This window comes from Geothrix limicola, from assembly GCF_030268085.1.
In the GTDB taxonomy this organism is placed as follows: domain Bacteria; phylum Acidobacteriota; class Holophagae; order Holophagales; family Holophagaceae; genus Geothrix; species Geothrix limicola.
This window is the reverse complement of record NZ_BSDE01000001.1, coordinates 1,194,241-1,251,257: the sequence shown is the minus strand read 5'-3', so window position 1 is coordinate 1,251,257 and position 57,017 is coordinate 1,194,241. Positions and strand designations below refer to the sequence as shown.

The 57,017-nt window shown below is 66.7% G+C and carries 47 protein-coding genes, 1 tRNA gene and 1 pseudogene (2 of these 49 only partly in view); 33 read left to right on the top strand and 16 right to left on the bottom strand.

The features are described from left to right. A protein-coding gene (locus QSJ34_RS05410) for a hypothetical protein (protein ID WP_285571371.1) crosses the window boundary here: on the top strand, positions 1-302 show its 3' portion. It extends 172 nt beyond the left edge of the window; only the last 302 of its 474 coding nucleotides appear in the window; its start codon lies off the left edge, out of view; the stop codon is at positions 300-302. A gap of 73 nt (positions 303-375) precedes the next feature. On the opposite strand, the gene ndk is transcribed toward QSJ34_RS05410, so the two are convergent. Then, positions 376-795 carry a nucleoside-diphosphate kinase gene (gene ndk / locus QSJ34_RS05405; protein ID WP_285571367.1) on the bottom strand — a complete coding sequence of 140 codons (420 nt, stop codon included), beginning with the start codon at positions 793-795 and terminating at the stop codon, positions 376-378. 139 nt (positions 796-934) lie between these two features. Between ndk and secA the strand changes: the two genes are divergently transcribed. Both secA and rapZ read left to right on the top strand, forming a co-directional pair. Continuing rightward, a complete protein-coding gene (gene secA / locus QSJ34_RS05400) occupies positions 935-3,553 on the top strand; it encodes a preprotein translocase subunit SecA (RefSeq protein WP_285571364.1) in 2,619 nt (872 codons plus the stop codon). A 99-nt stretch (positions 3,554-3,652) separates the two neighbouring features. Continuing rightward, positions 3,653-4,504 (top strand): RNase adapter RapZ, encoded by an 852-nt coding sequence (gene rapZ / locus QSJ34_RS05395; protein ID WP_285571361.1) that lies wholly within the window; start codon positions 3,653-3,655, stop codon positions 4,502-4,504. Positions 4,505-4,600: 96 nt separating this feature from the next. Here rapZ and QSJ34_RS05390 read toward each other — a convergent pair whose 3' ends face one another. Next, complete coding sequence (locus QSJ34_RS05390) at positions 4,601-5,722, bottom strand: saccharopine dehydrogenase family protein (protein ID WP_285571358.1); 1,122 nt, start codon at positions 5,720-5,722, stop codon at positions 4,601-4,603. Further along, a complete protein-coding gene (locus tag QSJ34_RS05385) occupies positions 5,719-7,146 on the bottom strand; it encodes an APC family permease (RefSeq protein ID WP_285571353.1) in 1,428 nt (475 codons plus the stop codon). Before QSJ34_RS05385 ends, QSJ34_RS05390 begins: the two co-directional genes overlap by 4 nt. Before the next feature lie 47 nt (positions 7,147-7,193). Here QSJ34_RS05385 and mltG point away from each other — a divergent pair, with 47 nt between their 5' ends. Further along, positions 7,194-8,210 (top strand): endolytic transglycosylase MltG, encoded by a 1,017-nt coding sequence (mltG, locus tag QSJ34_RS05380; RefSeq protein ID WP_285571348.1) that lies wholly within the window; start codon positions 7,194-7,196, stop codon positions 8,208-8,210. Further along, positions 8,203-8,982: a TlyA family RNA methyltransferase gene (locus QSJ34_RS05375; protein WP_285571345.1), complete on the top strand. Its 780-nt coding sequence runs from the start codon at positions 8,203-8,205 to the stop codon at positions 8,980-8,982. Before mltG ends, QSJ34_RS05375 begins: the two co-directional genes overlap by 8 nt. A 12-nt stretch (positions 8,983-8,994) precedes the next feature. On the opposite strand, the gene QSJ34_RS05370 is transcribed toward QSJ34_RS05375, so the two are convergent. Both QSJ34_RS05370 and QSJ34_RS05365 read right to left on the bottom strand, forming a co-directional pair. Continuing rightward, positions 8,995-10,392 carry a PAS domain-containing sensor histidine kinase gene (locus tag QSJ34_RS05370; RefSeq protein ID WP_285571343.1) on the bottom strand — a complete coding sequence of 466 codons (1,398 nt, stop codon included), beginning with the start codon at positions 10,390-10,392 and terminating at the stop codon, positions 8,995-8,997. Beyond that, on the bottom strand, positions 10,393-11,958 hold the full coding sequence (locus QSJ34_RS05365) for an aldehyde dehydrogenase family protein (protein WP_285571341.1): 1,566 nt from the start codon (positions 11,956-11,958) through the stop codon (positions 10,393-10,395). Positions 11,959-12,110: 152 nt separating this feature from the next. Here QSJ34_RS05365 and QSJ34_RS05360 point away from each other — a divergent pair, with 152 nt between their 5' ends. The 7 genes from QSJ34_RS05360 (at position 12,111) to QSJ34_RS05330 (ending at position 19,116) form a co-directional block, all read left to right on the top strand. After that, entirely contained in the window at positions 12,111-12,860 is a 750-nt protein-coding gene (locus QSJ34_RS05360; protein ID WP_285571338.1) for a site-2 protease family protein, read from the top strand. A gap of 3 nt (positions 12,861-12,863) precedes the next feature. Then, positions 12,864-13,853: a tryptophan--tRNA ligase gene (trpS, locus tag QSJ34_RS05355; protein WP_285571335.1), complete on the top strand. Its 990-nt coding sequence runs from the start codon at positions 12,864-12,866 to the stop codon at positions 13,851-13,853. A gap of 60 nt (positions 13,854-13,913) precedes the next feature. Continuing rightward, a tRNA-Lys gene (locus QSJ34_RS05350) sits at positions 13,914-13,990 on the top strand. 199 nt (positions 13,991-14,189) lie between these two features. After that, positions 14,190-15,086, top strand: a complete 897-nt coding sequence (locus tag QSJ34_RS05345) for a proline dehydrogenase family protein (RefSeq protein ID WP_285571332.1) — start codon at positions 14,190-14,192, stop codon at positions 15,084-15,086. A gap of 92 nt (positions 15,087-15,178) precedes the next feature. Then, a complete protein-coding gene (locus QSJ34_RS05340) occupies positions 15,179-15,385 on the top strand; it encodes a hypothetical protein (protein ID WP_285571331.1) in 207 nt (68 codons plus the stop codon). An 86-nt stretch (positions 15,386-15,471) separates the two neighbouring features. After that, complete coding sequence (locus QSJ34_RS05335; protein WP_285571328.1) at positions 15,472-17,319, top strand: mechanosensitive ion channel domain-containing protein; 1,848 nt, start codon at positions 15,472-15,474, stop codon at positions 17,317-17,319. Between the two features lie 165 nt (positions 17,320-17,484). Next, on the top strand, positions 17,485-19,116 hold the full coding sequence (locus tag QSJ34_RS05330) for an ABC-F family ATP-binding cassette domain-containing protein (protein ID WP_285571324.1): 1,632 nt from the start codon (positions 17,485-17,487) through the stop codon (positions 19,114-19,116). 111 nt (positions 19,117-19,227) lie between these two features. Here the strand turns inward: QSJ34_RS05330 and QSJ34_RS05325 are convergent, their stop codons facing one another. Further along, complete coding sequence (locus QSJ34_RS05325; RefSeq protein WP_285571322.1) at positions 19,228-20,175, bottom strand: RluA family pseudouridine synthase; 948 nt, start codon at positions 20,173-20,175, stop codon at positions 19,228-19,230. Between the two features lie 41 nt (positions 20,176-20,216). Next, complete coding sequence (locus QSJ34_RS05320; RefSeq protein ID WP_285571320.1) at positions 20,217-21,713, bottom strand: methyl-accepting chemotaxis protein; 1,497 nt, start codon at positions 21,711-21,713, stop codon at positions 20,217-20,219. A gap of 271 nt (positions 21,714-21,984) precedes the next feature. On the opposite strand from QSJ34_RS05320, the gene QSJ34_RS05315 reads away from it, so the two are divergent. Next, a complete protein-coding gene (locus QSJ34_RS05315) occupies positions 21,985-22,662 on the top strand; it encodes a hypothetical protein (RefSeq protein ID WP_285571318.1) in 678 nt (225 codons plus the stop codon). A 3-nt stretch (positions 22,663-22,665) separates the two neighbouring features. Here QSJ34_RS05315 and ftcD read toward each other — a convergent pair whose 3' ends face one another. Beyond that, positions 22,666-24,513: a glutamate formimidoyltransferase gene (gene ftcD, locus QSJ34_RS05310; protein ID WP_285571316.1), complete on the bottom strand. Its 1,848-nt coding sequence runs from the start codon at positions 24,511-24,513 to the stop codon at positions 22,666-22,668. A 141-nt stretch (positions 24,514-24,654) separates the two neighbouring features. After that, positions 24,655-25,581, bottom strand: a complete 927-nt coding sequence (locus tag QSJ34_RS05305; RefSeq protein WP_285571315.1) for a 5'-nucleotidase — start codon at positions 25,579-25,581, stop codon at positions 24,655-24,657. Between the two features lie 22 nt (positions 25,582-25,603). Between QSJ34_RS05305 and QSJ34_RS05300 the strand changes: the two genes are divergently transcribed. Together QSJ34_RS05300 and QSJ34_RS05295 are read left to right on the top strand one after the other, a co-directional pair. Further along, entirely contained in the window at positions 25,604-26,638 is a 1,035-nt protein-coding gene (locus QSJ34_RS05300) for a cysteine desulfurase family protein (protein ID WP_285571312.1), read from the top strand. A gap of 34 nt (positions 26,639-26,672) precedes the next feature. Then, complete coding sequence (locus tag QSJ34_RS05295; RefSeq protein ID WP_285571309.1) at positions 26,673-28,355, top strand: aspartate:alanine exchanger family transporter; 1,683 nt, start codon at positions 26,673-26,675, stop codon at positions 28,353-28,355. Between the two features lie 13 nt (positions 28,356-28,368). Here QSJ34_RS05295 and QSJ34_RS05290 read toward each other — a convergent pair whose 3' ends face one another. After that, positions 28,369-29,508, bottom strand: coding sequence for an alkaline phosphatase family protein (locus QSJ34_RS05290; protein ID WP_285571306.1), 1,140 nt, complete (start codon positions 29,506-29,508; stop codon positions 28,369-28,371). 30 nt (positions 29,509-29,538) lie between these two features. Between QSJ34_RS05290 and QSJ34_RS05285 the strand changes: the two genes are divergently transcribed. Next, the gene (locus QSJ34_RS05285; RefSeq protein ID WP_285571305.1) at positions 29,539-30,729 is read left to right on the top strand and encodes a class I SAM-dependent rRNA methyltransferase; all 1,191 of its coding nucleotides are present in this window, start codon (positions 29,539-29,541) and stop codon (positions 30,727-30,729) included. 135 nt (positions 30,730-30,864) lie between these two features. Here QSJ34_RS05285 and ttcA read toward each other — a convergent pair whose 3' ends face one another. After that, positions 30,865-31,716 (bottom strand): tRNA 2-thiocytidine(32) synthetase TtcA, encoded by an 852-nt coding sequence (gene ttcA, locus QSJ34_RS05280; RefSeq protein ID WP_285571304.1) that lies wholly within the window; start codon positions 31,714-31,716, stop codon positions 30,865-30,867. Continuing rightward, on the bottom strand, positions 31,713-32,240 hold the full coding sequence (locus QSJ34_RS05275; protein WP_285571301.1) for an RrF2 family transcriptional regulator: 528 nt from the start codon (positions 32,238-32,240) through the stop codon (positions 31,713-31,715). The genes ttcA and QSJ34_RS05275 overlap by 4 nt, the downstream gene beginning before the upstream one ends. A gap of 252 nt (positions 32,241-32,492) precedes the next feature. Between QSJ34_RS05275 and QSJ34_RS05270 the strand changes: the two genes are divergently transcribed. The 4 genes from QSJ34_RS05270 (at position 32,493) to QSJ34_RS05255 (ending at position 35,505) form a co-directional block, all read left to right on the top strand. Beyond that, positions 32,493-32,693: a tautomerase family protein gene (locus QSJ34_RS05270; RefSeq protein ID WP_285571297.1), complete on the top strand. Its 201-nt coding sequence runs from the start codon at positions 32,493-32,495 to the stop codon at positions 32,691-32,693. 164 nt (positions 32,694-32,857) lie between these two features. Beyond that, a complete protein-coding gene (locus QSJ34_RS05265; protein WP_285571296.1) occupies positions 32,858-33,220 on the top strand; it encodes a winged helix-turn-helix transcriptional regulator in 363 nt (120 codons plus the stop codon). A 91-nt stretch (positions 33,221-33,311) separates the two neighbouring features. Continuing rightward, positions 33,312-33,893 carry a TlpA family protein disulfide reductase gene (locus tag QSJ34_RS05260; protein WP_285571294.1) on the top strand — a complete coding sequence of 194 codons (582 nt, stop codon included), beginning with the start codon at positions 33,312-33,314 and terminating at the stop codon, positions 33,891-33,893. Between the two features lie 43 nt (positions 33,894-33,936). After that, positions 33,937-35,505, top strand: coding sequence for an ABC transporter substrate-binding protein (locus tag QSJ34_RS05255; RefSeq protein WP_285571291.1), 1,569 nt, complete (start codon positions 33,937-33,939; stop codon positions 35,503-35,505). Between the two features lie 6 nt (positions 35,506-35,511). On the opposite strand, the gene QSJ34_RS05250 is transcribed toward QSJ34_RS05255, so the two are convergent. Next, the gene (locus tag QSJ34_RS05250; RefSeq protein WP_285571288.1) at positions 35,512-36,519 is read right to left on the bottom strand and encodes a helix-turn-helix transcriptional regulator; all 1,008 of its coding nucleotides are present in this window, start codon (positions 36,517-36,519) and stop codon (positions 35,512-35,514) included. 87 nt (positions 36,520-36,606) lie between these two features. Further along, positions 36,607-37,542, bottom strand: a complete 936-nt coding sequence (locus tag QSJ34_RS05245; protein ID WP_285571285.1) for a site-specific tyrosine recombinase XerD — start codon at positions 37,540-37,542, stop codon at positions 36,607-36,609. A gap of 135 nt (positions 37,543-37,677) precedes the next feature. Between QSJ34_RS05245 and acpP the strand changes: the two genes are divergently transcribed. The 8 genes and pseudogenes from acpP (at position 37,678) to QSJ34_RS05210 (ending at position 50,194) form a co-directional block, all read left to right on the top strand. Further along, positions 37,678-37,917, top strand: a complete 240-nt coding sequence (gene acpP / locus QSJ34_RS05240; RefSeq protein ID WP_243288255.1) for an acyl carrier protein — start codon at positions 37,678-37,680, stop codon at positions 37,915-37,917. 81 nt (positions 37,918-37,998) lie between these two features. Beyond that, entirely contained in the window at positions 37,999-39,252 is a 1,254-nt protein-coding gene (fabF, locus tag QSJ34_RS05235; protein WP_285571282.1) for a beta-ketoacyl-ACP synthase II, read from the top strand. A gap of 66 nt (positions 39,253-39,318) precedes the next feature. Beyond that, entirely contained in the window at positions 39,319-40,470 is a 1,152-nt protein-coding gene (locus tag QSJ34_RS05230; RefSeq protein WP_285571279.1) for an acyl-CoA desaturase, read from the top strand. Between the two features lie 66 nt (positions 40,471-40,536). Then, positions 40,537-42,576: an excinuclease ABC subunit UvrB gene (uvrB, locus tag QSJ34_RS05225; RefSeq protein WP_285571277.1), complete on the top strand. Its 2,040-nt coding sequence runs from the start codon at positions 40,537-40,539 to the stop codon at positions 42,574-42,576. A 68-nt stretch (positions 42,577-42,644) separates the two neighbouring features. Further along, a complete protein-coding gene (locus QSJ34_RS05220; RefSeq protein WP_285571274.1) occupies positions 42,645-45,866 on the top strand; it encodes a sensor histidine kinase in 3,222 nt (1,073 codons plus the stop codon). An 89-nt stretch (positions 45,867-45,955) separates the two neighbouring features. After that, positions 45,956-48,346 carry a penicillin acylase family protein gene (locus QSJ34_RS05215; RefSeq protein ID WP_285571272.1) on the top strand — a complete coding sequence of 797 codons (2,391 nt, stop codon included), beginning with the start codon at positions 45,956-45,958 and terminating at the stop codon, positions 48,344-48,346. A gap of 309 nt (positions 48,347-48,655) precedes the next feature. After that, positions 48,656-48,890: pseudogene (locus tag QSJ34_RS18545) on the top strand (DUF418 domain-containing protein); the annotation flags it as partial. Positions 48,891-48,958: 68 nt separating this feature from the next. After that, positions 48,959-50,194: a DUF418 domain-containing protein gene (locus QSJ34_RS05210; protein WP_420798829.1), complete on the top strand. Its 1,236-nt coding sequence runs from the start codon at positions 48,959-48,961 to the stop codon at positions 50,192-50,194. Between the two features lie 7 nt (positions 50,195-50,201). Here the strand turns inward: QSJ34_RS05210 and QSJ34_RS05205 are convergent, their stop codons facing one another. Next, positions 50,202-51,584 carry an IgA Peptidase M64 gene (locus QSJ34_RS05205; RefSeq protein ID WP_285571267.1) on the bottom strand — a complete coding sequence of 461 codons (1,383 nt, stop codon included), beginning with the start codon at positions 51,582-51,584 and terminating at the stop codon, positions 50,202-50,204. 46 nt (positions 51,585-51,630) lie between these two features. Between QSJ34_RS05205 and QSJ34_RS05200 the strand changes: the two genes are divergently transcribed. From QSJ34_RS05200 to QSJ34_RS05185, 4 genes are all read left to right on the top strand, one after another. Beyond that, a complete protein-coding gene (locus tag QSJ34_RS05200; protein WP_285571264.1) occupies positions 51,631-51,927 on the top strand; it encodes a YhbY family RNA-binding protein in 297 nt (98 codons plus the stop codon). Between the two features lie 45 nt (positions 51,928-51,972). Further along, positions 51,973-54,075 (top strand): FHA domain-containing protein, encoded by a 2,103-nt coding sequence (locus QSJ34_RS05195; protein ID WP_285571255.1) that lies wholly within the window; start codon positions 51,973-51,975, stop codon positions 54,073-54,075. A 79-nt stretch (positions 54,076-54,154) separates the two neighbouring features. After that, a complete protein-coding gene (locus tag QSJ34_RS05190) occupies positions 54,155-55,171 on the top strand; it encodes a YncE family protein (protein ID WP_285571253.1) in 1,017 nt (338 codons plus the stop codon). After that, complete coding sequence (locus QSJ34_RS05185) at positions 55,171-55,896, top strand: transporter (protein WP_285571250.1); 726 nt, start codon at positions 55,171-55,173, stop codon at positions 55,894-55,896. The genes QSJ34_RS05190 and QSJ34_RS05185 overlap by 1 nt, the downstream gene beginning before the upstream one ends. Here the strand turns inward: QSJ34_RS05185 and QSJ34_RS05180 are convergent. Next, positions 55,893-56,453 (bottom strand): 5-formyltetrahydrofolate cyclo-ligase, encoded by a 561-nt coding sequence (locus QSJ34_RS05180; protein WP_285571248.1) that lies wholly within the window; start codon positions 56,451-56,453, stop codon positions 55,893-55,895. The two genes, QSJ34_RS05185 and QSJ34_RS05180, sit on opposite strands and share 4 nt — an antisense overlap. 337 nt (positions 56,454-56,790) lie before the next feature. Between QSJ34_RS05180 and QSJ34_RS05175 the strand changes: the two genes are divergently transcribed. Beyond that, positions 56,791-57,017: the 5' end (the start) of a phospholipase D-like domain-containing protein gene (locus QSJ34_RS05175; protein WP_285571245.1), read on the top strand. 976 nt of this gene lie beyond the right edge of the window; 227 of the gene's 1,203 nt are visible here — the first part of the coding sequence; the start codon lies at positions 56,791-56,793; its stop codon lies beyond the right edge, outside the window.

Genomic DNA, 57,017 nt, shown 5'->3' with positions numbered 1-57,017 from the left:
CCCAGATCGAGGCGGCCTGGGGCATGCCCTTCCGCTTCGTGGACTCGTCGGTGCTGCCGGTGGTTTTCGACGAGCGCACGAGCCGCCTGCCGACCCCCTGGCTGCTGCGCCTCGAGGGTCTGGAAGGCCAGCAGCGCCTCTACCTGAGCCACCTGCTGCGCACCAAGGCACCCGAGGACATGCTGCCGCCGCCTCCTCCGGGCGGTCAGTGGTTCAGCGAAAAGGGCCTGCAGAATGCCGACCTGCTTCCCGGCGTCCGCCGCCTCTGCCAGTCTGCCCTGCAGGCAGTGATGGAGGGCTGAGGTTCCGAACTTTCCCTACAAATGAAAATCGGCGCCATGGGCGCCGATTTTCATGGGGGCTACGCCCAAAAAATCAGAACTGTTCGAAGGCGTTGAAGAAGTAGCTGACTTCGAACTGCGCGCTCTCGGGCTTGTCGCTGCCGTGGGTGGCGTTGCGGCCGATGTTGGCGCCGAAGCGCTTGCGGAGGCTGCCTTCGGCGGCGTTGGCGGGGTTGGTGGCGCCCATCAGATCGCGCCAGCGCAGGATGGCGTTCTCGCCTTCGAGCACCATGAGGGCGACGGGACCCTCGGTCATGAAGGCTTCCAGTTCGGCGTAGAAACCCTTGCCCACGTGCTCATGGTAGAAGCCCTGGCAGATGGCGGGCGTGAGGCGGGTCAGCTTGAGGCCCACGATCTTCAGGCCGCTCTGTTCGATGGCGGAGATGATTTCGCCGATGTGACCGTCCTTGACGGCGTCGGGCTTGACGATGGCAAAGGTGCGCTCAAGGGCCATGATTCCTCCAGAATCCAAACAATTAGTGTGCCTTGGACCGGTAACTTTCACAACCACGGACCCTTGGAGGCCGCCTCCAGTGCTGGGAAAAGGGGATCCATCACGCTACAATCAACGGTTTACGTGACTGGACGGCTGCATGATCGACAACCTCCTGAAGAAACTCATCGGCTCCAAGAACGATCGGGAGCTGAAGCGGCTGTGGGCCAAGGTGCAGGCCATCAATGTGCTTGAGCCCGAGATTTCCGCTCTGAGCGACGAGGCCCTGAAGGCCAAGACGCCCTACCTCAAGGAGAAGCTGGCCAACGGCGCCACGTTGGACGACATCCTGCCCGAAGCCTTCGCGGTCTGCCGCGAGGCCTCCAAGCGCGTGCTCAAGATGCGCCACTTCGATGTGCAGCTCGTGGGCGGCATGGCCCTGCACGAGGGCAAGGTGGCGGAGATGCGGACGGGTGAAGGCAAGACCCTTACCGCCACGCTTCCGCTCTACCTCAACGCCTTGGCGGGCCAGGGCGCCCACTTGGTGACCGTCAACGACTACCTGGCCCGGCGCGACGCCGAATGGATGGGCCGCCTCTACTCTTGGCTGGGCCTCAGCATCGGCATCATCCAGCACGGCCTCGACGACCAGCAGCGTCGAGACGCCTACGCCTGCGACATCACGTATGCGACGAACAACGAACTGGGCTTCGACTACCTGCGCGACAACATGAAGTGGGACCTCGCCGACTTCACCCAGCGCGGCTTCAACTTCGCCATCGTCGACGAGGTGGACAGCATCCTCATCGACGAGGCCCGCACGCCGCTCATCATCGCGGGCAGCAGCGAAGAGGACACTTCCAAGTATTTCCGCATCGATGCGGTCGTTCCCAAGCTGAAGGCGGAGGTCCACTACAAGGTGGACGAGAAGGACCGCCAGGTCATGCTGACGGACGACGGCATCCACCACGCAGAGCAGCTCCTCGGCGTGGCCAACCTCTACGACCCCACCAGCATCGAGACCCTGCACGGCCTCAACCAGGCCCTGCTGGCCCACAACCTCTACAAGCTGGACGTGGACTACATGGTTCGCCCCAAGGAAGACGGCAAGGGCATGGAAGTGGTCATCGTGGACGAGTTCACGGGCCGTCTGATGCCGGGTCGCCGCTGGTCCAACGGCCTGCACCAGGCCATCGAGGCCAAGGAGGGCGTCGAGGTCAACGCCGAGAACCAGACCCTCGCCACCGTGACCTTCCAGAACTTCTTCCGCATGTACAGCAAGCTGGCGGGCATGACCGGCACGGCCGAGACCGAGGCGACGGAACTCCACTCCATCTACAAGCTCGACGTCATCATCATCCCGACGAACATGCCCATGATCCGCAAGGACTTCGCGGACACGGTCTACTCAACACGAGTCGGCAAGAAGAAGGCCATCGTGGAGGAGATCCGCGACCTTCACACCAAGGGGCAGCCCGTCCTCGTGGGCACGGCCAGCATCGAAAGCAGCGAGGACCTGTCGGATGCCCTCAAGGCCGCGCGCATCCCCCACGTGGTGCTGAACGCCAAGCACCATGAACGGGAGGCCGAGATCGTGGCCCAGGCGGGCCGCAAGGGCGCCGTCACCATCGCCACCAACATGGCCGGCCGCGGCACGGACATCATCCTGGGCGGCAATCCCGAGGGCATGGCCCGCCTCGAAGCCAAGAAGAAGGACATTGCCCTCTACGACGAGGAAGGGCTCGAAACGGCCGAGTTCTCGGCCCTCGTCGAGCAGATGCGCCAGCAGACCGCGGCCGAGCACGAGGAAGTCGTTTCGCTGGGTGGCCTGCACATCCTCGGCACCGAGCGCCACGAAAGCCGCCGCATCGACAACCAGCTCCGGGGCCGCGCCGGCCGTCAGGGCGATCCCGGTTCCAGCCGCTTCTATCTGTCCCTCGAGGACGACCTGATGCGCATCTTCGGCGGCGACCGCATCAAGAACCTCATGGGCGCCATGGGTATGAACGATGACGAGCCCATCGAGGCCGGCATGGTCACGCGCGCCATCGAGCGCAGCCAGAAGCGGGTGGAAGCCCACCACTTCGAGATCCGCAAGCACCTGCTCGAATACGACGATGTGATGAACAAGCAGCGCATCTTCTTCTACGGACTGCGCACCGAGATCCTCAAGGGCAACACGAAGGACTACGTCTTGCGCGTGGCCGGCGAGATCGCCGAAGGCATCGCCAATGACTTCCTGCCCGACAAGGGCGAGCGCGACCTGGCGGGCTTCCGCGAGCGTGTGGAGCAGCTCTTCACCCTCGGCGGGCCCGAAGTGGAGGCCGTCGGTCAGATGTCCCAGGCCCAGGGCACCGAGGCCCTGACAAAGCTGGTTCAGAGCTATTACGAGGGCAAGGACGAGCGGCTGGGCGGCGAGGGCATGCGCAGCTACGAGCGCTGGTCCATCCTCCAGATCATCGACGCGGCCTGGAAGCGGCACCTGCTGGTTATGGATCACCTGAAGGAGGCCATCGGTTTCCGCGGCTACGGCCAGAAGGATCCGCTGGTGGAGTACAAGCGCGAAAGCTACGAGTACTTCGAGCAGATGCGCTTCGGCTACGAGGACGAAATCATCTCCTACCTCTTCCGCGTCGAACCCCAGCCCGCCTACGTGCCCGACGAGGAGTTCTTCCGCGCGCCGTCTGAGACCATCGAGCTCGGTCCCGACGAGCAGGGCAACCCACCCGACGGCATCCAGCGTGTCCTGCGGTTCACCGCCGGCGGTTTGGAAGACTGATTCGCCTTCTATCGTTCCATCCGAGAAAATCGTGGGGGGCCAAGCGGCCCCCCACGATTTTCTTGGGCAGGGCCTGGGCCCCTGATACAAACTAGACCCATGGAACTAATCGTCGTGACGGGACTCTCTGGGGCTGGCCGCCATTCAGTGCTGGGTGCGCTTGAAGACAGCGGGTGCACGGCCCTGGACAACGTGCCGCCGCGGCTGCTCGAACCCTTGTTGGAACTGGAATCCAAGCTGCAGCCGGGCCATGAGCGCCTGGTGGTGGGCATGGACATGCGCCAGCCTGAGTTCGTCCAGGAGTTCGGGCCGTTGATGGAGCGGGTGCAGGGCAGCAGTGTCCGCGTCCAGGTGGTCTTCGTCGAAGCCGCAGAAGATGTGCTGCTCCGCCGCTTTTCCGAAACCCGCCGCCCGCACCACCTGGCCCTGCTGGGGACCGCCGGCGAGGGCATCCAGCGCGAGCGGGAACTACTCGCACCCATCCGCGCCCTGGCCACCACGATCCTCGACACGAGCCACCTGAGCCTGTCCGAGCTTCGCCTTCGCATCGCGGCCCTGGTGCCCCAGCTGCCGGCCCGCAATACGGCCGTGCGGCTGTTGAGCTTTGGCTTCAAGCGCGGCGTGCCCGCGGATGCGGACGTGGTGCTCGATGCCCGCTTCCTGCCCAATCCCTTCTACGTGGAAGCCTTGAAGCCGCTCACGGGGCGGGACTGGCCCGTGCAGGAGTACCTGCTTGAATCGCACGAGTACCGCGAATTCCTGGAACGGGCCGAATCCTGGCTGCGCTGGTCCCTGCCGCTGGTACAGCAGGAGGGCCGCGCCTATCACACCCTCGCCATCGGCTGCACGGGCGGCCAGCATCGCTCCGTGGCGCTGGTGGAGATGCTGGCTCACCGGCTTCGGAACGATGTGGCCGCCCTGACCATCCGGCACCGCGAACTGGAGGGGTAATACGAACGAGGGGGACCGCCCGTTCGCTTCGCTCCCTCTGCGTCCCCCTCGTGCTCCCCGCGAGGTGTCCCGGCGAAGCCGGGACACCTCGTCTGCTTAGCCTTCGGTGAACACCACGCCGTGCCGGGCGAGATCCTCGCGGATGAAGTCCCAGGCGCCGGGCTGCTGGCCCACGAATTCCGGCGGGCTGATGCCCTTGCGGGAGTAGCCGCCCTTGGCCAGCAGGCGCACGGTGGCCGTGCAGGTGTAGCCCGTGGAGCGCGCCATGGAGGTGGTCTTCGTCGCGCGGTCGTAGCGGTCCAGGAGGTTCAGCTCCTTGCGCATGCGCTGGCCGCCCTTTTCGCCTTCGACGGTGACGCGCATGACGGTGAAGTCCTCATCGCCCTCCTCCATGAACCACATGGGGAAGAGCAGGGCCGTCGTCAGGTCGAGGGGGCTGACGGCCACGCCGCCCACCTGGATCTTCTCCTTGGAGAAGAAGCCGGATTCACGGAGCATCCGCATCTTCTCGATGTGGCCGGGGTAGCGGAGGGTCTTCTCCTTCATGTCCGGCACCTGGGGGAAGGTCTTGATGAGGCTTCGGAGGCCGTCCGTGTTGAAGGATTCGAGGGTGCCGAGGCCCGGGAAGTCGAGCAGTTCGGGCTCGGAGAGCGCGGGGAAGACCACGACCTTGCCATCCTTCACGTAGCGGGTCGGGCGCGTGTATTCCTCGATGACGTCGATGGGGCTGAAGCCGGCCTTGTATTCGTAGGGCCAGGTGCGGATCACGGGCAGGCCGCCCACCAGGCATTCGAAGGCGGTGATGCGGTCCCACTGCCGGGAGACATCGCCGAGGATCATGTTGTGGCAGCCCGGTGCCACGCCGCAATCCACGATGGCCGTGAGGTTCTGTCGCTTGGCCAGCGCGTCCAGCTCGAAGCAGTCCTCGTCGAAAAACGAGATGTCGACCAGCGGTTTTCCGGCCTCCAGCACGGCCTTGGCGGTGGCGAAGCCCATGAATCCCGGCACGGCACCTACGACGAGATCGGCGTCCGCCACGGCGGCCTTTACCCCGTCAGGCTTCGAAAGGTCGGCGGCGCGCGTGTCCAGGCCCACCTCGCGCATGCGCGCCAGGGCGGCCTCGGAGCGGTCCGCGACCGTGACCTTGAAATCCGTGGCCAGATCCCTGGCCATGGCGCCGCCCACGCGGCCGGCACCGAGAACGACGACATGGGTCATGGCTCACTCCTGAGGGCGACGCGGGGTCTCACCGCGAGGTAGACGGGAAGTCCCAGCGCCACGAGCACCAGACCGGGCCAGGAATAGCTGGGCCGGTAGAGGAACAGCGCGCCCACGATGGCCGTGGCCCCGAGGATGTAGAGGGCGGGCACCAGCGGATAGCCCCAGACACGTACGGGACGCTGCAGATCCGGCTGGCGCCAGCGCAGGAGGAAGACGCCGCCCACCGTGAAGATGTAGAAGAGGATCGTGGGCAGCATGACGAAATCCAGCAGCTGGCCGTAGGTTCCCGTCAGCGTGAGCAGGCAGGTCCAGAGGGCCTGGATCCAGAGCCCGAAGGCGGGCACGCCGTGCTCGTTGAGAGAAGCCGCGCTGGGGTAGAAGAGGCCGTCCTCGGCCATGCGCTGGTAGACCCGCGCGCCGGAGAGCACCAGTCCGTTCAGGCAGCCGAACATGGAGATGAGGATGCTGCCCGCCATGATGAGGCCGCCGCCCGAGCCCAGCAGGGCCTGCAGGGCCGCGCTGCCGACCCGGTCCTGGGGCGCGTTGGCGATGCCCGCGGGGCCGAGCACCTTGAGGTAGGCCAGGTTGGCCAGCACGTAGAGCCCGCAGACGAGGGTGGTGCCGATGAGCAGGGAGTATGGGATGGTGCGCTTGGGTTCCTTCACTTCGCCCGCGATGAAGGTGATGGAATTCCAGGCGTCCGCCGAGAACATGCTGCCGGTCTGCACGACGAGGAGGGCCGTGAGGAAGGGCAGGAAGGGCGAACCGTCCGCGGGCAGGAAGGGCGCCTGGGCCGCGGCCACCGGGGGTTTCAGCAACAGGCCCAGCAGCACGAGGGCCGCGAGGCCGCCGATCTTGGCGACGGTGAAGAGGTTTTGGATCCGCGCACCGAGCTTCACGCCGTAGAGGTTCACCATGCTGAGGAAGACGACGACGGCGACGCCCGAGAGGCGAGAGGGCGTCAGGCCCAGGTGGTAGGGGCCCACGCTGATGGCGTGATTGACCTTCATCAGGGGCACGTCCAGATGGGGGCCGATCCAGGCCGTGTCCGTGATGGCGGGGAAGAAGGTGCCCAAATACTTTCCGAAACCCACGGCCACGGCGGCGATGGTGCCGCATTCGATGACGACGAAGAAGGTCCAGCCGTAGAGGAAGCCCGTGGCGGCGCCGTAGATCTCGCGGAGGTAGGTGTATTGGCCGCCCGCCTGGGGGAAGAGTCCCGCCAGTTCGCCGTAGCTGAGGGCCGCGAAGAGGGTGAGCACCGCCGTGAGCCCCCAGGCCGCCAGGAGGAAGGCCCCGGAATGGCCGGTGCGTATCATGTCGGCCGCGACAATAAAAACGCCGCTGCCGATCATGGAGCCGGCGATGAGCATGGTGGCGGAGAACAGGCCGACGTGGCGACGGTAGCCGGGTGCAGTCATCGTTCCTCTGGGTAGATGGATCCACGCTACCACGGCATTCTGGAGTCATGGCGCGTTCCTCGGTCTCCCTTCGGCTCTTCGTGGCCATTGCCCTTCTGGCCATCCTCCCGGCCCTTGGTGGCTGGTGGGCCTGGAAGGGGCAGGGCCCCCTTCAGCGGGAGGCCACTGTCCTCGTCAAGAAGGGCATGAACATCAACCAGGTGGCCGACCAGCTCGAACGGGATGGCGTCATCCGCTCGGCCTCCCTGTTCCGCCTCTGGGCCCGGGCCCGCAAGCTCCAGCTCATCCGCGGCGAATATACCTTCACGGCTCAGGCCAGCCTGTCGGACGTGGCGGGCAAGCTGCGGCGCGCCGAGATCCACTACACGACCGTGTCGATCCCCGAGGGCGCCCACGCCTGGGCCGTGCAGCGGCGCCTGAAGGATTTCGTGCCGGAGGACGTGTTCTGGACGCTTTGGAAGAGTCCGCGGCTGGCCAAGACCGCCGGCTTCGAAGAAGCCGAAGATCTCGAAGGCCTGGTGGCGCCAGCCACCTACAAGCTGCACCATGCCATGGAGCCCGAGGAGATCATGCTCATGCTGGTGGAGGCCTTCCACGACCACGTGCGGCCCAGGCTCGACGGGGGCGTGCTGTCCCCCTACGACACGCTGATCCTGGCCAGCCTCGTGGAGAAAGAGACCCACATGGTGGAGGAGCAGCCCAAGGTGGCGGGCGTCTACAAGCACCGGCTCGACATCGGCATGCGCCTGCAGTGCGACCCCACCAGCCTCTACGCCCGCTGGCTCACGGGTGACCTGCGCTTCACCGCGCCGGTGCCCGAGGACATCCGGCGCGTCCACCGCTTCAACACCTACTCGGTGAGCGGCCTGCCGCCCACCCCCATCGCCATCCCCAGCGCCACCGCCATCGAGGCTGCGAAGGAGCCGCTGGAAGGGAAGGATCTCTACTTCGTGGCGACGGGGCGGGGCGGGCATACCTTCGCGCCCAGCCTGAAGGACCACAACCGGAATGTGGGCGCCTACCGGAAAGAGATCGCCCGGCAGAGACGGGCCGCCCGTGGCTAAGCTGCGGCTGGACCTGCTGCTGGTGAAGCTCGGCCTTTGCGACACCCGGGCCAAGGCCCAGGCGCGCATCCTGGCAGGCGATGTGCTGGTGGAGGATCGTCCCGTCACCAAGGCGGGCACTGCCGTCGATGAACACGCCGTCATCCGCCTGCGGGGCGAGGCGCTGCCCTTCGTCAGCCGCGGCGGCCTGAAACTGGCCGGGGCCCTGGATCTGTGGGCCATGGATCCGACGGGCCTCGTGTGCTTCGACGCGGGATCGAGCACCGGCGGGTTCACGGACTGCCTGCTGCAGCGGGGCGCGGCCAAGGTCTACGCGGTGGACGTGGGCACCAACCAGCTTCACTGGAAGCTCCGCAGCGATCCGCGGGTGGTGTCCATGGAGCAGATGAACCTGCGCACCTGGGATCCGGCGGCCATCCCTGAACGCTGCGCCCTGCTGGTGGCGGACCTGAGCTTCATCTCGCTACGCCTGGCCATTCCCCCGGTGCTGCCGAGCCTGTTGCCCCGTGCCGAAGCGGTGCTCTTGGTGAAGCCCCAGTTCGAGGCGGGGCGCGAGGACGTGGGCGCCGGAGGCATCGTGCGCGATGCGGCCGTGCATCGCCGCGTGCTGATGGAAACCTGGGCTTTCTTCGCGGGCACGGAACTGCGGCCGCAGGCCCTTGCCGTCAGCCCCATCAAGGGGGGTGAAGGCAACACGGAATTCCTCATGCGCCTGGCGCTGGGCCGCGAGGCCGGGGACCTGGGCTCCGCGCTGGCGAGTCTGGGCTTCTAATCAGGCCTGCTGTCAGGCCTTGGGCAGCCGCACGTCCACGGTGAAGGTGGTGCCCTTCTGGGGGGTGCTCTCCACGTGGATGCTCCCGCCCATGAGGTGCATCAGTTCGTGGCTGAGGGCGAGGCCCAGGCCCGAACCGCCGTACTGCCGCGTGATGCCCGCATCCGCCTGGGTGAAAGGCCGGAAGAGGCGCTGAAGCACGGTGGGGGCCATGCCGATGCCGGTGTCCTCCACGGCCCAGCGCAGGCGCAGGGCCGACCCCTCGTCCTCGGACAGGAGGCGGAGGGTGATGCTGCCCTGGGCCGTGAACTTCAGGGCGTTGCCCAGCAGGTTGTTGACGACCTGCCGCAGGCGGAGGGGATCGCCGAGCACCGGCGGGACGTCGGAGGGCAGGGCGACGAGGAAGGCCAGGCCCTTGGCGGTGGCATCGGCCCGCCAGAGGGCCGCACAGTCCTGCGTCAGTACGATGGGCGAGAAGGGGGAGGATTCCAGGGACATGCCGCCGGCCTCGGCCTTGGAGAGGTCGAGCACCCGGTCCAGCATGTCCAGCAGGTTGCGGGCGGCCTTCCGTCCGATCTCGGTGATCTCGCGCTGCTCCTCGTCCAGGTCCGTGGTCAGCAGGTAGCGGGACATGGCCATGATGGCGTTCATGGGCGTGCGGATCTCGTGGCTCATGGTGGCGAGGAAGGCGGATTTCAGGCGGGCGGCCTCCTGCGCCTCCTGCGCGCGGGCTTCCAGACTGGATTCCCGCGCCCGCTGGCTCTGCAGATCCTGCGCCACGCCGAGGTATCCGAAGATGCTGCCGTGCCGGTCGCGCAGGGCGGTGATGGCGAGGCGGATGGGAAAAAGATGGCCATCCGCATGGCGGTAGGTCCAAGTCCGCACTTCGCTCAAGCCCCGTTCCGGAAGGGCCGAGAACACCTCGAACCCGCGGATGGGCCGGCCCAGGGCCTCGCTCAATTCCCGGCTGCGGACCTCGGTTTCCTCGGGCAGGTGGAAGGCCTCGGCGGTCATCCGGTGGATCACGTCCCTGGCCTTCCATCCGAGCATCTGTTCAGCGCCGGTGTTGAACAGCTGGATGACGCCCTGGGCATCGGTGGCGATGAGGGCCACCTCGGTGGCCGCGTCCATGATGGCCTTGAGGAGCCGCTGCTGCGAATCGCGCGCCTCGGCCATGCGCGCCTGGAGGTCGAGCCGCCGACGGGCGTAGAGGAAGACCAGGGCCGAGAGCCACAGCACGAGGATGAACAGGAGCACGGCCGGCGGCAGCCGGGCGGGGCTATCGGGTTTCAGGGCGAGGATGAGGATCCAGGACACCAGGGCCGGCACGGCCAGGACCGCCAGGGTCGTTCCGAGCGCTCCGGGCTGGGCCCGGGCAGGCGATGCGGAGGCCTGGGGTTCGGCGTTCAATTAAAGGCTGTCCCAATCGGTGTGAATGGTCGCGGCAGGAGCCAGGGTGGCTGCGGCATCCGGCGCGTCATTACCGGGCGCGTTCGAGGCCTGCCAGCGGATGAAGCCGTCCAGGGCCGAGCGGCATCCCGAAGCGGTGCCATGGCCCGCGAAGGGATGCAGGGCCGCGGAATCCACGGCCGTGGCGTTGATGGTGGCGATGTCCGCGCGGTTCTCGCGCTGGAAGCGCGCGATGAGGGCGTGGTCCTGGGTGTAGAGGCTGAGCGTGGGGCCGCAGGCCGCTTCCGCGAAGGCCATGGCCTCGTCGAAGGTCTGGACGGTGGAGAGACTCAGGGCGGGGCCCGAGACGTGGTTGCGGAAGAGGCCCATGTCGGGAGTCACGCCCTCCCAGACGCAGGGCTGCATGTAGACGCCGTGGCCGATGTGCCCTTTGACGTGGGACGTGCGGTTGGCCTCGGTCCACTGGTCGCCCCCGGAAAGCAGCGCGGCGCCGGCGGCGAGGCCCTTCTCCCAGTGTTCGCGGAAGGCGGTGGCCGCGCGGGCGTTGATCATGGGGCCGTAGGCCACGTCGGGATCCGTCATCGGGTTGCCCACATCCAGGCGGGAAACGCGGTCCATCAGGATCTGCTTGAAGGCGGGCGCGCAGGCCTCGTGCACGAGGAGGTTGGCGAGGCCGATCAGGCGCTGGCCTGCCTGGCCGAAGGCGGCCTCGATGGCATCCGCGGCGGCCTGCTGGAGGTCCGCATCGGGCATCACCAGCATGGCGCCCTTGCCCGCCAGATCCAGGCTGGGCAGGATCAGGTTGCGGCCGCACATCTCGCCCACGGTGCGGCCCAGGTCCAGGGAACCCGCGAAGCTGAAGGCCTGGAAGTGTCCCTTGTCGAGGCCCGCGAGGAAGTGCTTGCCGCAGCCCGCGCGGCCGCGGCCGTTGACGGTGTTGACGACGCCCGGTGGAAGGCCCGCTTCCATCATGGCGCGCAGGAACAGGTAGGCCGTGGTCGGCGCGTTGTCGCTGGGTTTCCACACGACGGTGCTGCCGGCGAGGAGGGCGGGGATGATCTTCCGCGCGGGGGCGAGCAGGGGGGACGTGCCGGTGGCCAGGATGCCGCAGACGCCGGCGGGGCGCCGCCGGATGATGGCGCCGGAGGGGTAGGCCTGGGCCTGATCCGCGTTGGCTTCGCCGAGGAAGAACGCGCACACCTCGAGGGTCTGCTGGATTTCGGCCGCGGCCTCACGGGGCGTCAGTCCGACCTCGCGGGTGATGATGCGCGCGAAGATGTCGCGGCGGGCGGCAAGCACCTCCGCCGTGCCCTGCAGCACCGCTTCACGCGTCTGGAGCGGTGTGCTGGACCAGCCGCGGAAGGCGTCCGCGGCGGCCTTGGCAGCCCGGGCCACGTCCTTCTCGCCGCTGTCCGGGAACATGCCCACCAGGTCCCGGTGATCCACCGCCGACTTGGCCTGGATCAAAGACAGATCGCCCTCGACTTCCTTGCCGTTGATGACGTTGAATCCGATGACACTCTTCCCCGCGCTGAGGGCATGGGGCGAGTTGGCTTTGACATACATGCCGGGCTCCAAATACGAATGGATAAGCATAACCGCCCCGGACTTTGGGACCTCAGACTGTCCCCGGGGCCGGCATCCGGAGCCCAGGGGCGAATGGTCGGGGGCCATGGGCGCCGGTTCCGCCTGTACACTGGAGCCTTGCCGGAGTCCGGGTGTTCGACAGCATCTCCATCCCCACCATTCTCGTCAGCTATGTGGCCCTGCTCTTCAGCCTCAGCGTCCACGAGGCCAGCCACGCCACCATGGCCCACTGGCTGGAGGACGACACGGCGGCGCGGCTGGGGCGCATGACCCTGAACCCCCTGGTCCACATGGATCCGCTGGGCACCTTCGTTTTTCCCCTCCTGGGCCTGGCCACGGGCTTCCCGTTCATCGGTTGGGCCAAGCCCGTGCCCGTGGATCCACGCAACCTCACCCGGCGCTTCAGCCAGCGGGGCGGATACGCGCTGGTGGCGGCGGCTGGACCGACTTCGAATCTGATTCTGGCTGTGCTCTTCACCGGCATCCTCCTGATCCTGGTCAGGGTTGTCGCCCCCACAGCCTCGCTCCAAGCCCCGCTTTTCCTTCACGCCGTCTTCATGGGAAGGGTCGAGGCCCTCCAATCCCTTGAGCTGGGAGCGACGACGACTCTGGCGGTCGCGCTGTGTGGCCGTTTGGTCATCATCAACATCGCACTCGCCCTGTTCAATCTTCTGCCCATGGGACCCCTGGACGGTGCGGGCATCCTCCGGGGCATGCTGCCCTGGCGCTGGCTCCCAAAGTTCGACCGAATTCAGCCCTGGATGGGTGGCGTACTCATCGTTCTCGCCCTAACCGGCGTGCTGGGCTACCTTCTCAGTCCGGTCTTCTTCGTGGTCAAAATGGTTCTCGTTCTGATTGCCCGCTTCGTTTTTGGAGTCTGATTCATGCACCGCGTTCTTTCCGGCATCCAGCCTTCGGGCTCGCAGCACATCGGCCATCTCGTGGGGGCGCTCGACAACTTCACACGCCTGCAGGGGCAGGGCCAGGCCTTCTACATGATCGCGGACTGGCACGCGCTGACCTCGAAGTACGAAAGCGTCGAGGAGATCTGGCCCGCGACCCAGGAGCTGACGGCCACCTACCTGGCCGCAGGCCTTGATCCGAAGCAGGCCACCATCTTCGTGCAGAGCCTCGTGAAGGAGCACGCTGAGCTGCACCTGCTGCTTTCGATGATGACGCCATTGTCTTGGCTGGAACGTGTGCCCACCTACAAGGAGAAGCTGCAGAACGCCGTGGCGGACCTGGGCAGCTACGGCTTTCTCGGCTACCCCCTGCTGCAGACGGCGGACATCATCGTCTACAGGGCCAACCGCGTGCCCGTGGGTGAGGACCAGCTCTTCCACCTCGAACTGGCCCGCGAGGTGGTGCGGCGCTTCAACTACATCTACCAGCGGGAGGTCTTCCCCGAGCCCGAGGCCGTGCTCACGAAGACGCCGAAGGTGCCCGGGCTCGATGGCCGGAAGATGTCCAAGAGCTACGGCAACTGCATCTACCTGCGGGACACCAACGCCGAGATCCTGGAGAAGTGCACCCGCCAGATGGCCTCCGATCCCGCCCGCCTGCGCAAGACGGACCCCGGCAACCCCGACATCTGCCCGGTCTTCGAGTTCCACAAGCTGTTCAGCGACGACGCTACCGTGCAGATGGTGAACACCGAGTGCCGCCGTGCCGGCATTGGCTGTTTCGACTGCAAGAAGCGGGTGGCCGAGGCCATGATCCGGCGCATCGAGCCCGTGCGGGAAAAGATCGAAGGCCACCTGGCCCGCCCCGAGGACCTGCAGGACGTCCTGCGGGACGGCAGCGCCCGGGCCCGTGCCGTGGCCGCGGAAACCATGGCGGACGTGCGGGACGCCATGAAGATGCCGGCCCTCTGAGAAGGGGTGCAGAACTAGCTCTTGCGTTCCTTGCCGTCTCTGGTAATCTTTTCTTCTCGTGGTCCCTTAGCTCAGCTGGTTAGAGCATCTGACTCTTAATCAGAGGGTCCCCGGTTCGAGTCCGGGAGGGACCACCACCACGGAGCCCGCAGATGAAAATCTGCGGGCTTTTTGATTTGATTCCCGCAGAGGAAAACTGCGGGCTTTTTGTTTCGGGTCCCGCGTCACAACTCTCCACTCCCGAGGGCTGGCGCGGGAGTGGAACCGGTATATTTGATAGACCGCCCAAACTTTTTGGAATGGGTCGGAAAACGCAGGAACGACGGGAGGAACACCGTGGATTTGAAGCGCGCGATCATCGACCTCATGCCGGGCCCCCTGGTCCGGACTTTCGCCTCCCCCTACATCGCGGGCAAGGGCATCTCGGCGGGGGTGTCCAAGGCCGACGAGATCCAGACCAAATTCGGCCTCTACTCCACCGTAGATCTGCTGGCCGAAGAAGTCTTCAGCCGGGAGGACGTGGAAGCCACGGTGCAGATCTACCTGCGCATGGTTGAGGCCCTGAAGGACCGCCCCCACGCCAGCATCAGCCTCAAGCCCACCTCGCTGGGCATCAACGAGAGCGAAGCCTACTGCCAGGAGAACCTGCGCCGCATCGTGTCCGCCGCCGCGGCCCACAAGATGCACATCACCCTGGATATGGAAGATCGGCACTTCACGGACGTGACCCTGCGCATGTTCAAGGCCATCCGAGACGAGTTCGACAACTTCGGCATCGTGCTGCAGAGCCGCCTGTTCCGCACGGCGGAAGACATCAGGAACCTGCACAGCAAGCCCTGCAAGGTGCGCATCTGCATCGGCATCTACCGCGAGCCCGCCGAGGTGGCGCTGCAGGAGAAGCCGGACATGAAGGACAAGCTCTTCGAGTACGTGCAGCTGCTTCTGGACCACGGCCACTATCCCGAGATCGCCACCCACGACGAGCCGCTGGTGCGGCGCTGCATCGCCTACCTGGACGGGAAGGGCGTATCGAGGAGCGCCTACGAATTCCAGATGCTGCTGGGCGTGCCGCGCCAAGAACTCCAGCAGGAGATCGTCAAGCGCGGCCAGGTCATGCGCCTCTACGTCCCCTTCGCGGAGGACTGGAAGTACGCCGTGCACTATCTCAAACGCCGTCTGGCCGCCAACCCCGCCATGGCCCTCATGGTGATGAAGAACATGTTCGGCCACTGAGACCGGTTTTGCCCCGGGTTTGCCATTGGTAAAGCCGCGGCTCAGAGGTATGGTGCTTGCGTGGGATCGTGTCCCACCCTTCGGAGGTTTCCATGAAGAAGTTCCTGGCGCTCGCCCTTGTGAGTTCCTTCGCCCTGGTGGCCTTTGCCGCCGAGGAGAAGAAGGCCGAGCCGAAGAAGGCCGCCTGCGGCATGGCCTGCTGCGAGAAGAACAAGAAGTCCTGCAAAGAGTGCCCTGATTGCTGCAAGAAGAAGGACGAGAAGAAGGACGAGAAGAAGGCCGAGCCCAAGAAGGGCTGATCCACAGGGTCTGATCGCCATTCCAAGCCCCGGGGGTCACCCCCGGGGCTTTTGCGTTCCGGGTCCATTCGTGGTTGTCTGGTGGCATGCACGCACGGTCCTGGGTCCCTGTCGCCATCCTGTTGGCCTTGACCGCCGGCGCCACGGCCGGCTTGATGTGGACGCGGGAGGCTCCGGCGCCGCCTCCGGGTCAGGAGGCTCCCGCGCAGCCCAAGCGTGGCCTGCACCGCGCTGCGCCGGTGAAGGAGCAGCGCCTGGTGGACCAGTCGCCCCTCCTCACGGCGCGCAGCCTCGTGCCCCTGGCCACCACCTTCGAGGAGAAGCAGCTGGCCCTCCAGGCCGAGCGTCTGGGCAACCATTCCGTGGATCTGGCCTTTTCCTACGCCCTCCGAACCGCGGCCACGGCGGCCGTGCCGAAGACTCCGGAACTGCAGGAACTGACCCAGGCCAAGGCCAAGGCCCAGGCCGCCGTGGAGGAAGGGGAGCAGCAGGTCGCCCGGCTCACGCGACAGCTTGCCTCGGCGCCGGAATCCAAGAAGGATGCGCTGGAAGACCAGATCGACATCACCAAGGCCCAGCTGGAGCTGGACAAGGACGAGCTGGAGACGGCCTCCAACGACCTGGCCCAGGCCGGCGGGGATCCCCAGGCCCGGATCCGGCGCCTGAAGGAAGCCCACGAGGCCGCGGACCGGGAATCCTCCCAGATCATGGCCACCGTCAAGCCGCCCAGCGCCTTCCAACCCGGCAGCCTCATCGGGCGCCTGTTGGAATGGCGGACCCAGCGGGACAAGATCGTCCGCCTGGAACAGGCCCAGGCCGAGGCCCAGGCGAAGGAACAGGCCATGGCCAAGCGCCGGGCCGACGTCGAAGCCCAGGCCAAGAAGGAGAAGGATGACCGTGAGGCGGCCCGCCACACGGCCAGCTCCCTGATGAAGGGGGCCTCAAGCCACGGGCTGGCCCGCGACGAGGCGAAGGCCGCCGTGTCTTCTCTCAAGCAGTTCGGCGATGTGCAGCGCCGCCTGGCCACCATGGCCAAGCGGATCCAGGATCAGCAAGGGCTCACGGAGACCTACGGGGCCTGGCTGGTGCTTGCGGACGGCTACCGCAACGTGGCCCTGCACAAGCTGCTGGCGCAGGGGCTCAGCATTCTCGGCGTGATGCTCGCCGCCGCGCTCTTCGGCCTGCTCATCGATTGGATGCGCCACCGCTCGGCCTCGGCGGAACGGGCCTCGGCCGGGGCCTCGACCTCGGTGCTGAAAGTGATCATCCGCGTCGTCGCGGTGCTCGTCATCGGCTTCCTCATCGTGGGCATGCCGGCCCAGGCCACCACGGTCTTCGGCCTCGCGGGCGCGGGCCTCACCGTGGCCCTGAAGGATTTCATCGTGGCCTTCTTTGGCTGGTTCATCCTCATGGGGAAGAACGGTATCCGACTGGGCGACTGGGTGGAGATCCGCGGCGTGGGCGGCGAGGTGGTCGAGATCGGCCTGCTGCGCACCGTGATCCTGGAGACGGGCAGCTGGAGCGACGCGGGGCATCCCACGGGACGCCGCGTGGCCTTCGTGAACAACTTCGCCATCGAGGGGCATTTCTTCAATTTCTCGACCTCGGGCAAGTGGATGTGGGACGAACTCAACGTCGCCGTCCCCGCCGGGCAGGATCCCTACGTGGTCATCGATGGGATCCAGAAGATCGTGGAGCAGCAGACCGAAAGCAACGCGAAGCTCGCCGAGGCGGAGTGGCAGCAGACCGCGGCCCGCTACAAGGTGAAGGCCTTCTCGGCGGTGCCGGGCGTCCAGGTGATTCCCGGCGCCAGTGGCATGGAGGTCCGGGCCCGCTACCTCACCCGCGCCTTCGAGCGCCACGAGACCCGCCTGCGGCTGAACCAGGCCGTGGTCGAGCTCATGCACGGCCCGAGGACGGAAAGCCAGGGCTGAGAAGGAAAAGGGCGCGAAACAGCGAGCAGGGTGCCTGTGGTACTCTGAAGGTCCGTAGGCTTGAGGATCCTGCTTTCCGCGACCTCGATCCCCTGTCTCTGAATCTTCCGCCGCCCATGCACGCCGGGCGACCCAATCCGCGCATCGGCCGCGCATCGGATTCCCATGATCTCGTTCTCGAACGTCAGCAAGCAGTACGGCAAGCAGATCCTGTTCATCGACGCGGATTTCCAGCTGAATCCCGGCGAAAAGGTGGGCCTGGTGGGCCCCAACGGCGCCGGCAAATCCACGCTCTTCCGCATGATCATGGGCGAGGAATCTCCCGACGATGGTTCGGTCACCTTGCCCAAGAAGCTCACCCTGGGCTACTTCCGCCAGGAGGTGGATGAGATGTCGGGCCGGCCCGTGCTGGACGAGGCCATCGCTGGCAGCGGGCGCCTGGGGGACCTGCACCACGAGCTGATGGATCTGGAGCACGCCATGTCCGATCCGGATCGCGGCGACGAACTGGAGCAGATCCTGGAGCGCTTCGGCCACGTCCAGGAGGAGTACCAGCACCTGGGCGGCTACGAGCTGGAAGCCAAGGCGCGGGCCTGCCTGCACGGCCTCGGCTTCGAGGACACGCAGATCGATGGCGACGTGGGCGCGCTGTCGGGCGGCTGGAAGATGCGCGTGTCCATGGCCAAGGTGCTGCTCGGCAACTTCGATGTGCTGCTCATGGACGAACCCACCAACCACCTGGACATCGAATCCATCCTCTGGCTGGAGAACTTCCTCAAGGGCGTGCCCGCCACGCTGCTGATGACGAGCCACGACCGCGACTTCATGAACCGCGTGGTGACCAAGGTGCTGGAGATCGACGGCGGCGACATCGTCACGTACTCGGGCAACTACGATTTCTACGTGAAGGAGCGCGAGCAGCGAGAGGCCAACCAGGAGGCCGCCTACGCCCGCCAGCAGGCCAAGCTGGCCAAGGAGCAGCGCTTCATCGAACGCTTTTCCGCCCACGCCGCCAAGGCCGCCCAGGTGCAGAGCCGCGTGAAGGCGCTGGACAAGATCGAGCGCATCGAACCACCCCGCAAGCGCCGTGTGGTGAAGTGGGATTTCCGCATTCCCGGCCGCTCCGGCGACGACGTGCTCATGGCCGAGGGGCTTTGCAAGGCCTACGGCGCGCGCAAGCTTTACGACCAGTTCGCCTTCCACATCCGTCGCGGCGAGCGCTGGTGCGTCATGGGCAAGAACGGCGCCGGCAAGTCGACGCTGCTGAAGATGGTCTCGGGCGCCGTCACGCCGGATGCGGGCACCGTGAAACTGGGCGCCAGCCTCAAGCTGGGCTACTTCTCCCAGCAGGCCCTGGATCTGCTGGATCCCGAACTGACGGTCATCGAGCAGATGCAGCAGGACTTCCCCATGGAGGGCCTGGGCGTGCTGCGCAACCTGCTCGGCGCCTTCCAGTTCTCCGGCGATGACGTGGACAAGCGGATCCGCGCGCTGTCCGGCGGCGAGAAATCCCGTCTCGTCATGGCACGCATGCTCTTCGATCCCCCCAACTTCCTCGTGCTGGACGAGCCCACCAACCACCTGGACCTGGCCACCAAGGAAATGCTCATCGATGCGCTGAAGGATTTCGAAGGCACCATGCTCTTCGTGTCCCACGACCGCGCCTTCCTGCGCGGCCTCGCGAACCGCGTGCTGGAGCTGGCCCCCGAAGACCACGCCGAACCCCTGAAATTCCAGGGCAGCTACGCCGAATACGTCGAACGCACGGGCCACGAAGCGCCCGGCGTGCACAACTGAGTGATCCTGCACCTTCTGTGTTGGGCAAGGAATTCTTGAAGCGGAGGACAGCTGAGGTGCGGAGGAGAGCGGAGGAACCGCGGCTTGCCGCTTTTCTTGGCTCCGCTTTCCTCAGCCCCTCCGTTCTCCTCCGCTTTCGGAATTCCTTTCGCTTCTCCCAAGGATTCGAAGCTCCGGTGGCGGTTGGCAGCTGAGGCGAATCCATTCCCGGGTTCGGGGATGCTCGAACTCCAGCCGGTGGGCATGCAGCAGGTAGCCCAGGTCGCCGGGCAGGGCGGTGGTACCGGGCAGGGGGATGCCACCGGGACCATAGAGCGGATCGCCCACCAACGGGTGGCCGGCCCAGGCCATGTGGACGCGGATCTGATGGGGGCGGCCCGTGAAGATCTCCACGTCCACCAGGGTGGCCTCCGTGCGGCGCTCCAGCACGGTCACACGGCTCTGGGATGGGCGGCCCGCAGGGCAGGCCGCGTGAAGGTGGCCCAGGGGGGCGTAGGGCACCTCTCCGATGGGGGCGGCGATGTCCAGGGTGTCGAACGGGGGACTTCCGCCGCAGAGGGCCCGGTAGACCTTGCGGGTGGCGCCCTGCTGGAAGATCGCCTGGAGCGGCTTGCGCGCGTCGACCGTGGGGGCGAACAACACGATGCCCGAGGTGCCGCGGCCCAGGCGATGCATGGGGCTGGCCTCGGGATGGCGGCGGCGCACGAGGGCGAGCAGCGTGTGCTCCTGGAATTCGCCGCCGCCGGGCAGGGTGGGCAGGCCGCTGGGTTTGGCCACGGCCAGCAGGTCGGCATCCTCGTACAGAATGGCCGTGGCGAGGGGGACTTCCGGTTCGATCCAGGGCGGACGGTTCCAGACGAGCCGCTGGCCGGCGCGCAGCAGATCCTCCCGTCTGGCGAGCCGGTCATCGAGGGTCACTTCGCCGGAGTCGATGCGGGCCGACCAGGCCGCCTCGGAGGCGAGGGGATACTTGGCGCTCAGGTGGGCGAGCACGGTCCGGCCCGACTCCGCGGCGCCGATCTGGTCCGAGTGGGGATATCCGCCGTTCGGCAGAGGCATGGAGGATCCTGGGTCCGCCGGAAACATCGGCGGACCCGGGATTATCGCAGCCTGAACCGCTGCACGGTCTCCTTGAGGATCTCGGCCACCCGGGACAGCTCTTCCGAAGTCTTGGCGACCTCGTGCACGGTGGCCGCCAGCTGGTGGGTGGCGGTGGCGTTCTGATCCAGCCGCGAGGCGGTCTGGTTCATCAGGCGGCCCACGTCCTGGCTGGTCCGGGCCTGGCCCTGGCTGAGGGTTCCGATCTCGTGGATGCTGCCCGACACCTGGGAGATCCGATCGCGAATCGCCTCGAGGTGGTGGAGGGTCACGTCCACGCTGGAGGCCCCTTCGGACACCGCATCCTGCATGGCGTGGATGGTCTCCTCGATCTCCTTGGCGCTCTGCCCGCTGCGTTCGGCCAGGATGCGGACTTCCTCGGCCACCACAGCGAAGCCCTTGCCCTGGGCCCCGGCCTTGGCGGCTTCGATGGCGGCGTTGAGCGAGAGCAGGTTGGTCTGCCGCGCGAGACCCTGGATCACCTTCACCGCCTGCACGATGCGCGACGTGGCTTCCTGGATGGCTTCCATGCCGTGGGCCGTGCCCCGGCCGGTTTCGGCCCCGCGGTCCGTGTCCTGCACGGCCTCGTCGGCCTTGGCGCCTGTCTGCTTGGAATGGCTGGCCATGGATTCGACGTTCGCATCGAGGTTGCGTAGCGCGGCGAGCACCTCGCGGCCGGCCTGGCGCAGCTCTTCGCCGACCCGGGCCGTCTCCTGCACCGTGCGGTTCATCTGTTCGGCACTGGCGGCCAGTTCGGTGCTGCCGGACGCCACCTGTTCGGAGGCCTGTCCCATGCTGCCCAGTGCGTGGTTGAGATCGGAGACCATGCGGTTGAAGGTGTCGGCCAGGTGCCCGATCTCGTCTTCGCTTTCCACCAGGGCCTTGACGGTCATGTCGCCGGTCGCCACCTGGCCGATGGCATCGGAGAGGTGATCCAGCGGCGTCAAAATGGACGATTTCACGCGGCGCGTGATGATCACGCTGATGATGATCAGCAGGGCCACGCCGCCGAGCACCGAAAGGATGCGGATGTTCCGCTGGGTGCGGTACAGCTCCGCCGTGGACATGGAGACGCCGAAGGAAGCCACCAGCTCGCCGGTCTGGTGGCCTTTGAAGACTTCGACGCCGAAGGCACCGTGGCACTGGAGGCAGGAATCCTTCAGGCGTCCGGGGCTGAGGACGTAGATCTGGGGTTCCCCGTTCGATGCGGTGTAGCGGCCGACCCAATGCTCAAGGGTGGGGTTGTTCCCGAACTGGCCCTGGCTCTGGCGTTCGAAGGCCTCGGCGGCGGGATCCTGCGAGTAGCGGCCGTTCACCACGCGGTGGAACACCATGCCCCGGGTGCGGCAGTATTCCTCGGCATCCGCATGGAACATGGAGCGCGAGGCCACCGCCAGAGACGTGAGGTGCTCCTCGAAGGCCTTCTCGGCCTGCGAGGTCTGGTAGGCGCTCAGCCCCCAGATGACGATGGCCAGGAGCGCCGCCAGTGCCACGGACACAGGCAGAAAAAATTTCAGGGCCAATCCTTTGCTTTTCACGGGAGATCACCCTTTGCAAAAAATAACGAAGTTGAACAGCGACCCTTCGGCGAAAACCCCCGCGGAGTTGAATAGCAGACATAGAACCTTCAAGGAGGTTCTTTTTAAGGGACATGCGGGTTCCATTCGGACCTTGGAGGTCGACAATCGCGATCCCCCATTTCTGCGGGAAACGGGAATTCCGGGGCCCTGAGGCCCGGTGTACGCTGGTCGTTTCCTCCGGAGATCCCGCATGTCCCAGCCTGGCCCCCGGCGACCGCCGAGCCTGCCGTACCGCCAACCCCTCGAGGGGCGCGACTACTGGGTGGTGGACGGCATCCTGCCGGATGCAGAAGCCGTAGCGGCGCGATTCCGGGATCTGGATGAGTGGGAGCTGGGCTTTCCCCATACCCGCGAAACCTGGCCAGGCATTCGCTCACGGAATGCCCTGGGGCCCGAGGAGCTGGAGCCCCTCGAGGCCAAGGTCCGGGAACTGACGGGCGCCCGGCGTCTCTGGTCCGAGACGGCCCCGGATGGCGCCTACCTCAATCACAACGTGGTGCAGGTAGTCGGGGCCAAAGAATCGGGTCCGCGCCCGCATACGGACTCACGCAGCCTCTGCCGCTACGCGGCCGTGATCTACCTCACGCCCCGGCCGCCCGGGGGCTCGGGCACCACCTTCTACCGCCTGCGCTACCCCAACGGCGTCCTGGGCGGAAACCTCTGTCCGCCGCCTCACGCCAACCTGCGGGAAGCCCTCGGCGTGACGGGCCTGCCGCTCCAGGCCTGGCACCCGGAGCTGTCCATTCCCAACGCCTTCAATCGCCTGCTGCTCTACCGCGCCGACCTGGTCCATTCCGCCACGGGCTACTTCGGCCACGACCTCGCGACCAAGCGCATGACGGCGCTGTTCTTCTGGATGGCCGAGTAGGCGCTACTTCTTGGCCTTGTTCAGCCGATCCAGCAGCTTCTGATCCACGTAGGCGGTGATCTCCGCGAGCTTCTCGGCGGCCTGCGCGAGCAGGGCGGAGCACTGAGCCTGCATGTCGGTCACGTAGGTGGGATCGGTGATGTCCTTGAGGTTGATGACGACGTTCCACACGCCGCCGCGCACGCCCGCGTAGGCCATCTGGGCGCCCACGGCCGCATCGGTGATGGAGGCCACCTTGCCGAGCCTGGAGGCCTCACCGGCCAGTTCCAGGGCTGCGAGGCTGGTCTTGGCCGTGTCGAGGGGCACGTCGATGGCCACCTTCAGGCCTGCCTGCATGGCGTCCTGGCGCGCGGCCTTCTGCTCGGGCGTGGCGTCGGGCAGGCGGCGCGCGTCCATGAAGGCATTGAAGGCGTTGGTGTCAGCGTCCACGGCGATCATCAGCCGGTCCTTGAGCACCTGGGCCTTCTCGGCCACGGCGATGAGCTTGGCATCCTTCTCTGCGTCGGCGCCGCCCTGGGCCAGGTTGGCCACCATGCTGGCCAGGGCCGCGCCCAGGCTGCCCGCCAGGGCCGCGATGGAGCCGCCGCCGGGAGCCGGCGTGTCGCGGCTGACCTCGTCCGTGAAGGCGTGCACCTGCATGGAGACGAGGGATTTGGGATCATACGTGGGCAGGCCCAGCACCTTCTTTTCGGTCTCGAAGGGCGAGACGTCATCGAGGCCCATGGAGAACACGGCGGTCTGCAGGATGTCCGAGGTGGGCACGCCCGTGGACTTGCCCATGGCCTTCAGGTAGTGGCGGCCCGAGGCCAGCAGGCACTGGAAGGGCACCAGGCCCACGATCTCGCTGCCCGTGACGACCAATCCTCGTTCGGATGCGAGGCGACGGGCTTCTTCCAGCACCGTGTGAGGCGCCGTCTTCTTGTAGTCCGTGAGGTTGATGCTGATCTGGGCGCGACGGTAGGTGTCGACGTACCAGCCGATGGCCTTGCAGTGGTCGTAGAGGCCCCGGCGGCGCACCTTCTGGCCCACGGGGTTCGCGGGATCCACATCGTTCAGGCGCATGAGGGCCGGCAGGTCGTAGCCGTGCGCCTTCGCGCAGTGGTCCACGGTCTCCTGGAAGGTCGCGCCGGTGAAATCACAGTTGCCGCAGGGGAAGGACCCTTCGGCGTAGAAGATCAGCTCGCCGGTCTGGTAGTAGGGCTTGATGCGGCCTCGGCGGGCCACGCGGCCCTTCTCGCGCAGCTCGAAGGCGATGTCGGTGGCGTGGGCCTTGTCGCCGGAATTCAGCGTGACGTTGTAGGCCACGAGGAATTCGCGGGCACCGATGATGGTGGCGCCGGCCTGGGCGTTGTAGGCGGCCGTGAAATCCGCCTGCCACTGGGGGTCCTGTAGCTTCTTCTTGAGCCCTTCGTACTCGCCGCGGCGCACTTCGGCCAGGTTGCGGCGCTCGGGGCGCGAGGCGGCGGCTTCGTACAGGTAGACGGGAATGCCCAGTTCGCGGGCCACGCGACCGCCGAGGCGGCGGGCCAGCTCGGCGCAATCCTCCATGGACACGCCTTCCACGGGCACGAAGGGCACCACGTCCGTGGCCCCCATGCGGGGATGGGCGCCGTGGTGCTGGCTCATGTCGATGACCTTGGCGGCTTCTCGGATGCAGGTGAAGGCGCCCTCCAGCACGGCCTCGGGCTCTCCCACGAAGGTGATGACCGTGCGGTTGGTGTCCGCCCCGGGATCGACATCCAGCAGCTGCACGCCCGGCACCGCGGCGATGGCATCGGTCACCTGCTTGATCTTCGCGGCATCCCGGCCTTCCGAGATGTTCGGCACGCACTCCACCAGCTTCCGGGACATGGTTCCTCCGTTTGTTCAAGTCTAGCCATGGCGTGGGTCCGCACTCCAAAACCGGGCCGCAAAGCGGTCCGGTTTTGGAGAAGGTTGACAATCTGTTAACGGAAGTCTTTTCCCGTCCCGGAACGCGATGCGTTCCGAGCCTTACCGATCGCTTGGGCGCGGCCCTCCGACCTCGTTCTTCACGCCGCTCACCACGTGGCCCGTGGGGCCCACGCGGGCGGCGGTGTCGCAGTAACCGGTCTGATCGTCGAAGAAGAAGTCAGGTTCGAACTCCCGCAGGAAATCGGCCTTCTCAAGGCCGCCGAGGAACATGGCCTCGTCCACCTGGATGTTCCAGGCCATGAGGGTGCGGATGGCGCGCTCGTGGGCCGGGGCGCTGCGGGCGGTGACGAGCGCGGTGCGCACGCGCATGGGCGCGCCCGCGGGCTGAGCCTGCAGGGGTTTCAGCGCTTCGAGCAGGGGCTTGAAGGGGCCCGGAGGCAGGGGGATGGCGGCCCGTTCGATCTCGTGGGCCTGGAAGGCCTCCAGCCCACGGGCGGCGTAGATGCGCTCGGCCTCGTCGCTGAACAGCACGGCATCACCGTCGAAGGCGATGCGGATCTCGTCCGGATGCCGATCCGCGGCCACGGCGCTGTCGGGGTAGACCCGCGCCGCCGCGAAGCCCGCGTTGAGGGCGGCCCGCACATCCTCTTCCTTGGCGGAGAGGAACAGGTTCGCACCCAGCGAGGTGAGGTAGGGATAGGGGTTGCGCCCCCGGGTGAAGACCCCGCGCTCCAGTTGGAGGTTGGCCTCCTGGGCGCTGCGGAACACGCGCAGTCCGCTCACGGGATCGTTGCGGGAGAGGATCACCACGGCCACACGGTTGTCCGTCTCCGTGTTGAAGGCGAGGAGCTTCTTCACGAGCGGGTAGGCCACGCCGGGCTTGGCGGGCACGTCCAGGCGGGAGAGCTGGAGGTCCATGTAGGCGCGGTCATCCGAATCCTCGAAGACCTTGTTCTCTTCCTCGAAATCGAAGAGCGCCCGGGAGGAGATGGCGACGACGAGCTTGCCTTCCAGGGATTTGGACATGGGCTCAGGGTACATTGTTCTCATGCCACGCCTCTACTTCGATGCCAACGCCTCGGTGCCGCCCCATCCGGAGGCGGTGGAAGCCGTGCGGCGGGCCATGGCGGAGGACTGGGCCAATCCCACGAGCACCCACCGGGAGGGTCAGCGGGCGCGGTTCCGCCTGGAGGAGGCGCGCCGCGAGATCGCGGCTGGCCTGTGCGTGACGCCGGGCGAGTTGATCTTCTGCGCCAGTGCCACGGAGGCTTTGCACCTGCTCATCAGGGGGCTGGAGCCGGCCCTGGGTGACCGGCCCGCCGCGGTGTTTCCCGGCGAGCACAGCGCCTGCCTGAATCCGCTTCAGGAGTGGTCCCGGGTGAGCTGGCTGCCTGCGGTTCCCGCGGAATGCGGGACGGTGGTGCAGATGGCGGCCAACAACGAAACGGGCCTGATCTATGGCATGCCCACCGTGCTGGATGCCGTCCGCATCAAGGATTGCGCCCAGGCCTGGGGCAAGGTGGACGTGGACCTTTCGGACTGCGACGCGGCCGTGTTCAGCGGCCACAAGATGGGCGGGCCCCGGGGCTCGGCCCTGCTGTGGATGCGGCCGGGCCTGCCCTGGGAAGCGCTGATGGAAGGCCCGCAGGAGCGGCGGCGGCGGGGCGGGACCGAGGATCTGCCGGCCATCCTGGGCTTGGCGGCGGCCGCGCGGCACGTGCCGGAGCGCCGGGCCATGAACGCGTCCCTGGCCGCGCTACGCGATTCCTTCGAAGCCGAGATCACGGCCTGGAACCGCGACATCGAGATCATCGGGCGGGGTTCGGAGCGCCTGCCCAATACCAGCTGTGTTCTCTTCAAAGGCAGGAATGGCGAAGCGCTTCATGCCTCCCTGGACATTGCGGGCCTCGCGGTGAGCACCGGCAGCGCGTGCCACAGCGGCTCCGTGAAACCCAGCCACGCCATCATGTCCCTGGGCTACAGTCCGGAGGATGCGCGATCGGTGCTCCGATTCTCAATGCTTCCCGATGCCCGAGCCGATGAGGTGGAAACCCTCCTGACGGCCCTCAAACGGTTGACCTGATGCGGGTGAGATTCCATCCCGACTCGGAGCGAGCATGATCGAGCAGGTTCTCTTCTTCTTCGCGCACAACCCACTGCTGATGCTGTTCGCCGTGGTGGCGCTGGGCTACCCCATCAGCAAGATCCGCGTGGCGGGCGCTTCCTTCGGCATCGCCAGCATCCTCTTTGCGGGCATCGCCCTGGGCGCGCTGGTCATGGCGCCGGGCCTGGATCCGGGTCTCAAGAAGGACATCTCGAAGGAGATGAAACTCGTCTACGAGCTGGGCCTGGCGGTGTTCGTCTACGCCATGGGGCTTTCCATCGCCCAGAGTTTCTGGGCGGCCTTCAGCCGCGAGGGCATGAAGAAGAACGCCGTGGTCTTCCTCGTGATGCTCACCTCCACGGCCTTCGTGGTGCTGCTGGCCAAGGTCCTCGGCTTCAACGCCCGCTACGCCGCGGGCCTGCTCACGGGCAGCTTCACGAACATGCCGGCCCTGGCGGGTGTCATCGAGCGCGTGAAGACCATGGGCGCCAATCCCGTAGAGCTGGCCCAGCCCACCGTGGCCTCGGCCATCGCCTATCCCATCGGCGTGCTGGTGCCCATGCTGATCCTGCTCCTCAGCCCGAAGGTGTTCCGGGTGAACCTGCGGGAGGAGGCCGACGGCCTGAAGGATTACCACGCGGGTCATCAAAAACTGGAGGTGTGGACGGTCCGGGTGACCCAGCCTGAGGCCGAATCGTTCAGCAAGCGCGAACTGCGCGCCGTGGGGCGTTCCCAGGTGGTGTTCGGCCGTGTGTTGCGCAAGGCCGAGCTGCTGCTGCCGGGGCCGGATTTCCGCCTGCAGCTGGATGACCTGGTGACCGTGGTCGGATCCCCGGAGGATCTGGCCAGCGTAGTGGCGCGCATCGGCGAACGCAGCCATGTGGAGCTGGACCGGGACATGAGCGCCCTCGATGCGACGCGGGTGTTCGTCTCCAATCGGGATGTGGTCGGCGTGCCCCTGAGCAAGCTGGACCTGATGAACAAGTACCAGGCCATCATCACGCGGGTGCGGCGGGGCGACCTGTGGTTCGTGCCGGACGGCGACACGGTGCTGGAGCTGGGCGACCGCGTGCGCGTCACCACGCGGCGCGACAACATTGCGGCCATCGAGGAGTTCTTCGGCGACAGCTACCGCGACCTCAGCGAGGTGAGCTTCCTCACCTTCGCCATGGGACTGGCGGCGGGGCTCGCCCTCGGCCAGGTGCCCATTCCGCTGGGCCACGGCATGGTCTTCAAGCTGGGCTTCGCGGGCGGTCCGCTGGCCGTGGCGCTGATCCTCGGCCGCTTCCACCGGATCGGCCCCCTGGTCTGGAACTTCCCCTACAGCGCCAACCACACCATCCGCCAGTTCGGCCTCGTGCTGTTCGCGGCGGGCATCGGTGTGATTTCCGGCGAGGGCTTCCGCGCCATCGTGTCCAAGGATGCCTCGGTGCTGCCCCTCTTCCTGGGCTCGGCCTTCCTCATCTGCCTCGTGGCCGACTCCCTGACGATGCTGCTGGGCTACAAGGTCTTCCGCATCCCGCTCAACGTCATGTTCGGCATCGTGGCGGGCACCCACACCCAGCCCGTGGTGCTGGGCTACGCCAACCACCACACGGGCAACGAGCTGCCCAACGTGGGTTTCGCCACGGTCTATCCCCTGGCCACCATCCTCAAGATCGTGCTCGCCCAGGTGCTGCTGGCGCTGATCCGCTAAGGTTCCGCGGGGTTCACTTCAGGGGCAGGGGCCTGCCGTCCGGGGCCTGGGCCCACCAGATGTCCAGCCAGGAGGCCACGGTGGGCGCCAGGTCCCACAGCGGCACCGGGCCAAGGGGGCCCTGGCCCGCGCCCAGCACGATGAGCCAGGTGTGCATGCTGGCGGTCTCGGAGGCGTAGGCGTGGGCACCGCGGCGGCCGTGGTGCTCGTCCGCCTCCTCGCGGCTGGACCGGGCCTTGGACAGCCACTGTCCTTCGGGGGCCAGCACCACCAGGTCCCCGACCCGGGCGTTGGCCGCCAGGTGGTAGCGCGTCGGGACGTTCTCCCTTCGCCAGGCCTTGAGCCCCGCCTGCCGCAGGCGATCTAGGGCCTTGGTGGCATCCTCGGGATGCCGGAGGTAGATGAAGGCGCTGCCACCATGGGTGATGAGCTCGCAGGGGATGCCGTCCACCAGGGAGGGGAGGTGGATGCGGCGGCGCATGGGGGCCATGCCGTGGTCCGCGGCAATCACGACGCGCAGACCCGGATGCGCCGTGAGCATGCGCTCGAGCCAGGGGGCCAGTTCGTCGTCCATGTGTCTCAGTTTCGATTCGGTCTCGGCGCTGCGCGGGCCCTGCAGATGCCCCTCTTCGTCGGTACCGGAAAGGTAGGTCATGACGAGGCCTGCGCCGTCCTTGAGCGCCGTTTCGCTGAAGGCCAGGGCTTCCGAATCGGGCCGCCCCAGGCGGAAAACTTCCAGGCGCCAGGGGCTCACGCCCTCCCATGGGCCCGTGGCGCCCACCCACTGGAAGACGGCCGTGCGCACGCCACCGCGGGTGGCGGCCACCCAGAGGGGCTCGCGCTGCAGGTCCTCGGCGCGGGAGGCCACCGGCACCAGGGCCTTGGTGGCGGGGTCCAGGTAGGCGTTGGCCACCACGCCGTGGTGTTCGGGCCAGCAGCCCGTGGCCATGGTCACGTGGCCGTTGAAGGTGGTGGCGGGGAAGGGCGGCAGCCCCTCGCCCCGGCGCCCCTGCTCGGACAGGGCCCAGAGCCTGGGCATGGTGCGTGCGGTGAACTGGTCCGCGCCCAGGCCATCGGCGCTCAGCACCAGCACCGGGGGCGCGGCTTGGAGGGCGACGGAAAAAGCGACCGCGAAGACGGTTGGAAAGCGCATGTCAGAAGGGTAACAAGCTACCCTGGACGCATGAACACCCCACGCTGGCCCTACCCGTTGCTCCGCCTGAAACCGGGGAAGGAGGCGCTGATTTCGAAGCGCCACCCCTGGGTGTATTCGGGGGCGTTGGCCAAGCCGGCGGACGTGCATCTCGTGCGCCTGGCCGATGATTCGGGCCAGGTGATGGGCGTGGGCACGGCGAGCCCCGCGAATCCGCTGGCGGCGCGGGTCTTCCGCTTCGAGGACGCGCCGCTGGACGAGGCCTTCTTCCGCGCGCGTTTCGAATCGGCCCTGGCCCTGCGCAAGCAGTTGGGCCTCTGGCTGCCCGAGGGCGGCTGCCGCTGGATCTTCGGCGAAGGGGACGGCCTGCCGGGCCTGGTGGTCGATCGCTACGCTCAGGCCCTGGTGTTGCAGGTGGGCACGGCGGGACTGGAGGCTCTGCGCGAGGTCTGGTGGCCCATCCTCTTCGAGATCGGCAAGCGCGAAGGCATCACGGCCTTCGTCGAGCGCAGCCAGTCCGGTCGCCGCGAAGAGGGCCTGGACCCGGTGAACCGCCTGCTGAAGGGCAGCCTCGGCGGACCCGTCACGATCCATGAAGGCGCCGCGCGGCTCAGCGTGGATCTCCTGCGGGGCCAGAAGACGGGCTTCTTCCTGGATCAGCGGGCCCACCGAATGCAGGTGGGCGCCCACGCCGAAGGCTGCCGCGTGCTGAACACCTTCGGATATACCGGCGGCTTCAGCATCCACGCCGGGCTCGGCGGTGCCGTGGAAGTGGCCACGCTGGACATCAGCGCCCAGGCCCTGGATCACGCCGAGCGCGACTGGGCCGCCAACGGACTGGATCCGGCCATGCACCTGCGCATGGAGGGCGACGCCTTCGAGCTCATGCGGCAGCTGGAGCCCATGGGCTGGGACCGCGTCATCGTGGATCCGCCGGCCTTCGCCAAGCAGCGCAAGGATGTGGACAAGGCCTTCAAGGCCTACAAGGACGTCTTCCGGCTGGGCGCCCGCGCCACGGCGCCCGGCGGCATGCTCTGGTGCTTCTCCTGCAGCCAGCACCTGGACCGCATGCGCTTCCAGGAAGCCGTGTGGACCGCCCTGCTCGAAGCCGGCCGCGAGGCCCGTGTGCTGGCGCACCTAGGGCAGCCTTCGGACCATCCCTACGCCCTGAACCATCCCGAGGGCTTCTACCTCAAGGGGCTGTGGCTGAGCCTGTCATAAAAGGAATGAGATAAGCGGAGGAGAGCGGAGGCGCTGAGGAAAGCGGAGAACTGAAATGGAAGTTTCTCTTTTCTCAGCTTTCCTCCGCCACTCCGCTCTCCTCCGCTTCCTTCCAATTCCTTGGCCTGAATCAGCTCAGCCTAGTCGCTCCACGGCCTCGTCCACGCCCTTGGCGCTGAGGGCACCGAGGTTCAGATCCAGCAGGTGGCTCAGCTTCACGTTGCCCATGGCGCCGAGCATGGAGGCCTTCAGGCGGGGGATGCTCGTTTCCATCGAGGCGATCATCTCCTTCACCTGCTTGCGCCGGCTTTCCAGGCTGGAGCAGCCGCAGAGCGGGCAGCCGCAAGGCACGATGGGAAATCCGCGCAGCCAGGCGTAGCGCTGCAGATCCTTTTCTTCGCAGGTGCCCAGGGGGCGGATGACGGTGTTGGCGCCGTCGTCGCTCACCAGACGCAGGGGCATGGTGCTGAGGCGGCCTTCGAAGAACAGGTTGATGAGCAGGGTCTCGATGAGATCGTCTAGGTGGTGTCCCAGGGCGATCTTGGTGTAGCCGTGCTGCTTGGCGAAGGAGTAGAGCACGCCGCGCCGCAGCCGCGAGCAGATGATGCAGGGCAGCTCTTCGGGCTTGGTGCGCACCATTTTGTCGATGGGGGCGGGGATGATGTGATGGGGTACGCCCATCCGCTCGCAGACTTCGGCGATGGGATCGGGGTTGAACTGGGGGAAGCCCGGATCCACCGTGACGGCTTCGACCTGAAAGCTCACCGGCGCGCGCTTGCGCAGGCGCTCCAGCACGTCCAGCAGGGCCCAGGAATCCTTGCCGCCGCTCACGGCTACAAGGATGCGGTCGCCCGCTTCCACGAGCTTGTAGGCGGCATTGGTCTCGCCCACGCGCCGGGCGATCCTGCGTTCAAGCTTGGGCAGGGTCGCGAGATCAGCCTCGCTGGGCGGCAGGGCCAGGCTGGGCAGGGCGCAGGGATTGCTCACACGAGGCCGCAGGCTTTGCGCTCGCCCCGTACCAGCTGTCCTTGGACATCCTTCACGTACTCGGGGCAGGTGCAGTCGGGGCAGCTGTTGCTGCCGGTCTCGGAGCAGAGGTCGGCGAAGGTTACCTTCTCCATGAACGCGGAGATGTGGTCGGAGAGCCGGTTCCAGAGCAGGCGGCTCATGCGCTCGTCGGCCATCAGGACCTTGTTGGCGGTCTTGGGATCTTCCTTGGCCACGGCGTAGAAGCTGCTGTCCGTGAGGCGCAGCACCTCACCCACGCTTACCTGGTTGCAGGGCCGCGTGAGGATGTAGCCGCCCTTGGGCCCTCGCACGCTGGCGACGACACCGGCCTTCTTGAGCTTGTTGAAGATCTGTTCGAGGAAGGGCAGGGAGAGCTTCTGACGCTCGGCGATGACGTGCAGGGGGACCGGCTGGCCGTGGCTGTGGTGGGCCAGGTCGAACAGGGCCTGCATGCTGTACCTGCCTCGGGCCGAGATCTTCACAGATGGTTCTCCAGATTCCATCCTAGTATTCTTGAGTGAATGAGTCAAGTTTATGAGAGGGCCTGGGATGGCATTCAAACCTTGGCGCTCCGCGATCCGCGCAGTCCGGAACCAGCGGGCAATCCTGCCATTCGGACCAAAAAAATCGCTCGAAAGGCTTGCTTCAGAATTCATAGCTGCTATTTATTTTGAAGCGCGCTGATCTGATCCACCCTCGCCCTTCCACCGGCCCGGCCAGCCAGCGGAATGCGGCGTTCCAACCCGGAGAGAACCATGCCCGTCATCACCATCGCCATGCAATCCACCTCCAGCGAGGTGAAGAAATCCCTGATCACGGCCCTCACGCGCTCAGCTGCCGAGGCCACCCGGCTTCCGGAAGCTTCGTTCATCGTCCTGGTGAATGAACTGTCCGATGAGGCCATCGGCAGCGGGGGGCGCACCTTGAAGGAACTGCGGGCCGCCCAGCCCGCCTGATCGGCCCCGTCGTTCCTTCGATCCTGCGGCGCTGCTAGATTCAATCTGGCCGCGCCGCAGCCGCGGCTGCCGAGCCCGCCCCGGATCCCATCCCTTCCTGAGCCTTCATGTCCATTCCCATTCCAGGTCAACCCGTTCGTGGGTCCCAGTCGGGAGCGCCGATCATGGCCCTCTTCGACCTTCTGGGAAGGCGGTGGGCCATGGGCATTCTCTGGCAACTCAGCCGGGGACCGGCCACGTTCCGCGCGCTCCAGGCCGCCTGCGAATCCATCTCTCCGGCCATCCTGAACAGTCGGCTGAAGGATCTGCGGGAGGCGCGTCTCGTCGTGCACGAGGGGGAGGGCTACCTGCTGACCGACCTGGGGCGGGAGCTCTACCAGCTCCTCGAACCTTTCGGCGGATGGTCCCTGGAATGGGCCAGGACCATGGCCCCCGAGCACACCGCGCGGTGGAAGGCGGGCAAGGCCCAGATGAAGGCTCACGCTGCGGCGGGGAGGTCGGGCGCAGGCCTGCCGAAAGATAGGTAGCGCTCCCTGGATCGGGGCTGGGGTCCTCGATGCGCGAACCTGAGGTACCGCCAACGGGAAACCGACCCTAGACTCTGGCATGGAGATCTCCATGCAGGCCCTCCTTCATGTCTTCGGCATCGCGACCCTGCTGGCCCAGGGAACCCCGGCTGGTTCGCCTGCTTCCTCTCGAAAGCTCCCCATGGAACCTTCAGCCCCGGCTTCGGAAAGACACCCTTTGTTGTTGGGTTCGGCGACGGCCGAGGCCATCCTGGCCCACCGCGCCGTCTTTCGAGACAACCTGGCCAAGATACGGCTGGCTCCCGGGCTGCGGGCGCGATGGAAGGCCGTGAAACGGCCGTTCACGCTGGTGGCCGTGTTCGGCTCCTGGTGCGGCGACAGTCACCGCCAGCTGCCTGAGCTGATGGCTCTCGATGCGGAGCCCAACCCCTTCATCGAGGTGCACTACCTGGGGGTCAACCACGACAAGGCCCTGGATGCGGCGCTCTGGCCCAAGGGCTGCGCGCCCCAGGTGGTGGCCCGCGTGCCGACTTTCTACCTCTTCAGCACAGGGCCCGGCGGGCGCCACAAGCTGGAAGGTTCGGTGGTGGAGACGCCGCCGCGGGAAGGCGAACGCATGGCGGAGGCCCTGGTGAGGCTGGTGGAGTCGGCCGCCAAGGCCCAGGACTTCTGACGGTACTCAGGCGGGCCCCGGGCCTGCCGATGAAGGGAGCACCATGTCCTGGCGCGCCCTTCTCCTCTCCTTCACCCTGATCTCGGGATCCTGGGCGGCTGAGGACCGGATTCGGGTGGGCATGGGGGAGTGGACCACCCTGAATCCCCTGCTTCTGTCCCAGGACACGGATAGCGAAGCGGTGGACCTGCTTTTCGATCGCCTGGTGACCCTGGACGCTAAGGGCGATTTCATTCCGCAGCTGCTGGAATCCTGGACCATCCTCCAGGGTGGCCGGGAGGTGGTGTTGAAGCTGCGGCCGGGTATGACCTGGCACGACGGAAGTCCCATCGAAGCCGAAGACCTTGTCTTCACCTGGAACGCCCTCCGGCTGCCCCGGGTCCGGCAGATCGCAGACACGGCGGGAGGTCTGGTCAGCTTCGACAACCTGACGGCGGAAGGCCCTCTCACCGTCAGGATCAAGCTCCGCAGGCCCCGCGGCACCCTGTTGTCGGACCTCTACAACTTCATCCCGGTTCCCCGGCACCACTACCAGGTGGGTGCCAAGCCGATGGAAGACCCGGTGAATTTCCGCCCCGTGGGGTCCGGTCCGTACCGCATCGTCGGCGTCGGATCCACGACCCACGCGCTGATGGAGCGCTGGCCGGGCTATCGCGGCGCGCACCCGGGCAGCGCTTTCTCCTTCGAGCTGGTGGTTCCCCCGGCCGGCACCTCGGTCGTTCCCGAATTTGAGAAGGAGCGGCTCCACTTCACCCGGGTGGGCGGACTGCGCTACTACCTGGTGCACAAGGGGGCGCAGGGCGCGGGAACGGTGCGGGCCGTGTCGGTGCCCCTGGCCTCCTTCGAAGCCTTCTTCCTGAACTGTGATCCGAAGCGCAGTTTGCTGGGGGACCTGGCCCTGCGGCAGGCCATCTCCGAGCTGGTGCCGTGGAAGGACATGGCCCGCGCCCAGAGGTTCTTCCCCACCCGCCTCGCCACCAGCTTCTGGCCGCCGGAAAGCTGGGCCTACGACCCCGAGCCGCGCGCGCTCCCCCAGGTGAGTCGGGCCATCGCGATCCTGGATTCCGCCGGATGGAAGCTGGGGCCCGACGGGATCCGCCGCGACGCCAAGGGGAGGTCCCTGAGCCTGGTGGCCTACGAGCCGGCGCCTTCGACCAACCAGAGCGTGGCCAAGCTGCTGGCCATCCAGGCGGCCAAGGCCGGGGTGAAGATCGAGGTCCGGACGGTTTCGTTTCCAGACGTCTCCGCCAAGGCGTCGGATCACGTGGGAGACATCTGGAGCTACGGCTGGTTCCTGGCCCTGGACCCGGATGTGGACAGCCCCCTGTTCACGCGGGAGGGCTACCTGACGAAGGCCAACGTGAGCAGCTACCTGAATCCGGAGATGGACCGCCTCTTCGACGCCGGCCGGCATACCCTCGATCAGGCGGCCCGCAAGCGGATCTACCTTCAGATCTCCGCCTTGATCTATCGCGACAAACCGATCATTCCGATCGACTACATGCAGGCGAGGGTGCTGATCCACCGGCGTCTGCAGGGTGTCGATTTCAATCGCCTCGGCCAGAGCTATGGGTTCTGGCCGGGACGGCGCGGCTGGCGGCTCAACCCCTGAAATCGATCAGAGGCGGTCGAAGCGGATGACTTCGACTTTTCCGGGTTTGCCCTTGGGAGCTTCCTCACGCTCCCGTTCGGGGCGGTTCTCGCGGGGAGGGCGCACGTCCTGGCGCCGAGACTCGGGCGCGGGCTCCGGCCGGGGAGCGGGCTTGGGCATGGGGCTGGGGGCGGCGGCCTGCCGTTCCCGTCCCGCCCACACGGCGCCCACCTGCTTGATGCGATCCACCAGGCGCGCGGGTTCCAGTGCCTGGATGCCGTCCCCGAACTGCATGACCCAGCGCGCGATGGCACGCAGGTCGGTGGCCGTGAACGAGACCAGGGCCTGGCCGTCGCCCTGCTCCTCCAGTTTGAAGTTCGGGAAGGCCGGGGGCGCCTGCTTCACGGCGAAGACCCACTGCTTGAGGAGGCTCGCCTTCACCGCGATGGGTTCGCCGCCCAGCCAGCCGCCGATCTGATTGGCGGGCGTGCCATCGGGGTAGGGGCCCTGGGCGGCGCGACCCACGCCTTCCACGGCATTCACTTCGGCGAGCAGGTCCACGCGATGGTGCCGTTCCGCGTTGTAGCGGCGGTCCCAGCCCCAGACGAACCAGGCCTGGCTGAGGGCGTCGAAGGTGAGGTGGCGCGGCTCGAAGGTGCGGGGCGCGTTGGCCTCGGAATCCGAAAAGATGAACTCGACGGCGCGGCCTTCGCGAATGGCGGCAAGGATGGCTTCAGCGAGGGGCGGCAGAGCGGATCCCGCACCGGCTTTCCGCTCGGCGGGTTTCGGTGCAGGCATGGCGGTAACAGGAGCAGGGGCCGCTGGGGCCACCTCTGCAATCGGAGGAACCTCCGCCGATTTGACGGCCTTCGTCTTGGCCTGAGTCTTTGGCGCGGCCTTGGTCTTGGGTTCCACTGCCTCGGCCTTCTTCGGTGCGGCCTTCTTGGCCGGCGCGGCCTTGGCCTTCGACGCAGGCTTCTCCGCTTCGACGGCGGGGGTCACAGGCTTCTTCCGGGGGGTCTTGGTCACGGCCATGTGTGTAGGGCTCCTGGCCCATCATCCACCCATTCCGCGGTGATGGTCCATCGCACAATTCAGACGGGCCCTTGATCCAAAGCCCGCTCAGCCGCCGCTCCGCGGATGCATCTGGTCGTAGAGGGCGCGGAGCCGCGCCTGATGGACGTGGGTGTAGATCTGGGTCGTGCTGATGTCGGCGTGGCCGAGCATGGCCTGGACAGCGCGCAGGTCGGCGCCGTGGTCCAGGAGGTGTGTGGCGAACGCGTGCCGCAGCACGTGGGGGCTGATCGCTTCGGCGCGCAGTCCTGCCGCGCGGGCGTAGCCCTTCAACAGCCGCCAGAGGTGCTGGCGCGTGAGACCCTCCCCGCGCTGTCCCACGAAGAGTTCGCCGCCCTTGGGCTTGAAGCCCGGGCGCAGCGCAAGCCAGGCGCGGACCCAGTGCTCGGCGCTTTCGCCGAAGGGGATGAGACGTTCCTTCCGGCCCTTGCCGGTCACCTTGAGAAAGCCCTCGTCGAGGAAGACCGAAAGGGCCGGGAGGCCCGCCAGTTCGGAGACGCGCAGGCCCGAAGCGTAGATCAATTCGAGCCAGGCACGATCCCGCACACCCAGCGGCGTGGCGGTGTCCGGGGCGCCGAGCAGGGCCTCGACGTGGGTTTCGCTCAGCGTGCGGGGCAGGATGCGCGGCGGCCTGGGCGGTTTCACCACGGCCTCGGGGCCCGCGCCGCCTCCGCCTTCCATCCGGAGGAAGGTGAGGAAGGCGCGCAGGCTGGAACTCATCCGCGCGAGGCTGCGCGGCGCCTTTCCGGCCGCCTGCTGCGACACGATGAAGTGCGTGAGGTGATCGCGGGTGAGCCCTTCCGCTGGGATGTCCTGATCGCAGGCCCAGGCCGCGAGATGATTCAGGTCGGAGATGTAGCCCGACGAGGTGTTGGCGGAAAGGCCGCGCTCGACCGCGAGGTGGGTGCGGAATTCCCTCAGGCTCGCGCCCCAGCCGAGAGGCCAGCCGTGCTCGGGTTCTTCGAGGGTCTTGGGGTGGGGCATGGCTCCATCCTGCACGCCTGTCGCGGCAGCGCAATCCGTCTGTTCTCCGCAGCTTGGGAGGCCTGCTTTACCCGGAGTTTGGAAAATCGGACCCGGGTGTGGTAGGGTTTCCAGGTTCGTTTGGAGGAGCCCCCGATGGCTGATGTGCGTAAGAAGGTCATTGCGATCATTGCTGAGCAGCTGGCCAAGCCCGAAGATTCCATCTCTGAGTCCAGCCACTTCGTGGACGATCTCGGTGCCGACAGCCTCGACACCGTCGAGATCATCATGGCGATCGAAGAGGCCTTCAGCCTCGAGATCCCCGAGAGCGAGCAGGAGAAGATCCGCACCGTGGGCGATGCGATTGCCTACATCGAGAAGCACGCGAAGGCCTGATCCTTACGCGTATTGACGTGCCGCAGCGCCCCCCATGGCCCTGCGGCACGTTTGTTTTTCCGATTCCACCGAGGTGAATCCATGACCAGGACCGTCCAACGCCGCCGCGTCGTCATCACCGGCATGGGGAGCGTCAACCCCTGCGGTCTTACCGTGCCCGAAACCTGGAACAACCTGCTGGCCGGCAAGAGCGGCATCAGCACCATCGATCGGTTCGACGTCACCGACTTCGCCTGCAAGATCGCGGGGCAGGTGAAGGGCTTCAACCCGGACCTGTTCATCGACAAGAAGGAACAGAAGAAGATGGACATCTTCATCCACTACGCTCTGGGCGCCGCCCACGAGGCTTGGGTGGATGCGGGTTTCGATAAGGTCGAGCTCAGCAAGGCCGAGCGCGAGGTCTTCGGCACCTACATCGGCAGCGGCATCGGCGGACTCAGCACCATCTGGGATGAGGCCAACGGCTACCGCGGCCCCCGCCGCACGAGCCCCTTCTTCATCCCCAGCCTGATCGTGAACCTGGCCAGCGGGCAGGCCAGCATCAAGTACGGCCTGCAGGGGCCGAACAGCGCGGTGGCCACGGCCTGCGCCACGGGCGCCCACGCCATCGGCGATGCCGCGCGGCTCATCGCTTTCGGATATGCCGACCGCATGATGGCGGGCGGCAGCGACTCCGTGATCAATCAGCTGGGTGTGGGCGGCTTCGCGGCCATGCGCGCCCTCAGCACCCGCAACGACGAGCCCGAGCGCGCCTCGCGTCCCTTCGACGTGGACCGCGACGGCTTCGTCATGGCCGAAGGCGCGGGCATCGTCATCCTCGAGGAATATGAACTGGCCAAGGCCCGCGGCGCGAAGATCTACGCCGAAGTGGCGGGCTACGGCATGAGCGGCGACGCCAATCACATCACCACGCCCGCGCCGGAGGGCGAGGGCGGCCAGCGCGTCATGCGCGCGGCGCTGAAGGATGCGGACATCGCACCCGAGCAGGTGGGCTACGTGAACATGCACGGTACCAGCACGCCCGTGGGTGACAAGCTGGAGTGCATGGCCATCCGCAAGGTCTTCGGCGACCACGCGAACCGCATCAAGGTGAGCAGTTCCAAGTCCATGCACGGGCACCTGCTGGGCGCCGCCGGCGGCCTGGAGACGATCATCACGGCCATGGCGGTGAAGACCGGGAAGATCCCCCCCACCATCAACGTGGACAACCAGGATCCCGAGTGCGACATCGACGTGACGGCCAACGCCGCGGGCGCCTTCGATGCCGAATACGCCATGAACAACGGCTTCGGTTTCGGGGGCACTAACGGCTGCCTGGTGCTGCGCAAGGTCTGACCTTACCCGTCCATCCCAAAAGCCTATATTGATTCCTGAGGCGTTGGTTTCTGCCTCGGGTTTCTCATGGCCACTCAGGCACACCGCTCTGTCTTGAACACCCTCTTCCTCGAGGGGACGTTGCTGCTAGCCGTGCTGCTCGTGCCCCTCAAGCTGGTCCTCCAGGGCCTGCGCTGGAGCGAGGTCGGGATGTTCGTCCTGATGTTCGTCCTGATCGGCCTTTCGGTGACCATCGGCTACCACCGGCTCTTCAGCCACCGGTCTTTCCAGGCCGCGTGGCCCCTCCGGCTGGCCATTCTCCTGTTCGGTGCGGCCGCCTTCGAGAACTCGGCCCTGTGGTGGTGCAGCGATCATCGGCAGCATCACCGCTTCGTGGACGATCCGACGCGGGACCCCTACGCCATTTCAAGGGGGTTCTGGTACGCCCACTGGCTCTGGGTGATGGAGGGCGAGGTCCGGCCCATGGAAGGCGTCGAGGACCTGCAGAAGGATCCGCTGGTCCGATGGCAGCACCGCTACCACTTCTGGATCGGCGCGGCGGTCGCCCTCATCCCGGTGTATGTCGGCCTGATGACGGGCAACCTGTGGGGGCAGGCGACGATCGGCTTGCTGCTGCGCATCGTGCTGACCCATCACAGCACCTTCCTGATCAATTCCGCGGCGCATGTCTGGGGTAGCCAACCCTATTCCGACGCCAACAGTTCCCGGGACAACGGATTCCTCGCACCGCTCACCTTTGGCGAGGGCTATCACAACTTCCACCACATGTGGCAGTGGGACTATCGCAACGCCGTGAACTGGTACCAATGGGATCCGGGCAAGTGGATCATTTTCTCCCTCGCCGGACTGGGGCTCGCGCGGGGACTGAGGCGGGTGCCCGATACGGTGATCCGCCGTGCCCGCCTGGCCATGGAGGCCAAACGCCTGGCAGCGGTCCTGGCGTCGGCCAAGCCCAACCTCGTGGAAGGACTGAGGGAGCGTCTCAGCGCGGCCAAAGGACGCATGGACGAGGCCCTGGTGGCCCTCCAGGTTCGGCGGGATGCCTGGGAGGTTCGGAAAGCGGAATGGAAGGCGAAGGGGCTGGCGAGGGGCGAGGCCTGGAAGAAGCAGCGGGGCGAATGGAAGGCGGATCGGGCCCGCTGCCGACGGGAACTCCGGGAGGCCTGGATGGCCTGGAAGGCCGCACGGATGCAGGTTCGCGGCCTGGGTTGCGCCTGACTCTGGCGAAGGAAAGGCGAAATCGCTCCTTCCCATCGGGGAGCCTTGGTGGTTTGCTTTTCATCCATGGCCAAAGCGATCCCCTTCAACCTTCACGCACCCTATTCGCCGGCCGGGGATCAGCCCGAGGCCATCACGCAGCTGGTGGAGGGGCTTCAGCGCGGCGACCGCTGCCAGACCCTGCTGGGCGTGACGGGCTCCGGCAAGACCTACACGATGGCCAGCACCATCGCGCGGGCGGGCCGGCCCGCGCTCATCTTCGCGCCCAACAAGACGCTGGCCGCCCAGCTCTTCAGCGAGTTCAAGCAGTTCTTCCCGGAGAACGCCGTCGAGTACTTCGTCAGCTACTACGACTACTACCAGCCCGAGGCCTACGTGCCCGAGCGGGACCTGTTCATCGACAAGGATGCCAAGGTCAACGAGGAACTCGAGAAGCTGCGCCTCAGCGCCACACGCTGCCTGCTGGAGCGGCGCGACACCATCGTGGTGGCCTCCGTGAGCTGCATCTACGGCCTGGGTGATCCGAGCTCGTACCTGAACCTGTCCGTGAACCTGCAGACGGGCCAGACCATCGACCGCGCCATGCTGCTGCGCGACCTCGTGGCCATCCAGTACCAGCGCAACCACCTCAGCTTCGAACCGGGCATCTTCCGCGTGCGCGGCGACGTGGTGGAGGTCTATCCGGCCTACGAGGACGTGGCCTACCGCATCGAGCTGTGGGGCGACGAGGTGGAGCGGCTGTCGAAGATTGATCCCCTGCGCGGCGTCGTCATCGAGAAGCTGGACCAGCTCACCATCTGGCCGAAGACGCACTACGTGACGCCCGAAGACAAGCTCAAGACCGCCATCCGCGACATCAAGGAGGAACTGGAGGCGCGGGAGAACGAGTTCCGCGCCGCGGGCAAGATCGTCGAGCTGCAGCGGCTCCATCAGCGCGTCATCTACGACGTGGAGATGATGAAGGAGATGGGCCACTGCAGCGGCATCGAGAACTACAGCCGCTTCCTGGACGGCCGCCAGCCCGGCCAGCCGCCCCACACGCTGCTGGATTATTTCCCCGAGGATTTCATCGTCTTTATGGACGAAAGCCACGTGGCCACGGGCCAGCTCCACGGCATGTACAACGGCGACCGCGCCCGCAAGACCACGCTGGTGGACTACGGCTTCCGCCTTCCCTCTGCCCTCGATAACCGACCTCTCAAATTCGAAGAATTTGAGAGCCGCGTGAAACAAGTGGTGTTCGTCTCCGCCACCCCCGGCGACTACGAACTGCAGCAGAGCGGCGGCGCCTTCGTCGAGCAGGTGGTGCGTCCCACGGGCCTCGTTGATCCCGTCGTGGAAGTGCGTCCCGTGGGCTCCCAGGTGGACGACCTGCTGGAGGAGATCCGCAAGACCGTGGCCCGCAACGAACGGGTGCTGGTGACCGTGCTGACGAAGAAACTGGCGGAACAGCTCACGGCCTACTACCAGGAGCTGGGCATCAAGGCCGAGTACCTGCACAGCGAGATCGATACGCTGGAGCGGGTGGAGCTGTTGAAGAACCTGCGCCGCGGCGTCTTCGACGTGCTCGTGGGCATCAACCTGCTGCGCGAGGGGCTCGACCTTCCCGAAGTGAGCCTGGTGGCCATCCTCGACGCGGACAAGGAGGGCTTCCTCCGCAACACCCGCAGCCTCATCCAGACCATCGGCCGCGCGGCGCGCCACGTGAATGGCCGGGCCATCCTCTACGCGGACGTCATGACCGGTTCCATGAAGCAGGCCATCGGCGAAACCGAACGGCGCCGTCAGAAGCAGCTGGCCCACAACGCGGCGCACGGCATCACGCCCGAGACCGTGAAGCGCAATCTGGACGACGTGATGGGCGAGGCCCTGGCCCGGGAGTTCATCAACGTCACGAAGGAGGAGCAGGCCGCCGAGGAACCGCTGCTTTACCTGGAGGAGAAGCACTTCGAGCGCGAGGTCGCCAAGCTCGAGAAGCGCATGAAGGAGCTGGCCTCCCAGATGAAATTCGAGGACGCGGCGGAACTCCGCGATCGCATCCTGCGCGCTCGGCGCGAACGCCTGCTGGACGTCAGCGGCGTGCCCGCGACCGGGCCGGGGGCCTGACCTCACTTCATCGGCAAATTCCAGAAACCGGAGCTTCGGGCCGATGGGTAGGGTATCCCGGCGAGTTCATGAAGCGACTCCTCCTTCTCCTGCTGCAGTGGCTCCTTGTCCTGGGGGCTGCCGGGCTGCGGGGTGGGGCCCCCGATCCGCGCCCGGCCCCGGGATCCATGGATGTCGGCTACCCCTCCATCCGCAACTATTCGCCCAGAGCCTATGGTGCGGATGCCCAGAATTGGGCGGTGCTCCAGGATCCGAGGGGCGTCGTGTATGTCGGAAACAACCGGGGCGTCCTGGCCTATGACGGGGTTCGCTGGAGGCTGATTCCCACCCCTCTGCGCACGGTGGTCCGCTCCCTGGGGATGGACGAATCGGGCCGGGTCTACGTCGGCGCCGTGGGGGAAATTGGTTTTCTCGGTGCCGGTATCCATGGTGAAAGCGAATTTGTTTCCTTGAAAGAGAAGCTCCCCGAGGAGGCGCGGACCTTTTCGGATATCTGGACCACCGGACACACCTCCCGCGGCACTTTCTTCCAATCGAGAGAATTCCTGTTCCTCCTGAAGGGGGATCAGGTTCGAGTCGTGAAAGCCTCCACCTCCTTCCACATGGCCTTCGTGGTGGGTGACCGGATCTTCGTCCGGCAGCGGGACGTGGGCCTGCAGGAATGGACGGGTCGCGGCCTCGTCCTGGTGCCCGGAGGAGAGCGTTTCGCGAAGGAAAGCATTTTCACGATGCTTCCCCTGAGTGGATCGCCCAGTGCGGCCGGGGAGGGCATCCTGGTGGGGAGCCGCCGCATCGGGCTGTGGCAGCTGGATCCAGGAGGGCTGCGTCCTTTCCGAACCTCCGCCGAATCCTACCTGATGACCCAGGGGATCTACGGTGGGAGGCGGCTGGAGAACGGGACCCTGGCCCTGGCAACCATCAAGGGTGGGGTGGTGCTACTCGATGCGGAAGGTCGCCCCCAGGGCATCCTCGATCGAAGGAGCGGCCTCCAGAGTGACAACGTGAAGGCCCTTTGCCCTGACCGGGACTCGGGATTGTGGCTGGCCCTGGACAGCGGCATTTCGCGGATCGAGTGGCCGTCTCCGTTCTCCTCCTTCGACGAGCGTTGTGGGTTGACGGGTACGGCCTGGGCCATCCAGCGCTTCAAGGGACGGATGTACGTGGGCACGGGGCAGGGCGCCTTCGTGCAGGGGCCGGCGAAACCTGGCGATCCCCGGCCCCGCTTCGAAGCGCTCGAAGGCGTCAGCACCCAGTGCCTGGCCTTCCTCCCGCTGGAAGACCGCCTGCTCTTCGCCTGTTCCCAGGGGGTCTTCGAGATCCGGGACCGGCGGGCCCTTCCCGTACGGCCCTCAAGCAACTCGGCGCTTGCCTTCCTGCGGTCCAGATCGAATCCCTCCCACATTTTCATCGGCATGCAGGGAGGGCTGGTCCTGGTGGACCACCCGCCGGGTTCAGCCATCTGGCGCGACCTCGGGGGGATCCCCGGCGTGGGAGATGACATCTATTCCATGACGGAGGATGGCCAGGGGCGGCTCTGGCTCGGAACAGGCTCTCCAGCAGGGGCTCTCCGAGTCACCTTCCCTGCGGGCTGGAAGGGAGGGGCTTCGGGCCCGGCGCCCCTGGTCGAGCGGTTTCCGGCCGACCACGGGCTTTCCATGCCCATGCAGTTGCGCGTTCTCCTGTGGCAGGGCGCCATCCTGGCCGCCACCCAATCCGGTGTGCTGAGGTTCGATGAAGCCAGGAAGTGCTTCGTCGTGGAGCCCCGCTTTGCGGCCCTCTTCCCTGAGGGGCCGAGGGCCATCAACGCCTTGGAACCAGATCAGGCAGGCCGGATCTGGCTGGATACCCGGGATGAAGTCGGCGAGGTCCATGAGGCCGGAGTGGCGGTGCCCGGCCCCGAGGGCACCTTCCGCTGGGAAGCGGCGCCCTACCGTCGTTTCGCCGAAACGCCCATCGAGGTCATCCAGGCGGAGCCCTCCGGGGCGGTCTGGTTCGGAGGGCCCTCGGGCGTGATCCGCTATGATCCCGCCCTGAACAACACTTCCGTCAGCCCGGAGCGCGTGCTGATCCGGCGCGTGTCCAAAGAAGGGACCCTGATCTTCGGTGGCGAGGGCCCCCTTCCGATGAAGGCGGGGGAAGGGCCCGTCCTTCCCTTCATGAAGGGCGCCCTCAGGTTCGAGTTCGCGCTTCCGACTTTCGACGTTGAGGCCTCCAGCCAGTACCAGGTCCACCTCGACGGATACGACCGGGAGTGGTCCGCCTGGACTCCCGAGGCCCAGAAGGAGTACACCAACCTGCCGGGGGGGGATTACTGCTTCAGGGTCCGGGGACGGGACGTCTACGGTCGGGTGAGCCCCGAGCAAGGGTATGCCTTCAGGGTGCTGCCGCCTTGGTACCGCAAGGGATGGGCCCGCCTCCTGTTTCTAGGGGTCGCCGGCTTGATCCTGGCGGCGGGGGTAAGGTTGCGCACGAGATGGCTCCAGAACCGCAACCTGGCCCTTCAACGCCGCATCGATTTGGCGACCGAGGCCCTGCGCGACCGGGAACGTCTGCTGGCCTCCCAGGCCGGCGAACTCATGCGGGTGAATGCTCAGCTCCTGGATCTCCATCAGCAGAAGAACCAGTTCCTGGCCATGGTGGTTCATGACCTGAGGAACCCCCTCACCAGCATCATGTTGGCCACCCAGCTCCTCGAAGAGGAGGAGGACCTCGAGCAGGTCCGTCTGCGGGCGCAGCGCATCGCCCGTGAAAGCGCGGACATGGAAAGCCTGATCGGGCGGTTTCTCGACATCTCCGCCTTGGATTCCGATGGCATCGCGACGGAGCCGGGCCGCTTCAGCATCACGGGGCTCGTGGAGCATCTCCGGCAACGGCACGAACCCAAGGCCCAGGCCAAGCGGATAAGGCTGGAGACGGTGCAGACCTCCGAGGAGGTCTGGGGTTTCGCGGATCCCAAATTCATCGCGTCCGTCCTCGACAACCTCTTCTCCAACGCCATCAAGTTCTCTCCCTTCGGAACCACGGTCACGATCCGCGTCTGGGGAGCCGAAGGCCGTGTCAGGGTGGCCGTCCAGGACCAGGGGCCCGGGCTGACTGAAGCCGACCAGACGCAGCTCTTCAGGCGCTTCTCGAAACTCAGCGCCCAGCCTACGGGAGGCGAGCCATCGGTGGGGCTCGGGCTGTCCATCGCCAAGCAGATGGTGGAGGCATGCGGAGGGAGGATTTGGGTGGAGAGCGTGGCCGGGGCAGGGGCCACGTTCACGATCGACCTGCCTGGGTGCGAAGCCTGAAGCGGCGAACCAGTCTGAGGCCGCTTGGGTCTCATGCACGCGGTTCAGTGGATCCTGGATAATCAGACAACCCGCCTGGAAGGATCCCCATGACAAGATGGCTCTGTCTGCTTCTGGCCTGTGGTCTGAGCGCGCAGCCGCCCGTTACGCGCCATCGCGTGGCGGGACTGCAGGCGCCGGTGGAACTGCGGATCGACCGTTGGGGCGTGCCGCACATCTACGCGAAGCGCAGGGAGGACGCCTTCTTCGCCCAGGGGTTCAACGCGGCGCGGGACCGGCTCTGGCAGATCGACCTCTGGCGGAAACGCGGACTGGGCCTGCTGTCCCAGGATCTGGGGCCCGACTGTCTGGAGCAGGATCGAGCCAGCCGGCTCTTCCTCTACCGCGGCAGTCTGGACGCGGAGTGGCAGGCCTACGGCCCCGAAACCCAGGCGACGGTGAAGGCTTTCGTCGCGGGCATCAACGCCTATGTGGGCCTGGTGCTCAGCGGCAAGGCGCCGCTGCCCGAGGAGTTCCAGATCCTGCACACGCGGCCCGCCTATTGGGCCCCCGAGGAGGTGGTGCGCGTACGATCCCACGGACTTTTCGGCAACCTACCCCAGGAGGTCGCCCGGGCCCAGATGATCTGCCTGGGTGGGAAGGAGGCCGAGGCCTTCCGCAAGCGCCTGGAACCCACCTGGGAGCCGATGCTGCCCAAGGGACTGGATCCCTGCTCCATCCCCAGCGAGGTGCTGAGGGCCTACATCCTGGCCAAGGCGGATCCTCTCTTTCCCGCACCCGGCCGGATGATCGCGCAGACGGATCTGGTGGATGCGGCCCTGGCCCTGCCACGCACCGCCAGCAACACCTTCGCGGTTTCGGGAGCCCGCAGCGCCACGGGCCGGCCCATCCTCGCCAACGATCCCCATCGCGAATACCAGGTGCCCTCCCTCCGCTACCTGGCCCACCTGGTGGCCCCCGGGATGGACGTCATCGGCGCGGGCGAACCGGCCATGCCGGGCCTGTCGCTCGGGCACAACCGGCACATCGCCGTGGGTCTCACCTACTGTCCCCTGGATCAGGAGGACCTCTACGTCTACGAGACCAAACCGGGAGATCCGAATCAGTATCGCTACGGATCGGGCTGGGAGGCCTTCCGGGTGCTCTCGGAGCCGATCTCCGTGCGTGGCCAGGGGCCCAGGGTGGCCCAGTTGAAGTTCACGCGGCACGGGCCCGTACTCTACGAGGATCCCGACCATCGTCGGGCCTACGCCCTCCGCGCGGCCTGGCTGGAGCCCGGCATGGTGCCCTACCTCTCCAGCCTACGCTACATGCGGGCCGATGGCTGGAAGCCCTTCCTGGAAGCCATGCGGCAGCACGGCCTGCCCGGGCTCAATTACATGTACGCCGACACAAAGGGCAACATCGGGCTCGCGCCCAGTGGCCTCTTCCCGAAGCGGAGCGCCTGGGATGGGCTCCTGCCCGTGCCCGGCGATGGCCGCTATGAGTGGGAGGGATGGCAGCACGGCGATCGGCTGCCCCGCTGGTTCAATCCCGCCGAGGGCTGGCTGGGGTCCGCCAACGAGATGAACCTGCCCTCGGATTACCCCGCCCAGGAGCGCCGACCGGCCTTCGAGTGGGGGGATCCCTTCCGGATGCAGCGCATCCGCGAGGTGCTGTCCGCCTCTCGGAAGGTCTCGATCCAGGACCTGCAGTCGCTTCAGAACGATCACCTCAGCCTGCCAGCCCGGCGCCTGGTGGCCCTGCTCGACCCGGTGCCGGGCCAGGCGCGGGATCGCGTGTCCGAGGCGGTCCAGCGGCTCAAGGCCTGGGATGGTCGCGTGGAGGCGGATTCCGCCGCCGCGGCGATCTTCGAGGTGTGGCTGCACAAGTACCTGCGCCCAGCCGTGGTGGCCAAGGTTCTGCCCGAGCGCGCCCGGGGGCTGGCTGGCGACGGGGATCTGAGCCGCATCGTGGGCCTGATGGAGCGCCCGGATGCCCGGCTCGGGCGGGATCCCCTGGCGGCCCGGCGCGACCTCCTCCTGGCCAGCCTGGCCGGGGCCGTGAAGGAACTCGAGGGTCGCCTGGGCGGCAACATGGGGGCCTGGACCTGGGGACAGCTCCACCGGATCCACCTGGTCCACCCCCTGGCGGATCGCGTGGATGCGGTCCGCCAGCGCCGCCTGAATCCGGAGACCCTGCCGGTCGGGGGTAGTCACGAGACCGTGGGCCGGGCCTCGTTCCGGAACGGCACCTTCGATCTGACGGCGGGCGCCTCGGTGAGGCTCGTGATGGATGTGGGGGCCTGGGACAATTCCACGGCCAGCAACGCGCCCGGCCAGTCCGGCGATCCGGCTGATCCCCACTACCGGGATCTGCTGGAGTCCTGGTCCAGGAGCCAGTACTTCCCCCTCCTCTACAGCCGGAAGGCGGTGGAGCAGGCCACGGAACGGATCATCTGGATCGAACCGAAAGGGACGGGTTCCGCCAGGAAGCCTTAAACGAATCCGGCGATCATGCGTAGAACCGACATCCTCAAGCAGGCAGGCACCCGACTCTCGTCGTGAGAGAATGACGAGCATCCATTCAATACATCTATGGATATTCCTATGGACCCGAACCTATCCTCCCCCCAGGCCGAAGCGTTCATCCCGGTGCGAGAGGAGGAGCGCATCCAGGCCCTGGACGTGATCCGCGGGTTCGCCCTCGTCGGCATCTTCCTGATGAACATCGAATGGTTCAACCGTTCCTCGGCCGAGATGCAGATCGGCCTCCCTACCGGGTTGAGCGGTGTGAACTGGTGGGCCAGCCGGCTCGTCTACGTGTTCGTCCAAGGCAAATTCTGGACGATGTTCTCCCTGCTCTTCGGCATGGGTTTCGCCGTGATGCTGACGCGTGCCGAACGCGCCGGGCGGAACTTCCTCCGTCCCTACCTGCGCCGCATCCTCGCGCTGGCGGCCTTCGGGGCCTTGCACTACATCGTCCTCTGGAGCGGGGACATCCTCTTCAGCTACGCCGTGGGGGCCCTGGCGCTCGTCATCCTGCTGTACGGAAAGTGGAAATGGGTCCTCGTCGCCCTCGTCGGGCTGGTGGGCCTGGGCTTCGTGCCGCACATGAAGCCGCTCTGGGGCCTGGCCGGCAGCCTGGCCTACGTGGGCGTGGTGGCCCTCTACCTGCGCGGCGAAAAGCGCATGGGCCTCTTTGGGCGCAGCCTGCCCGTGTTCTCCTTCGTGGTCCTGGTGATCGGCACGTTGGCAGCCCTGATCGCGGCGCTGCTTTGGGCGCTCCCGCACGGACCGAAGGAGCCTCGGATCCCCATGACCGTCGTGAGCGTGCTCATCCTGACCCTCGGCTTCCTGTCCGCCAGGTTCCATCAGCCCCTCGAGCCGCGGGCGCGCCGTCTGGCCGTGGCCCTCTACCTGCTTCCCTTCGTGGTGATGACGACCTTCGGCGTGGTGCAGCTGCTGATGCCCGATCCGGGCGCGGCCTACCGGGCCCAGGCCCAGGCGCAGGTGCAGGCCCAGCCTCCGGCCCAGGCCCCCACGACCGCGCCTGCGGACAAGAAGGCCACCAAGACCGAAGCGGAAAAGCTCATGGCGGAGGAAGTCGAACGCGCCAAGCGGATCCAGACCTACCGCCAGGAGATCCAGACCGAGACGCGCGTTCTGTCGAAGGGCACCTACCGGGAGGTCCTCGCGTTCCGGGCCAAGCAGTTCGCCGAGCACGCTCCGAACGAGGCGGGCTTCGCCACCGTGCTCATCGGCATGTTCCTGCTGGGCACCTGGTTCGTGCGGTCCGGTGTGATGACGAACCCGCGGGAACACCTGCCCCTCTTCCGGAAACTGGCCTGGATCGCCCTGCCCATCGGGGTGGGCTTGGGCCTGGCGAGCACGGCCATCGCCACCTACCACATTCCGGGGGACCCCAAGGATGGTTTCCAGGTGGCCACGGGCCTGCTGATGATGGGCAACCTGCCCGCCTGCCTGGGTTATGTGAGCGTCATCGTGCTGATGGTGCACAGCGACACGGCCTTCTCGAAGATCAAGATCCTGGCGCCGGTGGGCCGCATGGCCCTCACCAACTACCTGATGCAGTCGCTCATCACCTCGTTCATCTTCTTCGGCTACGGATTGGGCCACTGGGGCATGGGCCGCGCCCGCCAGGCGCTCTACGTCTTCGTCGTCTACGCGGTGCAGGTGGCCTTCTCGCACTGGTGGCTCGGCAAGTTCTGCTACGGGCCCATGGAATGGCTGTGGCGGGCCATCACTTACTGGAAGCTCCCCGCCATGCGGCTGGACCGCCCGGAAGGTGATGGGTCCCTGAGGGCCGCGGAACTGCCGGCCCCCTGAATCGGATCTACTTCGCGTACTGCCGGATCACCTTTTCGATGGCGGCCCGGCAGGCCGCGCAGAAGCCCACATCGTCGCGCGTGAACATGAGGCAGTCTTCCTGGCTGCGGAAGTAGCCCTTGGCCTCGTAGTTGGCACCTTCAAAAGCGCCCACTTTGCCTGCGTGTGTGTCCTTGCCCAGCAGGTCCATCTCGAAGACCTTCTCTTTGGCGAAGAGGGCGTCCATCTCCGATTCGGGCTTGTTGGCGGCGCGGATGGCGCGGCGCTCCTTCTGGTAATCATGGCTGTGGGTCTCGAAGGCATCCTTCTTCCACGGCGTGGGGAGGGGCACGCCGGGCGTCAGCAGGCTGCCCCACTTGGGGTGCAGCGGATCCACGGTGGCGTTGGGTTCCCAGGGCTCGGGCCGGGCGGCGTTGTTGGTGACGGCCACATCGGAGGTGTAGTACTCATCCGCCAATCCGGCGAAGTGATGGCCGAACTCGTGGACGAAGAGGTAGCCGATGGTGCTGTTGCCCGCGGAAGCCGTGCTGTAGAGGTTGTGGATGCCGCCCCCGCCGTAGGTCTCGGAGTTGGTGAGGATCTCCACGAATTCATAGGGAGCCTGGGCTGCGATGTCGCGCCACACGCGGTTGTCGAAGGTGAGCACGTAGCGCTCGCTGCCGAAGGCATCGTACGTGGTGCCAAGGGGCGTGCGCTTGTGGACGCCCGTGGAAGGCCGGGAGATGCCGCTTTCCCGAGAGGGCGGGCAGAGGGCCCACACGTTGAAATCCTTGCGGTGCTCCTTGAAGGGCGTCTGCTGGAAGAGCAGTTCCATCACCTTGCGGGCCTGCTGTTCGAACTTGCCGCGCTCGGCGGCGGTGTAGCCGTCGCCCAGGATGAGGAAGTCCACCTTGTCCGCCGGATCGCCGCTCTTCTGCAGGGCGATGAGGCCGCCCGCCTCGGGGGCCGGCGCCTGCTCGATGAGGGGATCCTTGGGATCGAGCTCGAAGCTCCAAAGCGTCTTGAAGGCGTTCTGGGCATCGCGCTTCTTGAGCTGGATGCGCACGGGCACGTCCGGCTGGGGGAAGCGCAGGGACTCGGAAAAGGAGCGGCTCTGGGTCTTGGCCTCGTCCGTCGTTTCCCATTCGCCGTAGATGCTCGCGAAGCCGCGGGAGTAGAGCAGCTTGCCGGTGGCCCGGTCCGAGACTTCGAAGCAGTACTTCCCGAGGTTGCTGGTGTCCACGGCCTTGCTGAGGTCGCCGGGCCAGGGCAGGGGTTCGAGTACCACGCGGTCCACCCCGAAGTGCTCCGCATTGGCATCGCCCGTGTGGCCGTAGTCCACCCGCAGGGTGCGGGGCGGCGCCGCCAGGCAGGCGAGGGTGGCGAGGGATAGGAGGAGCTGACGCAGCATGGGGACACCTCGGCTTCCACGATAGACTGATCCATCTGGAGTTCCGATGCTCACCTCGAAACAGCGCCAATACCTCAAGGCCCAGGCCCACAAGCTCAAGCCCGTCATGCATGTGGGGAAGGGCGGCGTGACGCCGGCCCAGGCCGCGGAACTCGATGTGATGGTGGACAGCCTCGAACTTGTGAAGGTCAAGATCAATCCCAACAGCTTCGAGGACGAGGAGACGGCCGCCAAGGCGCTTTGCACGGCGGTGCCGGGCCTTCAGCATGTCTGGACCATCGGCCACACCATGCTGTTCTTCCGCCCCAGCCGCACCCACGACACCCGGTTCGTTTTGCCCTAATTCAGGAACGGCCCACTTCCGCCGAAGAAAGTGGGTGGAGGTCCGATGCCCTACCTTTCCTGGCAGGAGGGGAATCAGCTTGCTCGGCATGCCGTTCACGAGGCGTGCCAGGTCGGCCGGGATCCGCTGACCTGCTCGGTCTCCCATCCGGGCATGGCCCAGCTTTCCAGGGTACATGCGAGCATCGACCGCATCGGCGCCATCTGGTGGGTGCGGGACCTGAACTCCGCCAACGGAACCCTCCTCAACGGCGTGCCCCTCAACCCGCACCAGGGCAACGCCCTGCAGGACGGGGACGAACTCGTGATGGGCGACTGGAAGCTGACCTTCACCGAAGGGTTTCCGGGGCTGGATGGGGTCACCTTCGCCGAAAGGGTGGGGGATCTGTTCCAGGAAGTGAGGCCCGAACCGGCCCAAGCCATGGTGCTGATCCGCGGCATCGAGCTGATGCAGCGCTCCACCGAGAAGCTCCTGGCCCAGGTGGATTCCGAGGCCATGGTGAAGGGGCTGCTGGAGGAATCCCTTCGCCTGTTGCACGGCGATCGCGGTTTTCTCGTCCTCAAGCAGAAGGAGGGCGGATGGCGCACCGCCCACCGCGTGGGCGACGTGCAGGAAGGCATCGGCCTCTCCCGGACCGTGCTGGACTACGTGGCGCAGGAGCGCACCGCCGTGCTCTCCAACCAGCCTCTGGCGGATCCCCGCTTCGGCGGCGTGAGCCTGGTTGAGCTGCACCGCGGATCCCTGCTCTGCGCGCCCATCACCGACGAGGGCGAGATCCACGGGGCGCTCTACCTGGACCGGGAATCGGAGGGGCGTCCCTTCAGCCGCTTCGACCTGGCCATCTTCCAGGCCTTCGTCCGCCTGGGCTCCATGGCGCTTCGCCAGGCCATGCTCAATCAGCGGGTGCTGAGCCAGGCCGAACAGCAGGGCGAGCTGCTGCGGCTGCGCACCGAGTGCCAGCGCGCGGCCGATCGCCATGGCCAGCTGCTCGCCGCCATGGCGGCCCCGCTGAGGCGGGTGAACAGCTGGGCTACCGAGCTGCCGGATGTCTCCGGCGCCGCCATCCGGTCCCAGCTCGAGCAGCTGATGACCCTGCTCGATCACGGCAGCCGCGAGGAGCAGCTGGAGGATGCGCCCATGGCGGGCCATCCCCTCCCGATCCTCGCCCTGCAGGAGGATCTGGCCCGCCGCTGGGATTCGTTGCTGAAGTTCCGCAAGGCGCAGATCAGGTTTTCAGAACCTCCGACCGCCTCGATCTGGATGTCCGGCGGCCCGCTGGTGGTGGCCCTGGCCGGTCTGGTGGAGCCCGTGCTCATGCAGCTGGCCGAAGGCACCGTCGTCACCACGCGCTGGGACCAGGAGCGGGGCACCCGCGTGCTGCGCCTGAGCCTGCCCACGGGACTGCAGGGACCCGCGCCGGATCCCTGGACCCAGCGGGTGCTGCAGGATGCCGGCGTGCGCTGGCACTGGGCCGATCAGGCCCTGGATCTCTTCTTCCCGGATGGGCCCGATGCCATGCCTGAGGAGCCTCCGCGGCCCCTGCTGGGTCTGGTCAGCGAGGAACTGAACCTGCTGGGCCTCTTCCAGACCGTGGCCGAGGCGGGGAACCTCTGGCTGCATCCCCTGGAGCAGGATCCGCCCCCTCCGCCCCTGCCCAAATTTCGTTTCCTGGTGGTGGACGCCCGCGGCGTCCGCGATCTGAAGGGCTGCATCTGGGCGTATCGTCATCATCCCTCCTTCGCCACCACGCCCATCCTGGTGGTGCGCTGCACGGAGGATGAAACGCCCCAGCTCATCGAGGCGGGCGCCACGGACTGGCTGACCGAGGGTTTCCGCTGGGAGGCGCTCCACCACCGCCTGCAGGTGCTGCGGGGCCACACCGAGCTGCAGCAGCGGGCCCTCGCGGCCGAGAGGCTGGATTCCTTCCGCCAGATGGCCGGGACGCTGAAGCACGAGATCAACAATCCGCTGGCGATCATCTCCATGCAGGTGGAGATGCTGCAGCGGAAGTATCCCGAAGAGGTGAAGCTCGCCAAGATCGGCGACATGGTGGAACGCATCCGGGCCCTGGTGCAGGTGCTCCAGAAGATGCGCGAAACGCCGACCGAAGGCTACGCGGATGGTTCGAGCATCCTGAAGCTGGGCTAGCCGGAAGGAAGGTTGGACGGATCTCAGGCCCCATGTTGCGATAGGGGGTTGGCCGTTTCGCCTTATCTGAGGAGGGCCCATGCCTCGCTTCACCTCCATCACGCTTTCCCTTCTGCTCGCCGCGCCCATCGCCGCGCTCGCGGGTGATCCGGCCGTGCTGCGCACCTTCAAGGTGGGGGGCGAAGGGCGCTGGGACTACGTGAGCCTCGATCCCGAAGGCGGGCGGCTCTACGTGCCCCGGTCCACTCACGTGATGGTGCTGGATCTGGACGGCCACCTTAAGGGCGACCTTCCGGGCACGGCGGGCGTCCACGGCGTGGCCTTCTCGCGCGAACTGGATCGCGGCTGGACGAGCAACGGCCAGGCGGACACGGTCACCATCTTCAAACTCTCGACGCTCGAGGTCGTGAAGGTCGTGAAGACCACGGGCGGGAACCCCGACGCCATCCTCTTCGAGCCCATCACCAAGCGGGTGTTCACCTTCAATGGACGCGGAAAGAACGCCACGGTGATCGATGCCCTCACGTCCGAAGTCGTGGGCACGGTCCCCATGGGCGGCAAACCCGAATTCGCCGTGTGCGACGAGAAGGGCCGGGTCTACGTGAACAACGAGGACACCTCGGAGATCCTCGCGCTCAACGCCCGCTCCCTCAAGGTGGAAGCCGCCTGGTCCATCAAACCCCTGGAAGAACCCAGCGGCCTCGCCATCGACCTGGCCCACAACCGTCTCTATGCCGTGGGCAGCAACCATCTGGCGGCCGTGGTGGACGCGGGCTCCGGGAAGGTGCTGGCCACCGTGCCCATCGGTTCGGGCACAGACGGCATCGCCTTCGATCCGGGCACGGGCTGCGCCTATGCGAGCAATGGCGGAGACGGCACCGTTACCGTCATCCGCCCGGCAGCCTCCGGCCGCTTCGAGGCGTCCAGCGTTCCCACCCGCCGCGGCGCCCGCACCATCGTGGACAATCCCCGCACCCACCGCCTCTACCTGCCCACGGCGGAATTCGCGCCCGTGCCCAAGGAGGCCAAGCCCGGCACGCGGCCCGCGATGGTGGAAGGCAGCTTCCAGGTGATCGAGGTGGGTGAAGTCCATTGATGAAACGATTGACGACAGCGGCACTCGGCTTGGCTTGCACCGCGCTTCTGGCGGGCCCTCCCTACCTCACGGATGACCCCGAACCGGTGGATCTCCACCACTGGGAGGTCTACCTCTTCGCCCAGGGCCAGACCCTCGGAGGCGTCCGTTCCGGCCTGGCCCCGGCCATGGAGGCCAACTACGGTCCCTTCGAGGATGCCCAGATCCAGTTCCAGGTCCCCATGGCCTACGGCCACGGTGACGATGGCCTGCAGCACCGCGGCTTCGGCGATCTCCAGGTGGGGTTCAAGTACCGCTTCGTGCACGAATCCGACCTCCTGCCGCAGATCGCCGTCTATCCGCAGATCCAGGCCCCCACGGGCCGGGCGGAAGACGGCCTGGGTTCGGGCCACGTGCGGGTGTTCCTGCCCGTGTGGCTGCAGAAGGCCTTCGGCAAGTGGACCACCTTCGGCGGCGGGGGCTGGATGCGCAATCCGGGGTCCAACAACCGCGACTACGCGACCTGCGGCTGGCAGCTCCAGCGGGAACTGGGCGAGGGCTACTCCCTGGGCGCGGAGATCTATCATCAAGGCGCCACCAGCCTTGGCGCCCGGGCCACCACGGCCTGGAACCTCGGCTTCGAAGGCCAGCTGATCGCCCACCTCCAAGTGGTGGGCAGCGGCGGACGGACCTTCAGGGGCGAACAGGGCAGCCAGTACTACCTCGGGCTCCGCGGGAAGTTCTAGTCCGTCTCCGTATCCAGGCGGCGGAGGCCCCGTTCGCTGAGCAGGGCGGAAACGGGCCAGTCATGAGGATCCACGGGCACAGGCAGCTCCATCTGCGATTCGAAGCCCACGCCCACGGTGAGCGTGTCTTCCGACAGCTTGGCCAGCAGCGCGTCGTAGAACCCGCCGCCGTAGCCGATGCGGTACCCGTTTCCGTCGAAGGCCAGGCCCGGCACCAGCAGCACCTGCACGGGCGGGAGGAAATGCTGGGCCAGGGCGGGCTCCATGAGGCCCCATGGGCCCTTCTCCAGGGGTTCGGTGCCCCAGGCGAGCCGTGGCGGTTCCGTGGAGATCACCCGCGGGAAGAACCAGAGCCAGTCCGGATGATCCGTGACCGCTGGGCGCAGATCGATCTCCGAACCGATGGGCCAGAAGGCGCCGATGCGGGTGAACCGGTGCGCGCGGCAGAACTGCCCGAGGTGCTCGCAGATGGCCCGGGACCAACCCTGGCGGGCCTCCGCGTGCAGCGCGTCCCGGCGCTTCTTCAGGTGGGCTCGGAACTCGGCTTTGGTCTCCATGCCATCAGATCAGCAGGGAGCGAGCGCTCGGTCAACGGGGTATCCTCGTCTTTGAGTGCCTAACAATACTCCGACGAGGCCGCGATGAAGCCAGACAGGATGCACCGCAAGGAAGGGCCCGCAGGGCAACGTGGTTCGTTGTTCAAGGGCGCTGACGCCGCGGGGCGCCTGCCTGGCTTCATCCCTCCTGGCGAGGGCCGGCGGGCGTCGCGATGCGTCGTCACGCTCGTCGCGCGTAGTACCCGCTACGCTTCGACTCGCGTTCCTCGCCTCGCTCGCCCGGCGTCCCTCGCGCGACCGCGTGGGAGTTTTGTTAGGCACTCTTAGGAGGGATGCCATGCGCGCCCGTGCCACGCTTTTGATGACACTCGCCGGCCTGATGCTCGGCGCCCCCAGGCCGGCGCAAGCGCAGGCCGGACCCCGGGAACAGGCGACACGTACTCAGTTGGTGCAGTCCATTCCCGCCGAAACGGAGCTCGCTGATCCCGCGCTGGCCTTCGCCAAGGACGCGTGGGTGGAGATGATCCGCAGCGCGAAGCTGAGCGTGGATGCCGCCGAGTTCTA

Coding starts and splice junctions, on each gene's coding strand:
- ndk (WP_285571367.1), bottom strand. CDS start 795: ATGGCCCTTGAGCGCACCTTTGCCATCGTCAAGCCCGACGCCGTCAAG.
- secA (WP_285571364.1), top strand. CDS start 935: ATGATCGACAACCTCCTGAAGAAACTCATCGGCTCCAAGAACGATCGG.
- rapZ (WP_285571361.1), top strand. CDS start 3,653: ATGGAACTAATCGTCGTGACGGGACTCTCTGGGGCTGGCCGCCATTCA.
- QSJ34_RS05390 (WP_285571358.1), bottom strand. CDS start 5,722: ATGACCCATGTCGTCGTTCTCGGTGCCGGCCGCGTGGGCGGCGCCATG.
- QSJ34_RS05385 (WP_285571353.1), bottom strand. CDS start 7,146: ATGACTGCACCCGGCTACCGTCGCCACGTCGGCCTGTTCTCCGCCACC.
- mltG (WP_285571348.1), top strand. CDS start 7,194: ATGGCGCGTTCCTCGGTCTCCCTTCGGCTCTTCGTGGCCATTGCCCTT.
- QSJ34_RS05365 (WP_285571341.1), bottom strand. CDS start 11,958: ATGTATGTCAAAGCCAACTCGCCCCATGCCCTCAGCGCGGGGAAGAGT.
- trpS (WP_285571335.1), top strand. CDS start 12,864: ATGCACCGCGTTCTTTCCGGCATCCAGCCTTCGGGCTCGCAGCACATC.
- QSJ34_RS05340 (WP_285571331.1), top strand. CDS start 15,179: ATGAAGAAGTTCCTGGCGCTCGCCCTTGTGAGTTCCTTCGCCCTGGTG.
- QSJ34_RS05335 (WP_285571328.1), top strand. CDS start 15,472: ATGCACGCACGGTCCTGGGTCCCTGTCGCCATCCTGTTGGCCTTGACC.
- QSJ34_RS05330 (WP_285571324.1), top strand. CDS start 17,485: ATGATCTCGTTCTCGAACGTCAGCAAGCAGTACGGCAAGCAGATCCTG.
- QSJ34_RS05325 (WP_285571322.1), bottom strand. CDS start 20,175: ATGCCTCTGCCGAACGGCGGATATCCCCACTCGGACCAGATCGGCGCC.
- QSJ34_RS05315 (WP_285571318.1), top strand. CDS start 21,985: ATGTCCCAGCCTGGCCCCCGGCGACCGCCGAGCCTGCCGTACCGCCAA.
- ftcD (WP_285571316.1), bottom strand. CDS start 24,513: ATGTCCCGGAAGCTGGTGGAGTGCGTGCCGAACATCTCGGAAGGCCGG.
- QSJ34_RS05305 (WP_285571315.1), bottom strand. CDS start 25,581: ATGTCCAAATCCCTGGAAGGCAAGCTCGTCGTCGCCATCTCCTCCCGG.
- QSJ34_RS05300 (WP_285571312.1), top strand. CDS start 25,604: ATGCCACGCCTCTACTTCGATGCCAACGCCTCGGTGCCGCCCCATCCG.
- QSJ34_RS05295 (WP_285571309.1), top strand. CDS start 26,673: ATGATCGAGCAGGTTCTCTTCTTCTTCGCGCACAACCCACTGCTGATG.
- QSJ34_RS05290 (WP_285571306.1), bottom strand. CDS start 29,508: ATGCGCTTTCCAACCGTCTTCGCGGTCGCTTTTTCCGTCGCCCTCCAA.
- QSJ34_RS05285 (WP_285571305.1), top strand. CDS start 29,539: ATGAACACCCCACGCTGGCCCTACCCGTTGCTCCGCCTGAAACCGGGG.
- QSJ34_RS05275 (WP_285571301.1), bottom strand. CDS start 32,240: ATGGAATCTGGAGAACCATCTGTGAAGATCTCGGCCCGAGGCAGGTAC.
- QSJ34_RS05270 (WP_285571297.1), top strand. CDS start 32,493: ATGCCCGTCATCACCATCGCCATGCAATCCACCTCCAGCGAGGTGAAG.
- QSJ34_RS05265 (WP_285571296.1), top strand. CDS start 32,858: ATGGCCCTCTTCGACCTTCTGGGAAGGCGGTGGGCCATGGGCATTCTC.
- QSJ34_RS05260 (WP_285571294.1), top strand. CDS start 33,312: ATGCAGGCCCTCCTTCATGTCTTCGGCATCGCGACCCTGCTGGCCCAG.
- QSJ34_RS05255 (WP_285571291.1), top strand. CDS start 33,937: ATGTCCTGGCGCGCCCTTCTCCTCTCCTTCACCCTGATCTCGGGATCC.
- QSJ34_RS05250 (WP_285571288.1), bottom strand. CDS start 36,519: ATGGCCGTGACCAAGACCCCCCGGAAGAAGCCTGTGACCCCCGCCGTC.
- QSJ34_RS05245 (WP_285571285.1), bottom strand. CDS start 37,542: ATGCCCCACCCCAAGACCCTCGAAGAACCCGAGCACGGCTGGCCTCTC.
- acpP (WP_243288255.1), top strand. CDS start 37,678: ATGGCTGATGTGCGTAAGAAGGTCATTGCGATCATTGCTGAGCAGCTG.
- fabF (WP_285571282.1), top strand. CDS start 37,999: ATGACCAGGACCGTCCAACGCCGCCGCGTCGTCATCACCGGCATGGGG.
- QSJ34_RS05230 (WP_285571279.1), top strand. CDS start 39,319: ATGGCCACTCAGGCACACCGCTCTGTCTTGAACACCCTCTTCCTCGAG.
- uvrB (WP_285571277.1), top strand. CDS start 40,537: ATGGCCAAAGCGATCCCCTTCAACCTTCACGCACCCTATTCGCCGGCC.
- QSJ34_RS05220 (WP_285571274.1), top strand. CDS start 42,645: ATGAAGCGACTCCTCCTTCTCCTGCTGCAGTGGCTCCTTGTCCTGGGG.
- QSJ34_RS05215 (WP_285571272.1), top strand. CDS start 45,956: ATGACAAGATGGCTCTGTCTGCTTCTGGCCTGTGGTCTGAGCGCGCAG.
- QSJ34_RS05210 (WP_420798829.1), top strand. CDS start 48,959: ATGAAGCCGCTCTGGGGCCTGGCCGGCAGCCTGGCCTACGTGGGCGTG.
- QSJ34_RS05205 (WP_285571267.1), bottom strand. CDS start 51,584: ATGCTGCGTCAGCTCCTCCTATCCCTCGCCACCCTCGCCTGCCTGGCG.
- QSJ34_RS05200 (WP_285571264.1), top strand. CDS start 51,631: ATGCTCACCTCGAAACAGCGCCAATACCTCAAGGCCCAGGCCCACAAG.
- QSJ34_RS05195 (WP_285571255.1), top strand. CDS start 51,973: ATGCCCTACCTTTCCTGGCAGGAGGGGAATCAGCTTGCTCGGCATGCC.
- QSJ34_RS05190 (WP_285571253.1), top strand. CDS start 54,155: ATGCCTCGCTTCACCTCCATCACGCTTTCCCTTCTGCTCGCCGCGCCC.
- QSJ34_RS05185 (WP_285571250.1), top strand. CDS start 55,171: ATGAAACGATTGACGACAGCGGCACTCGGCTTGGCTTGCACCGCGCTT.
- QSJ34_RS05180 (WP_285571248.1), bottom strand. CDS start 56,453: ATGGAGACCAAAGCCGAGTTCCGAGCCCACCTGAAGAAGCGCCGGGAC.